Genomic DNA, 40761 nt, shown 5'->3' with positions numbered 1-40761 from the left:
AGAATCTAAGAATCTAAGAATCTAAGAATCTAAGAATCTAAGAATCTAAGAATCTGCCCGATCGCTATCGGGGCTAAAATCAACAATCTAAAATCAACAATTCTAAATGGGCGCCTTTGTAATCAGTAAAAGATTTAATGATGAATATAAATTTGTTTTTACTTCCAGGAAAGGAAAAGTGATTTTTACAAGTTTGAGTTATGAGTTGAAGTTTGAATGTGAGGAAGATATTGAAAAATTTAAATTGAGTATAGATCAGGCAAGTTTCTTAAAATTTAAGGGCTCCGGAGGAAAATACTTTTTTAAATTGATGCTGGGGGAGCTTCATTTTGCAACAAGCCGTAAATACACGACAGAATTGCTTTTGCAGAAAGGAATCAAAGAAATTGTCACTTATGCTTCACGGTCGGAGATTTTGGATTTCTCGTCCAGTGAATCGATTTTTGAAGATGAAGAAGTGGTTGAAGATGAAATGGAATAAAAAAAAGAAAATCCAATACTTGAAATTCCAAATTCCAATAGCTTGTAGTTGGTTGTTTTGTAAAAATAATAAGTTTGAAATTCCAAATTCCGGTAATACAATTTGTATTGTTGGAATTTGGATTTTTTTTATATTGGATTTTTTTTAAATTATATTGGATTTTTTTAAATTTAGAGCAAAAAAAAACCATCTCTAGGATGGTTTTAAAATTTTTAGAACTTAGGTTCTAATTATTTTTTTACTTCTTCTACTTTAGCAGCAGCAGAGTCAACTTTAGCAGCAGCAGAATCAACAGTTGCAGCAGCAGAATCAACTACAGCAGCAGCAGAATCAACAGTAACTGCAGTAGAATCTACAGCTTCAGTAGCTGGAGCATCAGCTTTTTTACAAGATACAACAGTTAAAACAGCAACAACAGCTAAACTTAAAAATACTTTTTTCATCTTACTTTATTATAAAAGGTTAATTATTAATTCGTGGCAAAGATATAAATTTTTTAATATGTAAAATATTTTTTTATTTTTTTTTTAAAATATTTTCATTGCTCACGAATATCTTACTTATCAAACAATATGCCAAAATGCTAAAATTATGTTATATTATTGTATTTTTCGTATAAATTATTTTTTGTTGAATATTCAATAAGAAAATTGGCTTTTTTGATTCTCTTACCAGTGGTTTGTTTTGCTTTTTATTGATTATTGTGCAGGCTTTAAAAGCTTAAATAAGCTCATTTGAGCAACTTTTTTATTATTTACGACTCAAAACCCGTCTTTTGTTATTTCGAGTTGTTAAAAAACGGTTTTCATGATGGTGTTTGTTGCTCCTTTGTTGTCCTGAATAAACGACTTGCAAATTTGAGATTTTTCCTTAAAAAAAATCGGATCTGAAATTAAGCGATCAAGATGTAGTTTAAGCTCCTCTTTGTTGTTAATAACAGTGCAGCCTCCAAGTTCTGCCAGTTGTACGGCTTCGGCAAAATTCGAGTAATTCGGGCCTATTACAATTGGAATTCCAAAAGTAGCAGGTTCTAAGATGTTATGGATGCCCGGATTTCCAAAACCGCCTCCAACATAAGCTATCGTTCCGTAGCTATAGATTTTGGTCAGTAAGCCAACGGTATCAATGATAAAGACATTATAATCAGATAAATCGATTTTTTCTTTTTCGGAAAACAAAATACTTGATTTCGTGATTTGGGATTTCAGACTTGCAATCTGATCTGTTTTTATGTTATGCGGGGCAATAATGAACTTTATATTCTCCGGCGCCTGATTGATGTATTCAGCCAGTAAAACTTCGTCTTTTGGCCACGAACTGCCAATAACAATCGTAGTCTGGTTATTTTTGAAGTTTTCAATAAAATCAAGAGTATTGTCTCTTTCCAAGATGGCATTGACACGGTCGAAACGGGTATCGCCGGAAACAATTACATTGTGAAATCCAATCGCTTCGATTTTTTGTTTTGAACTTTCGTTTTGCACAAAGAAATAAGTGAAGGTCTTCAGTGCTTTTCGGTAAAATCCGCCATACCACTTAAAGAACATCTGGTTATCCCTGAAAATTCCGGAAATCAGATAAGTGGGTGTTTCGTTTTTTTTAAGTTCTTTTAAATAATTAAGCCAAAATTCATATTTAATAAAAAATGCCAGTTCGGGATGTGCTAATTTTAAAAAACGTTTAGCATTGCTTTTGGTGTCTAAAGGCAGGTATAGGGTCACATCTGCTACGGTATTGTTTTTACGTACTTCGTATCCTGAAGGGGAAAAAAAGGTAACAATGATTTTGTGTGAAGGATGTTTTTCTTTTATTTTTTCGATAACCGGCAAACCTTGTTCATACTCTCCAAGTGAGGCGGCATGAAACCAGATGGTTTTGTCTTCAGGTTTTATTTTTTCTTCCAAAATGGTAAAAACATTTTTTCTCCCGTTTATAAAGAGCTTGATTTTCGGACTAAACAGCGCGACAATTTTAAGAAAAAAGGCAGCAAGATAAACGACTAAATTGTATAGAAAAAGCATGTGTGTAATTTTGGTGCTAAAATACGTTTCTTTCGATTATTTTCATTGTTTGAAGGTATTAAATAACTATTTTTGTGCTTCGTTTTGAAGATTGAATTCCGAAAACAAATCTTAAGTTTTAAAATAAAGAAAGATAAATGAAAAAAATTCAAATGGTTGACTTAAAGAGTCAATACGAAAAAATAAAAACAACGGTTGATGCTTCAATTCAGGAAGTTTTAGATACAAATACTTATATAAACGGACCATTGGTTCAGCAGTTTCAAAAAAATCTTGAAAACTATTTAGGAGCGAAACACGTGATCCCTTGTGCCAATGGTACAGATGCTTTGCAGATCGCAATGATGGGCCTTGACTTAAAGCCGGGTGATGAGGTTATTACTGCTGATTTTACCTTTGCAGCTACTGTAGAAGTAATTGCTTTGTTACAATTAACTCCCGTTTTGGTAGACGTTGATGTTACTAATATGAACATTGATATTGAAGCGATAAAAAAAGCAATCACACCAAAAACAAAAGCAATTGTTCCGGTACATTTATTCGGTCGTGCAGCTAATATGGATGCGATTATGGAAATTGCCGCAGCGCATAATTTATATGTAATCGAAGATAATGCACAGGCAATCGGCGCTGATTATATTTCTAAATCAGGAACCAAAAGCAAAGTGGGCGTTATAGGCCATGTGGCTGCAACTTCCTTTTTTCCATCTAAAAACTTGGGCTGTTATGGAGATGGCGGAGCAATTTTCACCAATGATGATAAGCTGGCACACATTATCCGCGGAATCGTAAATCATGGAATGTACGAACGTTACCATCACGATGTGGTGGGGGTAAACTCACGTTTGGATAGTATCCAGGCAGGAGTTTTAAATGCAAAATTACCTTTTCTGGATCAATACAATGAGGCACGCCGTTTGGCAGCAACAAAATATAATGCCGCTTTTGCAGGTCATAAAAATATTATAACACCGGAATTTGATCCAAATGAAAATGATCATGTTTTTCACCAGTATGTTTTAAGAATTGTTGATGCAGATCGTAATGCGCTAATGCAGCATTTGCTGGATAAAGCAATCCCATGTGCGATTTATTATCCAATTCCACTGCATTCACAAAAGGCTTATGCAGATGTTCGTTATAAGGAAGAACAATTTCCTGTAACCAACCAATTGGTAAAAGAAGTAATTGCCTTGCCAATGCATACCGAACTTGACGATGAGCAGATTGAATTTATTACAGGGGCTGTTTTGGAATTTTTGAATAAATAAGATGAGAAGTGTCCGGTTTTTAATTTTGATGGTCCTTGTTCAGTTTTCGGCTTTTGCTCAAAAACCGAATGCTAAAGAAGAAGTCATTGTTGCTCATCAGGTTGAAATTTTGCGTCAGGCAATGATTGATGCTGACGGAGCGAAATTAAAAGCATTAACTTCTGAAAAGCTGAATTACGTTCATTCGAATGGCAATTTTCAAAACCAGACAGAATTTATAGACGGAATAGTAAGCGGGAAATCTAATTTCGTAACTATCGAGTTTCAGAACCAAACCATAACTATTCAGGATAATGTTGCTATAGTAAAACATGTTTTGTCGGCTCACACTAAAGATGACGGAATTGACAGAGATATTAAAATCGGAATAATGCTTGTCTGGCAAAAGCAAAAAAACAACTGGATTCTTATTGCCAGACAGGCATATAAATTAACTACATAAAAAACAACCAAAAAATGAAAGTATTAGTAACAGGAGGATTAGGATTTATTGGTTCACATACCGTAGTCGAATTGCAAAATGAAGGCTTTGAAGTTGTGATAATTGATGACCTTTCTAATGCTACAGAAGATGTTTTAAAAGGAATTGAAAGAATTACCGGAAAACTCCCGTTGTTTGAAAAAATAGATTTACGGGAAAAAACAGCAGTTCAGGATTTCTTTAAAAAACATGATGATGTTACCGGAGTTATTCATTTTGCGGCTTCGAAAGCAGTGGGTGAAAGTGTTGAAAATCCCTTACTGTATTACGAAAACAACATTGGCACTTTAGTATATTTATTACAGCAATTGCAGGAAAAGCCAGAGGCCAGTTTTATTTTCAGTTCGTCTTGTACGGTGTATGGTCAGGCTGAAAAAATGCCAATTACGGAAGATGCGCCGATTCAGGCTGCAATGTCCCCTTACGGAAATACCAAGCAGATTGGGGAAGAAATTATTACCGATACTGCGAAAGTTACTAATATAAGCGCTATTTTATTGCGTTATTTTAATCCGGTTGGTGCGCATTCAAGTACGGAAATTGGAGAGTTACCATTAGGAGTTCCTCAAAACCTGGTTCCTTTTATTACACAAACCGGAATGGGATTGCGTAAGGAATTGTCGGTTTTCGGAAATGACTATCCAACTCCGGACGGAACTGCAGTTCGTGATTACATTCACGTTGTAGACTTAGCAAAAGCGCACGTTATTGCGTTGCAGCGTCTGTTGAATAAAAAGAATCTGGCTAAAGTCGAGACTTTTAATTTAGGAACCGGAAAAGGAAGTTCTGTTCTGGAAGTAATCAACAGTTTTGAAAAAGTGAGTAACACCAAATTACCTTATAAAATTATGCCGCGCCGGGAAGGTGATATCACAGAGGCTTACGCTAATACAGATAAAGCAAATAATGTTCTGGGCTGGAAGGCACAATTAACATTAGACGAAGCAATGGCAAGCGCCTGGAAATGGGAACAAAAAGTACGATCGTAGAGATTCACAGCAGTGCATCTTTACTGCAAACAAAAAATCCCGAATTATAGTAGTATAGTTTGGGATTTTTTATTTTAAAAAAAGGCATTTAATTATTATGAAAAAAAGTTTAGATTATAAATTAATTTTTGCCTTAACAGCCGTTGGCATTGTTTGGGGCACTACCTTTTTAGGAATTAGGGTTGCGGTAGAAACAATTCCGCCATGGTTTGTAACTTCTATACGTCAGGGATTGGCAGGATTGATCGTAATGATCATTTTATTGTTTAAAAAAGAACTGAAATGGATTGGCTGGAAAAATTTAAAACACCAGCTTGTTCCGTCGGTATTAATGATTGTTATTGCCAACGGGTTTACCACAATTGCGGAGCAGAGTTTACCAAGTGGATTAGCATCTGTTATAAGTGCCATGTCACCCATACTTATATTTATAGGAAGTATTTTTTTCGGATTGCAAAAAGCAAGTTCGAAGGGGTTTGCAGGTGTAGTTGTCGGATTTTCGGGTGTTGTTTTTATATTCAAAGACGGACTTCATTCCTTTTTAGATGCCGATTATAAAATTGGTGTGATATTTATGATGCTGGCTATTTTGGCCTGGGCAGCCGGAACGATTTATACAAAAACGCATGCTTATAAATCGAATAATATTGCGCTCAATTTGTTTTATCAATTTACAATGGCATCCTGCATTCAGCTTGTTTTGGCTTTTATTTTTTCACCAAATCCGGATGTAAGCTCATGGAGTTCAAGAAGTATTTTTGCTTCCTTGTATTTATCTGTTTTCGGATCAGTAATTGCGTTTTTCTGTTATAATTATGCTTTAAAACATGTTACGGCAGTACAGGTTTCTATTCTGTCGTATGTCAATACGATTATTGCTGTTTTTTTAGGGTGGCTGCTTTTAAAGGAGAAAATTACAGTCGATTTTATCATCGCGACGGTACTTATTATTTTAGGCGTTTTCATTATTAATTATAAAAAGAAAGAGAAGAATATTTCCTAGACATTTTATCCCTTTAAAATCCCAATAATCAATGATCATTGGGATTTTTTTGATTTAACGAAATTATCGTAAATTCGTGATCTAAAGATTTGGATTATGAACGAGAAGAATGAAAAGCAGAAAAATAATAAGGTAGAAGAACCTGCAGTAGAATACGAAGTTCAGAAACCAAAATTTAAGGGTATTGACCCTGATACTTTTGATTTTGATGCCGAATTTGCAAAAGGTTTAACACCTGAGCAGGCAAAAGAAGAATCAATTAGAAGGATAAGAGAGTGGTGGGGGAAATAGAAGTTGTTTTTACATCAGGCGTTATTCTATATCTTGATGATTTAATTATTACGCTATATAAAAAAGAATATTTTGGTTTTATTGAATCTGCAGAAGAATATGTCTCTAATATTTACGATGCTGTTCCGGAAAGAATTAAAAAAGCTCCTCACAAGAAAACCCCTGAAACACTACGATATTTAGGTTCAAATTATATTTTTTATAAATCCAGTTCCAAAACAACCTGGTACATATTCTTCGAAAAAAGAGATAAAAATTACCTGATTACCGGAATTACAAATAATTATTGCAAAGAAGCTAAAGAACTATAAAACAAAACCTCATAAATCAAATTTATGAGGTTTTGTTTTGTGTATAGCTTTTCAGTGAAAACTAAAAACTGCGACTGAATACTAGAAATTAAGCGTTCGCAGTAACAGCTTCCTTGTCAATTTTGTTAATCAGACCTGCTAAAACTTTTCCTGGTCCGACTTCAGTAAACAAAGTGGCGCCGTCAGCAATCATTTGTTGTACAGATTGTGTCCATTTTACCGGAGCTGTCAATTGTGTAATTAAGTTCTTTTTGATTTCGTTTGCATCAGAGACAGCGTTTGCCGTTACATTCTGATACACTGGACAAATTGGAGCAGAGAATGTAGTTGCTTCAATGGCTGCAGCCAGTTCTTCTCTTGCAGGTTCCATCATTGGAGAGTGAAAAGCTCCTCCGACAGGTAAAATCAAAGCTCGTTTTGCTCCGGCAGCTTTCATGGCTTCGCAGGCTTTTTCAACAGCACCGGTTTCTCCTGAAATGACCAATTGGCCAGGACAGTTGTAATTGGCCGCAACCACAACCCCGTCAATAGAAGCACAAACTTCTTCCACAACATTGTCCGCTAAACCTAAAACCGCAGCCATGGTAGATGGAGTAATTTCACAGGCTTTCTGCATCGCTAAAGCACGTTGGGAAACTAATTTAAGGCCGTCTTCAAAAGACAAGGTTCCGTTGGCAACCAATGCTGAAAATTCTCCTAAAGAATGTCCTGCAACCATTTCCGGTTTAAAATCTTCGCCTAAAGTTTTGGCTAAAATAACCGAATGTAAAAAAACTGCCGGCTGTGTAACTTTTGTTTCTTTTAGTTCTTCGGCAGTGCCTTCAAACATAATATCTGTAATTCTAAAACCTAAAATTTCATTGGCTTTTTCGAATAGTTCTTTGGCTAAAGCCGATGTTTCATATAAGTCTTTGCCCATTCCTGTAAACTGTGCACCCTGACCCGGAAATACGTATGCTTTCATTTCTCTAATTTAAAGTTGAATTTTTCTGAATTGAAATTAGTTTCAATTGAAAGGCAAAAATAGTATTTTTTTAGCTCGTATAATCCTTAAACATGTAAATCCATAATAATCTTGAAAATCGGAGATTGAAAAATGACAAACAGATAATTACAGCAGCAATAATCGGGATAATTCTCAAATCGAATGTTTTTTCGAAAAAGAACTGTGCCACGCAATAAGTAGCAATCCCCTGTGCAACTGTTAATCCGTAGTTTACATACATGGCACCAAAAAAATAACCCGGTTCTTTTTGGAACTTATAATTACAATGACTGCAGTATTCATTCATTTTTGGAAAGCCGATATTCAGGAATATATTTTTGTCTTTAAAAACTTTTCCCTTGTGACAATTCGGACATTCATTTTTCAAAATATGGACTAGTGTAGTTGACATGTCTTTGTTCTTTTTTATTTATACAAAGGTATTTCAGAATCTATTAAAAGTCTTTTTTATATCTTCGCTGATTATAGCACAATAAAGACATTTGTTATGAAAAAATATCCAATTTACAGCGTCCGGAATTTTAGTTGTAACGATATTCATCGTGATTTTTATGTGAATACTTTTAAGGAACATCTAAAAAAACACAGCTTTATCGAAGAGCCGCATCGGCACGATTCCTATTTAATGGTTTTTTTTACAAATGGTTCGGGAATTCACGAAATTGATTTTGATCGTTTTGAAATAAAAAAAGGAAGCTTATTCGTTTTGCAGCCCGGGCAAATGCATCATTGGAATTTGTCTGATAATATTGAAGGTTTTGTAATTATCTTTTCACAGGAACTTTATAATCTCTATTTCGGGCAGAAAAAAATTAATGATTATAACTTTTATAATTCTATTTTGAATAGACCTGAAGTGGTTTTTGAAACAGATGAATTCTCTAAAATTTTGCCATACTTTGATTTACTGACTCAGGAAAACAGTCAGGAGAATAAATATCAGTTAGATACAATGTTGAATTTGTTAGACTGCATTCACATTGAAATTGCACGAAAATACAATGAGACCTATTCTCATCAGACACATTCCTATAATATTAAGATCAGCGCATTTGAAATCCTTTTAGAACAACATTTTAAAACTCAGAAACTGCCCTCTTTTTATGCAGAGCAATTGCATATTACCTTAAAGCATCTGAGCAGAATTTGTAATGAAATTTTACAAAAAACAGCCACAGAAGTTATTATGGATCGTGTAATCCTCGAAATAAAACGAATGCTGACCGATAAGCAGTTAGCTGTAAATGAAATCGCGTACAAAGTGGGTTACGAAGATTATTCTTATTTCTCCAGAGTCTTCAAAAAACAGACAGGAATGTCGCCAACGGAGTTTAGAAATATAAAATAAAAACCTTCGACTCCGCTCAGGGTGACACCAAAAACTGCGACTGCGACTGAAAACCCAAAATTTGTCAGGCTAAGCGGAGTCGCAGCCCTTTGGTAGAAGGGATTGGTTTTCTCTGTAAATGTTTCGATAAAAATATCAATTCGTGCTAATTCGTGCAATTCGTGGCAAACGCAAAAAAATAAAAGCCTTCGACTTCGTTCAGGGTGACACCAAAAACTGCGACTGCGACTGAAAACCCAAAATTTGTCAGGCTAAGCGGAGTCGAAGCCCTTTTTGTTAGAAGGGATTGGTTTTCTTCGTAAATTTTCGATAAAAATATCAATTCGTGCTAATTCGTGCAATTCGTGGCAAACCCAAAAAAAATAAAAGCCTTCGACTCCGCTCAGGGTGACACCAAAAACTGCGACTGCGACTGAAAACCCAAAATTTGTCAGGCTGAGCGGAGTCGAAGCCCTTTGTTAGAAGGGATTGATTTTCTTCGTAAATTTTCGATAAAAATATCAATTCGTGCTAATTCGTGCAATTCGTGGCAAACTAAAAAACAAAAGCCTTCGACTTCGCTCAGGGTGACAATCGTATTGATTAGAAATAATCCGTATGTCAGGCTGAGCGGAGTCGAAGCCCTTTTTTAAACAAAAGCCTGCACTTTCTAAAAAGTACAGGCTTTTAACCAACCAAATTAAAACCTAATATTCTGATTATGCTTGTTTAGCAAATTGCAATTCAATGTTCAGTTTTACTTCTTCTCCAACCAAAACACCACCGGTTTCAAGAGCAGAGTTCCAGTTTAATCCCCAGTCTTTACGGTTGATTTTTCCTTCAATGCTTAAACCAACTTTTGTATTTCCCCATGGATCAGTCATGATTCCGCTGAAGTCTACCGGAAATGTCACAGATTTAGAAACACCTTTTATAGTTAAGTCTCCGGTGATTTCATAATCTCCCGCATCAATTTTTTTGAAGGAAGTAGATTTGAAAGTTAATTTAGGGTTGTTCTCAGCGTCAAAAAAATCAGCGCTTCTTAAATGCCCGTCTCTGTCTGCATTTGCAGTGTCGATAGAAGCGATATCGCCTGAAAATTCGATTGCAGCATTTTCGAAGTCATTATCTTCTGTAGTAATTGTTGCATCGTAAGTTCCAAATTTTCCTGAAACATTTGTAAACATCATGTGTTTAACTTTAAAACCAATTTCTGAATGTGTTGGGTCAATTGCCCATTTTGTAGTTGCCATAATTTTATTTTTTAAATAATAATAATTTCATTTTGATAGGACAAAGTTACGCTGGTAGTAATCGAAAGGCACTTAACCTAGATTAAGAAATGCAAATAGAATCTTTACGCTTTATTTCTTCAGGATTGAGAATAGCCTTTGTTTCCCGCAGATTTTGCAGATGGAGCAGATCTATTTTATAGTGTAATTATAATAATCTTCACATATCAGATTTTTTTTTAAAAGTGTATCTGAACTCAGGCAATGAATAAAAATCTGCTCCATCTGCAAAATCTGCGAGAGACCTTTTTCATTCTGTCTCTTTTTAAATGTAATGACCTTTTTCAAAGTCTCAGGGTAATTTCGTGAAAGCTGTAAAAAAGAGAAACGATAACAATCTGACAAGCAGATGTATTATCGTTTCCTGAAAAAAAGTATGTGTTGTTTATGAATTAATAGTTCATCGGAATATCCATCAATAAAAATTCCGCATCCGTGTTTGCCTGTATGTTTAAAAGGTCTGTTCCTGAAATTCCAACTGCATCACGAGTGTTTAATTCCTGACCGTTGATGGTTACGTTTCCTTTTAGAACAAAAGCGTAAACGCCGTTTCCTTCTTTTTTAATTTTGTATTCAGCTGCTACTCCGGAGTCAAAATTCCCCATATTGAACCAGGCATCCTGATGAATCCAAACTCCTTCGTCGTCTGCATTTGGAGATAAAATCTGAGAAAGTTTATTATGTCTGTCAGCAACATTCAGCGTGATTTGCTGGTAACGCGGCGCTACATTTCTTTTGTTTGGAAACAGCCAGATTTGCAATAATTTAGTCTGTTGGTCTGCATTTGGATTGAACTCACTATGCTGAACTCCGGTTCCGGCACTCATTACCTGAATATCACCATTTTTGATGATCTCAGTATTTCCCATGCTGTCTTTGTGTGCTAAATCGCCCTCCAACGGAATCGTAATAATTTCCATATTATCATGAGGATGCGTTCCAAAACCCATTCCTCCGGCAATGGTATCATCGTTCAAAACGCGAAGTGCCCCAAACTGAATTCTGTCCGGATTGTACCAGCTTGCAAAACTAAAACTGTGATAAGCGTTAAGCCATCCGTGATTTGCATTTCCTCTGGTTTCCGCTTTATGTACTACTATATTTTCCATGATCTGTGTGTTTTGTTATTTTATGGTACAAATTTACGACCAACATCGAAGAAAAGCACTTAATGTAGATTAAGAAAAGATTCTGAGGTTTTAAGGGGCTAAGATTTTAAGGTTTTTTTTGAAGCACAAATTTTGGTTTTCAAAAGACGTCTGGTCCCGCTATCCGTTTCAATCTTTTGCGCCTCCCGATAGCTATCGGGACGGCGCAAAAGGATTTCCACTTCTATCGGGGCTAAATTATAAGTTTTATTTTTTATAAGAAGGTGCAAAGGTGCAAAGATGCAAAGGTTTAAAGTTGCAGAGGTGCAAAGGTTTTGCCATTTAGTTTGTCATCTCGACGAAGATTGGTGATTGTTGGATCCGAAATTCCGGCTTGATGTCTCCTTCGTCGAGATGACAAGATTGTGCTGAATCATTATTTGAAAGTAAAAAACCTGAATTATTTAATCCTAATCAATTTCCCTTTTCCGGCTATTTCATCAAGATAATTTGCAGCCGGACTTTTCTTATCATGTATATAAAACAGAATAGTATCTTTTTTGATCTGATCTTTTGAAATGCTTATAATTAAATCAGTATTTATGAAATTGTCTAATAGTATTTTGTTGCCATACGAAATTTTTCCTTTTGGCAAATATTTGTTGTCAAACACAAAAACACTATCCTTAAAAGTAATTTTATCTTTTTGGATGTACAAATTGTTTTCTTCTATTAAATAACTATAGCGTCCGGTAAGTTTGTCTGTTGTCTGGTTTAAGCTGATAAAAAGCAGCGTTATTATTAGAGATAAATATTTCATAATTTTCTAACTGTATTGATTAATAAACTGCTGTACCACGAAATCCGTGTTGTCATGGCGTTTTTTCATTTCCAGGGCAATTGGAGGAGCAGCTCTTTCCAAACAATCTTTCACGGAGCAAGTTTCACACGTAACACCAACAATTCGTTTAATAAGAGGTTTTGCTTCAATGAATTTAAATTTCTTTTTCATTGTTGGGGTAATCAGAATTCCAACAGAAATGCTTCTAATATTGTTTTCTACAAAAGGGTCTTTTGTTGCCGAGGAAAAGACTAAATACTCATTTCCACTATGTACATAACTGGAAATCTGAGCATCAAAAAAATGAGGTTTGTTTTGCCTGATGGCTTCGTCTATCGTTTTTACCGAAACCCATCTTCTGCAATAGTGCTCATTGGTTTCATTTGCGTGCGGTTCCTGCTGGTTGGTGATGTGTAATTCTTTTTTGATTTGATATACATCGGAGCCAATTCGGTGAGACATTCTTAAAAAGAATAAGTTTTTCAAATGAAAATCTTTGGGCAATAAATTGGTTAATCTCTGGTAAAAGGATTCCGGGGAAACTTCAAAACTTTCGATCAATGCTACAAATTCTTCCGGATTTGGTTTTTCATTTTGTAAAAAATCATTGATTTTATTTACTACAGACTGTCTGGGTAATAATAAAGCGCCGGCAAAATAGGAGGCATAAAAATTATGTAAAACCTGATCGAAGTTTTCAAATTTAATCCAGCTGAAAGTCAATAAACGGTCTGAAATTTTCAAGTAATTATAAGCGATTTCTTTTGCCAGGATAAAAGCTTTCTGCGGATGGTCGATTTCTGTTGAAAGTAATAATGTTTTGCTTTTCGGGACATAAATAGAACGTAAATCTTCTAAAGCTTCCTGGTCGGTAAAGGCAATTTCTTTGATGGTATAGTCGTATTCTTCTTTTAGAATTGCTTCTAATTCTTCAATAGTGATTTTAGACTCTAAATTAATCTGGAAGGATTTTGAAAAATCGATAACCTGATTTTCCAAATCTTCAAAATAATTGCTGTGCGCTTCCTGATAGGAACGTAATGCGGCTAAAAAGAAGCTTTCGCGACTTAGATTATAATGCTGTGCGATTTCAATGATAGTACTGATAAAAGCATTGACTTTGGCAGGTGCATTGGCAATAATATCAATCAAATCCGCTTCCTGAATGCCAAAAAGTTCTAGTGGAATTTCTTTCAAAATGCCGGACTTCAAAATTTCTCCGATCGGCGCAAGGTTATTATCGAGTTTTAAAGACACCATCTGGTCGTAAGGAACATCCAGATGTTCGCACAAAAGCAAAATTTTATCTGTTTTCGGATATTTTTTTCCCTTTTCAATTTCGTTTAAGTACGATTTTGAAAGATTTGTCAATTTGGCCAGGCCAAAAAGAGAAAGGTTTTTGTGGGTGCGGACTTGCTTCAGTTTTAACCCGAAGATCAGCTTTATATAGTCTTTTTCGATATCCATAATTCAAATATAGCTATTTAAAAAATAATCGCCAAAAAATTATTTTTATAATTTAGCGAACGTTCGCTTGTTTTGTAAAAAACTTTTTTCTAATATTGTGGTGTAGAAATTATTAGATATATAATTCATTTTAAAGTGAATGCCTCTAAAGGCATTAATAGATGAATCAAAAGATATTTAATGAATAGAAAATTAAATTCACAGCTATGAAAAAACAATTAGAGATTACCGGAACGGCAATGGAATTTTTGGCCGGAGAGAACCTTTCTTATCCAGCGATCTGGACAGAAGAAGCAATTGTTTTTATAACCGATTTGCATCGAAAATTCGAATCACAACGAAAATTATTGTTGTTGCAGCGCGATCAAAAACAAGTTTTGTTTGATCAGGGCGTCATGCCTTCTTTTCCTTCAGAAACCAAAAACGTCAGGGAAAGTAATTGGACAGCTGGAGAAATTCCGAAGGACCTGCTTGACAGAAGAGTGGAGATTACAGGACCGGTGGATCGCAAAATGATCATCAATGCATTGAATTCCGGAGCGAAAACGTTCATGGCCGATTTTGAAGACAGTACTTCTCCGACCTGGCAAAATTTGATGGAAGGACAAATGAATTTAATTGATGCCGTAAAAAAGACAATTTCTTATACAGATCCCGCCAAAAATAAAAGTTATCAGTTAAATGAAAGAATCGCGACATTAATCGTTCGCCCAAGAGGATTGCATTTGAATGAAAAACATCTTTTAATGGAAGGAAAAGAAGTTTCGGGTTCATTGGTCGATTTTGGATTGTATGTTTTTCATAACCACAAACAATTATTGGAGAATAACTCCGGGCCGTATTTCTACATTCCGAAACTAGAACATTACCTGGAAGCGCGCTGGTGGAACACGGTAATTGATTTTACCGAAGATTATTTGGAATTAAAAAGAGGCACCATAAAAGTGACGGTTTTAATAGAAACCATAACGGCCAGTTTTCAGTTAGATGAGATTATTTATGAATTGAAAGAGCATATCGTTGGATTGAATTGTGGGCGTTGGGATTATATTTTTTCCTACATCAAAAAATTCCGCAGAAATCCGAAGTTCATCGTGCCGGATCGCGATCAGGTAAATATGACCTCGCCTTTTATGAATGCTTATTCCAATCTGGTGATTCAGAGATGCCATAAACGTGGAATTCATGCGATAGGCGGAATGGCAGCACAAATTCCGATTAAAAATAACGAAGAAGCCAATGCTGTTGCTTTTGCCAAAGTGAAAACCGATAAAGAGCGCGAGGTTCGCAACGGTCACGACGGAACCTGGGTAGCGCATCCGGATTTGGTTGCCATAGCAAAAGAAATTTTTGATAGAGGAATGCCAACCCCAAATCAAATTCATATTAAAAGAGAGCATCGAAAAATTACAGAAGCAGATTTGATTGAACCGCCAATCGGAATCATAACGGAAAACGGCGTTCGTAAAAACATCAATGTTGGTGTTTTATATCTGGCTTCATGGCTGAACGGCCAAGGTGCGGCGGCGTTGCATAATTTGATGGAAGATGCGGCCACTGCCGAAATTTCAAGATCCCAATTGTGGCAATGGCTTCAGAATAAAATGGTGCTGGATAATGACAAACAGCTTAATCTGGCGTATTATCACGAATTGGCTTTGGATGAATTCAATAAAATAAAAACGGAATTAGGCGAAGAGAATTACGAAAAAAGACAATTTCCTCTGGCTGAAAAAGTACTCGAAAGATTAGTGGTAAATCCTGATTTTGTGGATTTTTTGACCATTCCGTGTTACAAATACCTTTAGATAATTAAAAATTTGGAATTAAAAATTAAAATATTTTTTCACGCAGATTTAGCAGATAACGCAGATTTTTAATGTAAAAAACGCCGAGTCTGTTGTTAAATATTACATAATCGCAATTCTGGATAGGATCCGCCTGATCTGCTAAATCTGCGGAAAAAAATCAGTAACACGCAGATTCAGCTGATCGGGCAGATAAAAACAAGAATAAATAAAAATTACAAAAAGAAAACCAGCAGTTATGTGTCAGAATACCAATTTATGTTTTTCTGAGTCTCAGTTCAAAACTGAAAACTGAGACTGCGACTAAAACTGCGATTAAAAACTTTTACTTACTAACCAACTTAACTATATTATTTATGAAAACAACAGAAGACAGAATTCAGGAATTGATTAACGATTGGATTACGAACCCAAGATGGAAAGGTGTTGAGCGGCCTTATACAGCAACAGAAGTGATTACGCTTCAGGGTTCTTATAAAATTGAGCATTCTATTGCCAAAATGGGAGCAGAGAAATTATGGAGAAAGTTAAAAAGTCAGGATTATGTTGCTGGTTTGGGAGCCTTAACCGGAAATCAGGCGATTCAGGAAGTCGATGCCGGTTTAGAAGCAATTTATTTGAGTGGGTGGCAGGTTGCGGCCGATGCAAATCTGGCTGGAGAAATGTATCCGGATCAATCCCTTTATCCGGTAAACAGTGTGCCTATGGTGGTTAAAAAAATTAATAGTGCCTTATTGCGTGCTGATCAGATTCAGGTGGTAAATGAGGTTGAGGATAAAAAAGATTACCTGGTTCCGATAGTGGCTGATGCCGAAGCCGGTTTTGGAGGGAATTTAAATGCTTTCGAATTAATGAAATCAATGATCGAAGCCGGTGCTTCAGGTGTTCACTTTGAAGACCAGTTAAGTTCTGCTAAAAAATGCGGGCATTTAGGCGGGAAGGTTTTGGTGCCGACTCAGGAAGCTATCAATAAACTAATTGCAGCACGTTTGGCCGCAGATGTAATGGGTGTTTCGACTTTAATCGTAGCAAGAACCGATGCGGATGCCGCTAATTTACTGACCAGTGATGCTGATCCGAGAGATGCTAAATTTATAACCGGTGAAAAAACCAATGAAGGTTTCTTTTATGTAAAAAGCGGTATCGATCAGGGAATCGCCAGAGGTTTGAGTTACGCACCTTACGCTGATTTGATCTGGATGGAGACCAGTAATCCTGATTTGGTGTATGCGAAAAAGTTTGCTGATGCCATGAAAAAAGAATTTCCGGATAAAATGCTGGCCTACAATTGTTCTCCTTCTTTTAACTGGGCTGCAAAATTATCAGTGGCTGAAATGGAAACATTCAGGGAAGATCTGGCTGCCATGGGCTATAAATTCCAGTTTATTACTTTGGCTGGTTTCCATGCGTTGAATACCAGCATGTTCGAATTGTCTAAAGCGTATAAAGAGCGCGGTATGGCAGGTTATTCTGAATTGCAGGAAAGAGAATTTGCATTGCAAAAAAATGGATTCCGGGCCGTTAAACACCAGGCTTTTGTGGGAACTTCTTATTTTGATGCCGTTCAGAACACGGTAACCATAGGAAAATCAACCACAACAGCAATGAAACATTCTACAGAGGTGGAGCAATTTTAATTCAATAAAAAACACGGCTGTTTGGCCGTGTTTTTTTTTGCCACAGATTTCACAGATTAAAAGGATTAAAAAAATGTTGCAACGAATTACACGAATTTTCACGAAGCAAAGGAATTAAAAAAAATTTGTGAAAATTCGTGTAATTCGTGGCGAACAAAAAAATCTGTTTAATCCGTGAAATCTGTGGCAAAAAAAATTATTTTTTCAAAAGCCTGGCTTTCATTTTGCTGAAAAATTCAGGTGTAACGCCAATAAATGAAGCGATTTGTTTTTGAGGGACTTTATGAACCAGTGTTCCGTATTTCGCGCAAAATTTCTCAAAGCGTTCTTCGGCAGGCAAGCTTAAATTATCCATTAGTCGCTGTTGATTGGCCACCAGGGAATTTTCGATTAAAATCCTGAAAAAACGTTCTAATTTTGGAATCTCAAGGTACAATTGTTCCTGGTTTTCTTTAGAAAGCGAAACTACTTCTGCATCTTCTAAAACTTCTATAAAAAGCTGTCCCGGTTTTTGCGAAAAAAAACTGTACATATCGCTCATCCACCATCCGGCGCAGGAAAAGGCGAGAACATGTTCGACAATATTATCGTTGATGTTGAAGCTTCTTAAAATTCCGGAATTGACAAAATACGAATGTTTGCAGACCTGGCCGGAACTTAATAAAATAGTTTTAGCTTTATAAAAAGTCGTTTCTGTTTTTGATAAAAACAGGGCTTGTTCTTCAGGTGTCAGTGAAACATGTTTGGCGATGTTTTCAAGAATTAACTCCATTATTTTTGTTTTACCAAAGTGAATGATGTCGCTTTAAAACGATTGTTTTCTACTTTTCCGGTAACTTCAGCTTTGCGGATGGCATTGCAGAAACCGTCTTTTGCATGTGCATCACCATGCTCATCAATAGTAGTTCCGTCAACAAAATAGGCTTTTCCATCAATACGTACGGCTAAATTACAACCGTTGCCTTTCATTCCAAATTGGCATTCGCCACAAGCGGTTTCAACAATTTGAGGTTTTTCAGTTGTTTTTTTATCCTGGGCCTGTGCTGCGATTCCGATAAACAGGAATAACATCAATAGTACTTTTTTCATCTTTAAGAGTTTACAGTTATTAATTTTGAAGTTGTTTTGGCGCGCTCTGTCACTTCTTCAATTGGGGTCGCCAATGAATCATGGCTTAATACAACACCCATTCGGCGATAGGGTCTTGACGTTGGTTTTCCAAAAATCCTGAAATCGGTTTTAGGTAAAGCAGCTACTTTTTCGATTCCGCTAAAAGTAGGATTTGAAGAATCTTCAGAAGCTAAAATTACGGCACTTGCTCCGGCTTTTTCCAGTGTGATTTCGAAAATAGGCAAGCTTAAAATCGCACGTAAATGCAGTTCGAATTCGTTGAAATTCTGAGTGCCGGCTAAAGTTACCATTCCCGTATCGTGCGGGCGGGGCGAAAGTTCAGAGAAATAAACGCCTTCATTGGTAAGGAAAAATTCGACACCAAAAAGGCCTGCGCCTCCAAGTGCTTCGGTAATTTTTTCCGCCATATCCTGTGCTTCGTATAGATCCTTATCCGAAACTTTAGCGGGCTGCCAGCTTTCCTGATAATCACCTCGTTCCTGTCGGTGTCCGATTGGCGCGCAAAAAAGTGTTGGATTGTTATTTTGGGCAATGGTCAAAAGTGTAATCTCCGAATTGAAATCTACAAAAGCTTCAACGATAACTTCAATAACATCACCGCGGGAACCTGCAACGGCATATTGCCAGGCTTTTTCAATATCTTCTTCAGTTTTTATAGTCGATTGTCCTTTTCCGGAAGAAGACATTAAAGGTTTTACCACGCAGGGAATTCCAACTTCCTGAACGGCTTTTTGTAACTCTTCTGCTGAAGTGGCATATTGATATTTAGCTGTTTTTAGGCCCAATTCTTTGGCAGCTAAATCCCGAATGGCTTTGCGATTCATGGTAAAGTTGGCTGCTTTGGCAGAAGGAACTACGGTAATGCCTTGTTTTTCGTAGTCATAAAAACGTTCGGTGCGAATGGCTTCTATTTCAGGAACGATAAAGTCGGGCTGGTGTTTGGCTACGATTCGGTCAAGTGCTTCACCGTCCAGCATATTGATAACTTCAAATCCGTGGGCCACCTGCATTGCGGGAGCATTTTCGTAACTGTCAACAGCGATTATGGTTTGTCCGATTCGTTGTGCGGCAATGACAAATTCCTTGCCTAATTCGCCTGAACCTAGGAGTAGTATTTTCATTTTGTTTGATTTAAAGCTTGAGTGTTTTGGCTTGCTCTTACAATTATTAAACTGCTTATAAAAGTTAAAACCATTAATACAAATGATAAAAATAATATCATCAGTATTGAAAATAAAATTATATAGGGAATTTGTGATTTTAATACAACAGATAATCCATTAACAACTAATCCAATTGTATAAATAGCAAAAAGAGCTGCAATGAGTTTTGAACTTACTCCAAATGAAAATTGAGAGCAAGCTTGAAAATAACCGATTTGGTTTAATGAAGGGCTGATTTTTTGGGCTGATTTCCAAAAAAGAAAAACAATGAATATCGGGAAAATAATACCCCAAAAGAGAGGATTCCAAAAGGTGCCAAAGTCGGAGATTTGAATGCAAAGATCAATAAAAGAGCTTTTTGAAAATATTAATAATGGAAAAATAGCACATACTAAAAGTCCCGCAATAATTGCATGTTTTGTAATGCTGTTTTTTGTTTCCATTTAAAATTAGTTTTGAGAGTAAAGATAAAAAAATGGAATTTATTCTCACGCAGATTTTGGAGATTCGGCAGATTTTAATTTAATTGGAGATTTAATTTTTTAGATAAAGTAACCCTATAGTTTGTCATTTCGACGAAGGAGAAATCTCCACAAGTAAGTCCGTTCTAATAATACAATCTTTGTCGAGTTTCTTGGTGAGATTTCTCCTTCGTCGAAATGACAAGATTGGGGGAAATATAATGACAAAAAAATGGTTCGCAAAGGCTTGTAATAAACCTTTGCGAACCTTGTGTAATCTTTTGCGCTCTTTGCGGTTAAAATCCTAATGAAAATGATCTTCCTCTATTTCGAATTCGGCATCTTTTTCCCAAATTTCCATTTCACAGGGTTTACAGTTGAATTTTAATTTGTATTCAAGCTCGCCTTGTTTTAAAACCAATGGTTCTTTTACTTTGACGCCCATTATATCTTTTTGGTGTATCGGGCATTTTTTTAATTCGTACTTGATACAGTATTTAGTTGTCATTACACGGGATTTTCCCGGATCCCATTGCAATTCGAATGCTTTTTCGATTTCGGTTACACCGTGACGCTCGTAGAATTTACGTGCGGTTTTGTTCGAAACGTTATACATGAAATCAAGTTTGGTTTCAGGATACGGATGGGAGGTTTTTACCAATTGATGTTCTTCGCGTTTGTAATTTGCCAAACGAATTTGGGTCAGTTGATCGTAAACGGTTCTTCGCATTTCGTTGATTTTTGAAATAGGAAGGAACCAGTTTTGAGAAAACATAATAGTAATTTCATCGGCATTATAAGGAGTAAAACCTGTTTTTGCCAATTGCGTTTTGATGTTTTCTTCGATTGATTCGCCGGTTTTAGTCTGTTCTTTTGAATGTTCTAAATTTACGATACTTACATTTCCGTCTTCATCGGTTGCGATTAATTCGAAACCAGTTTCATTTTCTGTAAGTAGTAAAGTAGTGCTCAGTTTACGAACGGCACTGTCTTCTCTCTCCACAATTTTGATGAAAGCGGCATCGTTATTTCGGTAAATAAAAGTTCCGTCTTTTACTTCTTTTAAAACGTTTGGATAAATTTTGCCGTTTTCAGCCTTATTTACGTAGATTCCGTCGGCTTCGTTGTTTTCATTGATGAAACAAAGTCCGTCACCGTTGTTTAATAATTCACCGTTTTCGATTTCGTAAGCGTTTCCTATGGTTCGGATTAGTTTACCAATATATTGTCCTTTTGATTTTGGACTTTCCCAGGAACCAATACTGTGATTTCTATCGTTTACAAAATAGTCGGTGTAACCACGATTAAAAGTTCTGCTTAAAGACGAATCGAAAGTATAGGTGCATTTTCCGGAAGAAGCTTTGGTATATTTATCGCTTCCTGCTCCTTCTAAATAGCTGTCAAGTTTTTGACGTAAAAAGGATACGTTATTTTTAACGTAAACGACATCTTTAAGTCTTCCTTCGATTTTGAAAGAAACAATTCCGGCTTCAATCAAATTCGGAATCTGATCTGAAATGTCTAAATCTTTGATGGAAAGTAAGTGACTGTTTTTGATTAAGGTTTCTCCGTTTCCGTCAATTAGGTTATAAGGCAAACGGCAGTTTTGAGCGCAGGAACCACGATTGGCGCTGCGTTCTCCGTTGGCAACGCTCATATAACAGTTTCCGCTGAAAGAAACGCATAAAGCTCCGGTTACGAAAAATTCCAGTTCAACATCTGCGTGATCGTATATTTCTTTGATTTGATGTAAATTTAATTCACGCGCTAACACCACACGTTTGATTCCGGCGTCTTTTAGGAATTTGATTTTGTCGGCATCACGATTATTGGCCTGTGTACTGGCGTGAAGTACGATAGGAGGCAGTTCCATTTCCATAATCGCCATATCCTGGATGATCAGGGCGTCAACGCCAATATCGTATAATTCATAGATCATTTTACGACACGTTTCGAGTTCGTTGTCGTACAAAATGGTATTCATTACCACAAAAACCTGAGCATTAAAGAGGTGTGCATATTGTACCAAAGCGGCAACATCTTCAATAGAGTTGTTGGCGTTTGATCGCGCTCCAAATTGAGGAGCACCAATATATACAGCATCTGCGCCGCTATTTATAGCTGCCATTCCTCCAATTAAATCTTTAGCAGGAGCTAATATTTCTATCTTCTTCTTCATTTCTAAAACTTTAGGCTTTTGTGGTATTCACGGAAAAAAGTTTGCAAAGTTCCTATAAATAATTCGAGTTTGCTAATGCTGAAGTGACTTTTTTTGAAATAGTTAACTAATATGATATTTAAGAGTGATAATTTTAGTCGCAGTTTTCCGTGTTCAGTCTCAGTTTTCAGTCTCTGAACACTGAGATTACAAACTATGACTGAACACTGTGACTGAATACTGAGACTGAAAACTATTCACTACGCAGAGACTGCAAATTTCTTTTTACGTAATTCGAAGTTTTAGTCTAGGGGGAAGGTATATCCTAAAGCAAATACCCCGGATGATTGTTTGGCGGCAGGGTGAAAGTATCCTGAAATGGCAATTTCAAAATTATTTCTTCGGCCAATGGCTAATCCAATACTAAAAGGAATATGTAATAAGATATCGCTTTTATTAAAATTAACCGCAGGCGTAATGGTTTCGAATTTACCTATTGACGTACCGATACCTCCTTCAATAAAAGGTGCTACCCACGGAATTGGAGCACACAGACGAATTTTTCCTCCAAGTAAAAAGGCATTAGTGGTTACTTTGTATTGCGGTTGATTTTGTAAATTCTGATTTTTATCAACGGATGTAAACAGGGCTCCTGCGTAAGGGCGTATGCTAAGCCATGATTTTACTCCAATGATATATTCTCCCTGAAAATACAGGCCGCCTCCTATAACATCTATTTCATCCTGATTACCGTAATCTTCAAGGTAATACGAACTGCTTGATCCAAAACCTATTGAAGCTTTTATGGCATTACCCGTTGCCTGTGCTTTGGCCTGGTTTGAAGATAGAATAATAAGAAGCATGCAAATAAAAATACTACGTAAAGTTAATGTCATAAAATTTAGTTTTTTGTTTAGAAATTGGCCGCGACGAAAGTAAGATTTATTTTTTAGTTTCAACCAAAAACAAAAAAACTACCCAGTTTAATAACCGGATAGTTTCCTTCTCAAAAAAAAGTGCCATTTATTATGACAATCTCTTCGCTTTAATTTTTGTCAAAGTATTTTCAATGCTGTTCAATTGTTTTGAAACAATAGCAATTTGACTGGCTTCAAGTTCGTTTTTCTCCAAAGCTGCTTTATATTTTTCGATAGCGGCTTCTTCACCGGTTACACAAGCATTGATGATCGCTTCTGTATCACCACTTGTGAAGGATGATTTAATATCAATCCAGGCGCGGTGTATGGCTCCTAACGGACCTCCGCCTGCTGTATCGGTTGATTTTCCTAATTTATTGATTTGATCCTGTAATTCTACAATAAACAAGGCTCGTTCGCGGGCGTAGTCTAAGAAATCGGTTTTGATTGCCGGGCTGTCTACATGCTCTGCAGCATTTGTATATCCTAGTTTTCCATCTTCAAGAATTGAAATTAATCCTTCTAATGTATGAACTGCTTCTTTTGTGGTTTCATCTGTATGTATCATAACTTTTAATTTTTTAATTAATGTATAATACAAAGTTGGGACTTTACCAGATGATATGTCTTACAGAATTTTACCCGTTGTTTATAATATTGTAGAATGGGAATTTTGAAAGTGAGCATTTTTGAAATAAAATCTCATCTGTTAACTGATTTTGGGTTAGGGCCTTTTATGTAGGGAAACGAAATAAAATATATAGCGGATAGCCTGGCCGAAGGCAGCCCCATAAAAAAAGCCTTAGAAAAATCCTAAGGCTTTTGATATGTAAAGAGAAGCTTGAATTACGCCAAAGCTTCTTTGATTCTTTTTAATGCTTCTTTTAAGATATCGTCGCTGGTAGCGTAAGAGAAACGAATACAATCCGGATTTCCGAAAGCGTCTCCTGTTACTGTTGCTACGTTGGCTTCTGCCAGAAGATACATCGAAACGTCGTTTGCATTTTTAATTTCAGTACCTCTCAGCGTTTTTCCGAAGAAAGAAGAAACGTCAGGGAAAACATAAAAAGCGCCTTCCGGAACGTTGATTTTTATACCAGGAATTTCTTTTAAAAGTCCAACTACTAAATCTCTACGCGTGTGGAAAGCCTGAACCATATGGTTTAATACGCTTGGATCAGCATCTACAGCCGTAATGGTAGCGCGTTGTGCCACAGAGTTTGCGCCAGAGGTTACTTGTCCCTGAATTTTGGTACACGCTTTTGCGATAAATTCCGGAGCTCCGATGTAACCAATTCTGTATCCTGTCATGGCGAATGCTTTTGCAACTCCGTTTACAGTGATGGTTCTTTCTAACATTCCCGGGATTGAACCGATGCTGCAGAAAGTTCCTGAGAAATTAATGTGCTCATAGATTTCGTCAGCCACTACGTATATGTCTGGGTGTTTTTCTAAAACTTTTGCCAGCGCTGTTAATTCTTCTCTGCTGTAAACAGATCCGGATGGGTTACAAGGCGAACTGAACCACATCATTTTTGTTTTTGGTGTGATGGCAGCTTCCAGTTGTTCCGGAGTAATTTTGAAATCAGTATCTACAGATGTTGGAACTTCAACAGGAACTCCACCGGAAAGTTTTACAATTTCGAAGTAAGAAACCCAGTAAGGTGCCGGTAAAATAACTTCGTCACCATCATTCAGCATTACCTGTGCAATGTTGTATAAAGATTGTTTTGCTCCTGTAGAAACTACGATTTGGCTTGGTTTGTATTCTAAATTATTATCTCTTTTGAATTTTCTGCAAATGGCTTCTCTTAATTCTAAATAACCTTCTACCGGTGAATAGGTGCTGTAATTTTCATCTACTGCTTTTTTTACAGCTTCCTTAATAAAATCAGGAGTATTAAAATCTGGTTCGCCTAAACTTAAACTGATGATGTCTTTTCCCTGTGCTTTTAATTCGCGTGCTAAAGCAGCCATTGCTAAGGTTTGCGAAGTCGCTAAGTTGTTGATTCTGTCCGAAAGAATATGATTCATTATAAAATTTTTGAATGTCCTTAATTTTCTGCGCTAACTAAGGAAGGTTAATTATTAATAGATTTTTTTTAGTTTATACGGATAATTCGGGTTTCATTCCAAGGTCTTTCAAATGCTTGTAATGGGCAAGAACAGCGCCTCTCATGGTTTTGAATTCATAATAAGGTAAGTTGCATTCTTTGGCAGTTTCCTTTACGATTTCAGCAATTTTACTGTAGTGGATATGACTGATATGTGGAAAAATATGGTGTTCGATCTGATGATTTAAACCTCCGGTAAACCAATTGACAATTCTGTTTTTGGGAGCAAAATTGGCAGTGGTATACAATTGGTGAATGGCCCAGGTGTTTTCCATTTCCCCTTCTTCATTCGGAATCGGATTTGAGGTTTCTTCCACTACGTGTGCCAGCTGAAATACAATACTTAAAATTAATCCCGCCGTATAATGCATAACGAAAAATCCAATAACCACTTTCCACCATGTTACGCCTAAAATCATCGGCAAAGCCATCCAGATTAAAACGTATATTATTTTAGTGATTACCAAAACGGTCCATAATTTAGCAGGGCTTTGAGGTGTTCCGTAAGATAATTTTCTTTTCAGATAATTTTTCATTTGCTTGAAATCGGTTGTTAAGGCCCAATTAAAAGTCAGTAATCCGTATAAGAAAAAAGAATAATAGTGTTGAAATTTATGAAAACGATGCCATTCCGCATTTTGTGTAAAACGAATAATTCTTCCGGCATCAAGATCTTCATCATGACCGTGAATATTAGTATAAGTATGGTGAAGCACATTGTGTTGTACCTGCCAGTTGTGTACGTTTCCGGCTAAAATATAAATGCTTCCTCCCATGATTTTATTAATCCAGGATTTAGATGAGTACGATCCGTGATTTCCGTCGTGCATCACGTTCATTCCAATTCCGGCCATTCCAACTCCCATCAGAATGTTTAATAACAATTGTGCCCAAAAAGGCATGTCAAGTGTTAAGATCAAAAAGTAAGGTGTCAGAAAAATCGCAAAAAGAATAATGGCTTTTAAATGCAGCTTCCAGTTTCCGGTTTTCTGAATGTTATTCTCCTTGAAGTAATTGTTTACTCGTGAGTTAAGGGTTCTGAAGAACTTCAGATTGTCTTGCTTAGCAAATGTTGGCGCAGTGTTATTCATAAGTAATTTAAATAGTTTTCAAAGGTAATTATTATAAATTTTCAATTTGCAAAATTGAGTTAAATATTTCAATCGTAAAGTATTACTTTTGTTAAAAAAATAGAGCAATGGATGAGATTCTGAAATATTTTCCCGATTTGACTGACATTCAAATCGAACAATTTCAAAAACTAGACTTTTTATACCACGACTGGAATGAAAAAATCAATGTTATTTCACGTAAAGACATTGATGCCTTATATACAAAACATATCCTGCATTCGCTTGGAATTGCAAAAATCATGAAATTTGAACCCGGAGCAACGGTGCTGGATGTGGGAACCGGTGGAGGATTTCCCGGTATTCCGCTGGCGATTCTTTTTCCGGAAACCCGTTTTTATCTGATTGATGTAATTGCAAAAAAAATAAAAGTAGTTCAGGGAGTTGTTGATGCCTTAGAATTGAAAAATGTAAAGGCTGAACAAAAGCGTGCAGAACTGGTAAAAGGTGATTTTGATTTTATTGTAAGTCGCGCCGTAACCAATATGCCCGATTTTGTTTCGTGGATAAAAGACAAAATCAAAAAACAACACAAACACACTTTGAAAAACGGAATTTTATATCTTAAAGGCGGTGATTTAACAGAAGAACTGAAAGATTTCCCCAAAGCAACTTTGTATGATTTGGCTACTATTTTTGAAGACGAATTTTTCGAAACCAAAAAAGTGGTGCATTTGCCTTTGAAGTTTACGGTTTAATTATGGGCCGATAAAATCTTAAGATTTACTAAATTAAAAAGCCGAATTTGAAAATCAAATTCGGCTTTTATTATTATCTTTTGAAATTAAACGATATTAAACCTAAGGATACATCCAGTCTGTTTTTTAGATTGAAATTATCTTAATTTGCTTTCAGTTCTTTAAATTGTTCCGTGTACACATCTTTTACTTCCACTTCGGTATTGTCTTTTAACCTTCGTATTTTATATGATATTGGAGCTGATGATGAAACTAGATCTGAGGGGGTAGGGGCTTGTAAAAACTTTACAAAGCTACTATAATCGGTTACCTTGCCGCCTAAATCAATAGGGCCTCCCACAATCATGACTTTTATTTTATTTTGTGCAAATAATTTTTTAAACTCTTCAGAGTAGTTTACATCCAGACCAATATCTACAACTTTTAAGGCCACCCCGACAGATGCTTTTACCATTGTGTTAGTATAAGACTCATTTTTAGTGGTTTCAATTAGTATATATGCAACACGACCATAATCTACGTTGCTTACATAGACGGGTTCATATGTTCCAAAATTGTTGGCACTAATATCTCCATCAATCCAATCGGTATAATATTTTGGATCGATAGTCATACTATACAAACGCTGCCTGACTTTTACCATCACATAAGATTTGGTATCGGCTGAGCCGCTATTTTGACTATAGCCAAAATTAGCTTTAACTAAACCGCCTAAAACATTTACATTTAAATGCGCATCAAGTGCTTTTTTAAAACTGTCTTCAGTTGTAATTTCATCACTTTGATACTCGTAGTATGTCGGGATAGCATTATAATCAATAAGATTTTTATTTTTGTTGACTAAAATATTTGTTGCATTTGTTATCTGGCTGTAGGCAGGCAAAATATTTGCGCTAACGGATAACTCACCTCTTAAAGACATAGATAAAGTGACAGGCTTAAATGCGTTTTTTAGCACAAGAGGATCATAAGTTGCATTTATAAAACTTGATCCGCGTAGAATACTGCCAGGATAGATAACGTCTAAATTTGCTTCGTTTATAATAGAAAGAGGAGATAAGGTTATTTGTTTTTCTACAGTAGTAAGATATACATACTCGTTGTTTCCTGTAGTTGGGTTTAATTCTTGTAATCCTGTTTTTTTTGAGCTGATAATATTGTCTGGTTTAGTTGCAAAAGTTACAGGTTGTAAAGAGTTTAAATTGCTTCCTGTGCTGTTTTTAGTATCATCATTGCTGCAGGAAATAAGTAAACCTGAGCCAATCAGTAATGCTAAAGTTATTGTGCTTTTCATTTGCTTTTTCATAGTTTGGTTTTTTAAGTTATTATTTTTGAATAAGGTTTAAATTATGATAAGTGATTATGTTATCAGGTTCATGATTTCTTTTTTGGATTATTTTAAGTTCAGATAATATCCAGTTCGGTACAACCTGAGGGCTTTTTTGCGTATCTACTTTGCCACTAAATGTCATTGCCTTATTGATAGAAATACTTCCATTGTATTTATTTCCGTTATATAATGCTATATATGTATTTTCTTTGGAGTCGCTGTCGGTGAGATATGTATCATTTGTCTGGTCGCCATCGTCTATAGTAAATTCGTAATAACGGCTGTGCTTCGAATTTGAAAACAGGGTAGAGTTATCTGTTTGTTCATTCCATGTATAGACTTCAATTTTTACAGCAGAAAACAGTATTTCCTGACTAAATCCTGCAACATACTTGTTTGCTGACATTTTACGTAATTCGTATTGTTGTGTGAAATTCCCTGGCTTTAAAATGGAAACAAAAAAGGAGGAATTTGGCCTTTTGATGATTATACTATCCTTAGTTTTCTTAATAAGAATACTGTCTTTTGCAGAAGAACCGTCACCAGAAGCAGCTACTTTTATTTCTTCCTGAAAATTATAGTCCTGTTTATTGCGTTGATGTTTTGTTGCGTCTGTTGTAATTGGTTTAAGGACATATTGTACATCGGGACTAGTGTCAAAATCTTTGATTTTGACATCAAATTTCAGGATTTCCCCGGTTTGGATATTATTCCAGTCAACCCTTTCAGTATTTTTAGATAAAGTAAAATCAGCTTTATGATTTTGAATTTGTGATTTTGAAGAACTTTCATCAGTACTACAAGAAGATAGTAGTATTATAGAAATAAAAAATAAGTATTTTTTCATTTTATTTGATTTTTCTTACGAAGAAATATCTTTTAATTGTATTTGATAGACCCAAAAAGACATTAAAATATTAAGATAAGACAAAAGCTAAAATTTGATTTATTAAAGGTAATTCGGCATGATTTTTTAAAAAGCAAATAACCCGGAAAGCCTATTAATTCTTTCCGGGTTATTTTTTCCAATGTTAGTATTTCTCTGCTTAGAAAAAGAGTTTGTCTCTTAGAAGCTTTGTCCTTAAATTTTATTACGACATTTTCAAGTTCATTATTTCCATTTAAAAGTCTAAAAATTAATCAGGATTAGAAGTTTAAAAATCACCTGATTATGACAATTTGTTTAATCTGTTTTATATGATTTAATTTTCATCTAAAGAATATTCCGCATTGGATTTTCAATGTAGAGTTTACCCATTTACAAATTTTTTCTTGTTGTTGCAAAATGAATTTGTTTCGTAATCAATATGTAAAATAAAATCATTTAATGCCAATTTGGCTGCTTCATTAGAATATGTAAAGCCGGATTGGAAGAAAAATTCACGGCAAACGACAGGCTCAGCAGACGAGTCGTAAACGGCATCTTCAGAAAATTCAATTTGCACATTTTGATTCGGAAATTGATTGTCAAGTTTAGAAAGTATGTTTTCCAGCCATTTGTCAAATTTCTTTTTCTTCGGTGTTATGTGTCGCACTAAGAGTACTAAGCCAACCAATTCGCTCTGAAGCATACAGGACCCTTTTTTGTATAACACATCAATCATTCTGACATTCATAAGCGCAACCCATATTGGACCATTTATAAAACCGGAAATAGGAATGTCCAGTTCGGGATCAAAAATTAAAGACTTGCTGTTTTTGGGATCTTCAATAGAATACCATAATGTTTCAATACGCTGGTGTATGTCATCTGACATGGTTGTATATTCTTTAAAACGCCAGTAGATCCATTCCAGTAACGAAGCAGTGAGACCTATTGCAGCTTTATGGCCAATCTTATTTAGTGTATAGTCAAGTCCGTCATTTCCTTCTGACGGATCCAGTAATCGGGACATGATTTTTTCATTCCACTTGTAGTCAATCCTGTGATTTACGCACTTTGATTTTTGAATTACTTTCGGTACTTTTTTTAAATTTCTCATAGTCATACTCATTTTATTAAAATTAATTTCGATTTATAAACATTGTATAAAGTATCTACAATTGTTTAGTTTAGAATTAAGAGCAAAATTATCTTTAGTAATCTTTTGAATATGTCCGTAAAAGTTTTTAAAATAATAAAATAAGGTTTTTTTTCAATTATAAGTGACTAATAATTATTAAAATAAGAAAAAGATTACATTAATATTTAGAATTCACACAAAAGTAATTTAAATAAAAAACCCGTAAGCCAATTTCAGCTTACGGGTTTTTAGTTATTTTATTTTAGCTATTATCCTAAAAACGGATATCTGTAATCTTCCGGAGTTACAAAAGTTTCTTTTATAGTTCTTGGAGAAGCCCAACGCAATAAGTTCAGGGCAGAACCTGCTTTGTCGTTAGTTCCTGAAGCTCTTGCTCCACCAAAAGGCTGCATTCCTACCACAGCTCCTGTTGGCTTATCATTGATGTAGAAGTTACCGGCAGCATTTTGTAATTTCGTAGTTGCTACTTCAATAGCATAACGATCCTGACTAAACACGGCTCCTGTCAGGGCATATTCAGAAGTAGTATCAACCAGTTCTAAAGTTTCTTCCCATTTAGCATCTTCGTACACATAAATAGTAATTACCGGTCCGAATAATTCGGTTTCCATGGTAGTATATTTAGGATTTGTAGTTACAATAACGGTTGGCTCAATAAAGTAACCTACAGATTTATCGTAATTTCCTCCAACAATAATTTCAGCATCAGCATCTTTCTTAGCCTGATCGATATAACTGGCCAATTTATCAAAAGAACCTTCGTGAATTACTGCGGTAATAAAGTTTCCGAAATCCTCAGGAGAACCCATTTTAAAAGATTTTACATCGGCAATTAGTTGCTCCTTAACAGCTGGCCATAAACTTTGCGGAATATAAGCTCTTGAAGCTGCAGAACATTTTTGGCCCTGATATTCAAATGCACCACGGGTAATTCCTGTAGCCAGTTGTTTAACGTTAGCGCTTGGGTGTGCAATGATGAAATCTTTACCACCAGTTTCCCCAACAATTCTCGGGTATGTTTTGTAGTGGTGAATGTTTGCACCAATTTTAGACCAGATATCTTTAAATACATGAGTAGACCCCGTAAAGTGAATTCCTGCAAAATCACGACTTGCCAGAACAGTGTCAGTAATCATTAAAGCATCACCAAAAACAACGTTGATAACGCCATCAGGAACACCGGCTTCTTTAAAAACTTCGATAATAATTTTTGTAGAAAACACCTGACTGTCACTTGGTTTCCAGATTACCACGTTACCCATCATAGCAGCACTGGCAGGAAGATTTGCAGCAATTGCCGTAAAGTTAAAAGGAGTAATAGCGTAAACAAAACCTTCAAGAGGTCTGTATTCTAAACGATTCCAAACAGAAGAATCTGATTTTGGCTGATCGTTGTAAATTTGTGTCATGAATTCTACGTTGTAACGTAAAAAGTCGATCAATTCGCAAGAGGCATCAATTTCTGCCTGATGAATATTTTTAGACTGACCGATCATAGTTGCTGCATTAATGCGCGCTCTGTAAGGACCTGCAATAAGTTCTGCTGCTTTTAAGAAAATAGCCGCACGTTGTTCCCATGCCATGTCTGCCCAGGCTTTTTTAGATTCAAGGGCATTAGCAATAGCTTTTTCAATATGTTGTTTTTCAGCTAGATGATACGTTCCTACGATATGTTTGTGATCGTGGGGCGCTGATATTGTTTTAGTATTTCCAGTTTTGATTTCTTCACTTCCAATATATAAAGGAACATCAATTTTAGCGTTCCACATTGTAGTGTAAGCGGCCTGAACAGCTGCTTTTTCTGGTGAATTGGGTGCGTATCCTTTTACTGGCTCGTTTACCGCTTTTGGTACATGAAAGAATCCTTTTAGCATGTTATTTAAATTATATAATTAGACAATTTAACGGTTAGAAGATTTGATTTGTTACGAATAATCTAACGCTGCACAAAAGTACAAAGGATAAATTAATAATTTGATAGTTTTGTGAATAAGATAACTATACGGAATATAGTTTTTAACGTAGGCTTAATTTAACGCAAACGGAGCACACATTCTGAAGGTAGGAACAATCACTTTGAATGTTTTTGTAGAGGTGAAATTAATCATATTAAAATAACCTTTCATAGCCCCATAAGGAGATGATAATAAACAACCGGAACTGTACGTATGGTTTTCTCCTGGTTTTAAAACAGGCTTTTTACCAATAACACCTTCTCCGTCAACCACTTCAATGTCATTTAGGGAATCAAAAATTTCCCAGTGGCGGGACGTCAGCTGAACAGAATCTTTACTGTGATTTTCGATTGTGATGACGTAACTAAAGGCAAAGTGAATCTTGTAGTTTTTGAAGTAAGTACCTTCAAAACTAGTTAAAACAGATATTTTTATGCCTCGTGTTATCTGAGAAACCATACTAACGTAGTATATATGTGTGTGTTATAGTTGCAAACTTACGAAAAAAAATCCTTTGACCGAAATCCTTTAACAATGTTTTTAATTGGTGATATTGACAGAGTTAGCATTTCCTTTTCCGATAACTCTTTCATAACGATCAGAACTTTGTTTGTAATAAACCAATATGATGTATTCATTTTCGGTTTGGTAGAAGTTTCCGTCAATTGCATTTTCGTAATCAATAACTCCTTTTTTATCCGCAATGCGATATTCAAAATTGGTAAAACCCTGTTTGATCATAACGGCTTTTTCATACACCCCTTTGTCGGCATTGTAGTCCATTTTGTATTCGGGGGTTAAATTGTAATTGTTGAACATTCCTGTGATGTAAATGTCTTTGTCTAATCGGAAAGCCGGTGCAGAAAGCGTAAAATAAACCCAGGCATAATCAGCTTCGATCTGGTTATTGGATGCGTTTATGTTTTTTACCACAAAGTTTCCGTTTACATCCTGATTCAAAGTATAGATCTGACTGGCCCTTGCCTGATTGGTGTACAAATAAGAATTGTAAATGTCACTGTTAGAACCCACCTTGCCCACATTATTGCTTGCAGAACGAATGTCTTTATTCTCAAAATAAAGGAACTCATTTCCAGCCCAAAATTGTGTTTCTTTATCATACTTGTAAACCAATTGATTGCCAATTGTGTACTGTGGTACAATGTTTTTAATGCTTGTGTTAAAATCACCATTTTGCAGCAAAAGCACTTTTACATTTTGTAAAGGTGTCTGAAAAACAATGTCATTGGAGAGTATCGAAAAATCAAGATTCTGCTTATAATCGATATTGCTGAGGTTTCTTGTTCTTTTTACCTGCACAGCTACAGTGGAATGCTCTTCGTATAAAATAAATTTTCTCGAAAAAACAACTTCTCTGTCCTCATTAAGAATCTTAAGCATATAATTTCCTGAAATTCTCAATTGACTGGTAAACTGGTTGGGGAAAGGAAGCCGGTAATGCGAATAAATCTGAAGCGTATTGAAGGAATTGGAATAGTCTGTAATTCTTTGATTATCAAATCCACGGATATAATCCGTTTTCGGAATATCGGTTGGTTTCCAATTGTAATCGCAATGCGTGATATCAAAATAATAATTGGCTTCACTGCCAAATAAGTCATCAAATTGTAATTCAAAAGTAGCCCCTAATTCAAATATAGGAATAACATTTGCACCATTCTGCACAAAGGAAACCGTTTTGATATTATAGGGAGGCGGAACCTCGTTTTGTACTTCCTGCGCACTCACCGAAGTAAAAATGAAAAACAAAAGCAGGTTCTGAAACAAAAATTTTGACATCTTATTTAGGTTGTAAGATTGTAAATATAACAATTTATCTAACGAAAAATAGGACATTTTATTGGTTTTAAGAAGCAATTTGTTAAGAACTTAAAATGTATTCCAGATTAACTTCGATTTCGTCATTGATATAACTTTCTTCCAAAAGTGAATCTGATAACAGTTTTTTGTTTTCCTGCAGCTTGATTATTTTTTCTTCTACCGTATTTTTCGAAATAAAACGGACCACATTTACTTTGTTTAATTGTCCAATTCGATGTGCCCTTCCAACCCCTTGTTTTTCAGCAAAAGGATTCCACCACGGATCTAAGAACAAAACATAAGAAGCTTTGGTAATATTCAGTCCGACACCACCTGCTTTAAGGGATATAAAAAACAGCAAAGGATCTTCCTTCTCCTTAAACAGATTTACCTGGCGTTCTCTTTCACTGGCAGGAGTTGCGCCTGTAATTTCGCAAAATGCTATCTTATTCTCTTTACACCAATTCGTGTAAAAACTCAAATTGGTAACAAAAGAACTGAAAATGATCGTTTTTTGCCTCTCTTGTACCAAAGTTTCCAGGTAATTGGTCACCGCAAGATATTTTCCGGAATCGATTTCGGAATCCTGATCGATCATTTTTGGATGATTGCTCAGTTGTCTTAATTTCATCAGTGTGTTGATGATGCTGATTTTGTCAGCGCTGGATCCATCTGTTTTCAGTAAAAAATTCCGGGCCTTTGATTTTTCTTTTTCATATAATTTTTCCTGTTCAGGATCCATATCGCAATAATAAATCTGTTCTGACAGTTCGGGCAAGTCTTTTAAAACCTGTTCTTTTGTTCTTCTTAAAATATAAGGCTGAATCAGCGTCTTTAATTCAGACAAACTATTTTCGTCCTGCTTTTTCTCAATCGGGATTTTAAAATTTTCTGCAAAAAAGGTATAGCTGCCCAGAATATCCGGGTTTATAAATTGCATTTGCGACCATAAGTCGTCCAGTGAGTTTTCGATAGGGGTACCGCTGAGTGCCATTTTATGAGCCGTATTTATTTTAGTAATCGCTTTAAAAATTTTAGAATTTTTATTTTTGATGTACTGGCTTTCATCCAGAATTAAATAACGGAAATTATATTTTTCTAAAATTGAAATATCACGATGTACAATATTATAACTGGTGAAAATTAAATCAGATTTCTCTAATCTGCTCACCAATAATTTTCTGTCATTACCCACATATTGCATTTTTGAAAAATGCGGTGTAAATTTCAAAGCTTCGTTATACCAGTTAAAAACCAGTGAAGAAGGTAAGACAATCAGGGCTTTCAAAGGTTCTCTTTCAATGACCGTTTCGTTTTGGAACAAATCAAAATTCGTGGTTTTGGTGGTAAATCCCAACTGTTCCTGTACAGCAACGAGGACTGCTAAAGTTTGTAATGTTTTCCCAAGTCCCATATCGTCAGCCAGACAAGCGCCTAAATTCGAATTAAAATGACTCAGGAGCCATTTTACTCCTTCAATCTGGTAAGGTCGTAAAGTTGCTTTTAGCAAATCAGAAGAGGTGTATTCTGCTTTCTGAATTACATCGTTTTTGATTTCCGGAATCATATCCAAAGCAGTAAAATTACTTTTGCGTAAAAGAAGATTTCCGTCCTCTGTTTTAGCCAGTTTTGCGAGGGAGCTATATTTGCTGAGCCATTCGGAAGGAATCAGAAAATAGCTTCCGTCAGGCAGTAAAAAGAGCCTTTCCCTGCTTTTTATATTGGGAATGATTTCACTGAAGCTGATCGTAAAAGTCCCAATGGTAATGATTATTTTAATGTCAAACCAGTCTTCTTTTGTCTCCTCTTTTGAAGCTGAAATAGTGTGGTTTTGTGTACTGATTTCCCTGCTTTCCAGTTTTAAATTCCGGATAGTAAAGCCTAAATTTTCCAGTTCTTCTTTGTGGTTAATAATGAATTGGATATTAAGGTACGGATCCGGATTTTCCACATCCAGATTCAATCCGAATAACTCATTTTTGATTTTTACTAAACCAATTTCAAGTAATTTGTCTGTATATAAAACTTCATCATGACTGCGTTTGAACTGAATTATTTTCGGTTCATTGGCAATACTGAAGTCAACAAACGAATGTGTTTTCTTTGTTTTGCCGGCATCAAACAAATAGCCGTTATAATCAAAATAAAGGTTGAGGTAATAACAGTTTTTGAAAAAATCATAAACAGGCTGAATCGAGCAGGAAATGATTTGATCACGATGCTCGATTTCGAAACCATTGGCTTCGATGTCTATTTTTTTGGCGATTTGGGGGATGAAGTTCTTAAAATAATCATCCACTAATTTTGAAGGTATCTCGATGGATTCCTTCTTTAGAAAAGGGGAAAGCTTTTTAGCATTAAGTTCTTTTAACTGTCCTAATTTTTTATCGATGATTAACCAGCCCGGCTCATCCAGCAGTATATCGACACTGCTGTTTAGAGGCGAAAAAGTGGTTTCGTTTTCTTTTAAAGATAACGTATATGTAATTCCTTCAGCGTGTTTGTCAAACTGAATCCTTGGTTCAAAACAAATCGGATTTACAGCAACTCTGGAGCGGTAAAAATCCTTTTCGGCTCCCATGTTAAGAGATAGCGGAAATTGCTCCTGTACAATTAAGGTATAAAATGAATCTAAATTTATTTTTAAATGCTGTCGAATGGCAAAATCAATTTTGGAATCTTTTTGCAGGTCAGCAATTGTTTTTGCCGATTTGATTTTTACACTGAATTTTTTGAAAATAAATTCAGGCTTTAAAGCTTCACAAACCGTTAGTATTTTTTTTGTATTGGAATCTAAATTTTCAAAAACGATTCCAAAACTTTCCAGCACATTCGTGCTTGCTTTTTTGTTTAAATACTTAATTTCACTGGTATTTTCAACAATGTAAGCTGTTGGAATATGAGTATTCAGATTTTTGTCAAAACTGATGTCAAAACAAAACTGAAATGATTTTGTAAGATCCAGGGTCACGGTTTAATTCTGTTGGAATTTGGGAAAATATTTTTTTACCATATAAGTGATGTAAGGAATTATAAATTTTTGCTTCAGGCTTAAATAAACTTACATGACTTATATGGTTTTAAAAAAAGTCAGATAGTTTAGTTCTCCGGTTTAAAGCAAAGCGGAATAATTTCCCCTTTTGCCAGACAATATTTTTCTACCAGTTCGGGTGCAATTTTATTGGTATAATCTTCTTCGATTACGATAAACCCAATAGTTCTTAATTTGTCAAAATAATCGCGGCCGTACACGCGAACGTGATCGTATTGCCCGAAAATGGCAGCACGTTCTTTTTGATCTGTAATAGAATCATCAGCAAAAGTAGTTGCTCTTGATAAATCCTGAGGAATCTGAAGGATGGCCATTCCCCCCGGTTTTAGCACACGATACAGTTCCTGCATGGCTTTGGTATCATCGGGAATGTGTTCCAATACGTGATTGCATAAAATCACATCGTATTCGTTATCCTTAAAAGGTAAATTGCAAATATCTGCTTTTACATCTGCAAGAGGCGAAAGTAAATCAGTCGTTGTGTAGTCAAGATTTTTCTGCTTGCGGAATCTTTTATAAAAAGCCTGTTCCGGAGCAAAATGGAGCACTTTCTTAGGGGCCGTAAAAAAATCAGTCTGGTCGTTTAAGTACAGCCAGAGCAAACGGTGTCTTTCTAACGAAAGTGTGCTCGGCGAAAGTACATTCGGACGCTGTTTGCCATATCCGTAAGGCAAAAACATCCTGAAACTTTTTCCGTCAATCGGATCAGTGTATTTATTTCCTTTTAACGATAGCGCCAAAATCGGACGCGCCACGTAACTCAAACGAATTAATAATGGGCGTGGTATTGTGTTAAGTACTAGTTTGAAAAGTTTCTTCATGGGACGTTTCACAGAGTTTCACAAAGTTAGCACAGAGCTTCACAAAGTGTTTATAAATCTTTTTATATTGTTTTTTAAAATTTTTGAGTCAAAATTAATAAGCAGGCCTAACGGATAATTACCAAGCTTTAAATAGGTTAAAATTTGGGCAAAATGTACATCTGTAAATGCTTCTACTGTTTTTAATTCAATAACTATCTTGTCTTCGATCAGTAAATCAATCCTGTATCCATGATCGAGTTTTATATCTTTATAAATTATAGGTAATGCTTTTTGTTTTTCAACAAGCAAACCGGAATTTACAATTTCATAATACAGGCATTCCTGGTAAGCGGATTCTAATAAACCGGGACCTAGCTGTTTATGTACTTCAATTGCTAAACCAATAATTTTATAGCTAATTGCATCTATTTCTTCACGGGATTCGGTGTTCTCTTCATACATTTTAAAAGCTTATAAATAAATAATTTTGCGAATCTTGGCGTATATCTTTGTGAATCTCTGCGGAATAACTATAGTACTAAAGGCACTTTTCTAAATTCATCTTCTTCAGTACTTTCGATCCCTAAAGCTTTATAGATGTAATAGAAAGTCGATAAAATTTCCGGTTTTCCGTCAATCAGGGCAACGTCGTGTTCGAAATGGGCGCTTGGTTTTCCGTCGGCAGTCAGGATTGTCCAGCCGTCTTTTAGTTGTTTGATGTTTCTGGTTCCCATGTTGATCATCGGTTCGATAGCAACAACCATTCCTTCCACGAAAAGTTTTCCGCGTCCACGTTTTCCGTAGTTTGGCATTTCCGGCTCTTCGTGCATTTTCTGCCCTAAACCATGACCTACCAATTCACGTACAACTCCGTAACCATGGGATTCCGTATATTTTTGAATCGCATTTCCAACATCTTCTACGCGATTTCCGGCTTTAAATTCCCTGATACCAACGTATAGTGATTCTTTGGTAATTTGTAAAAGCTTTTTAGTTTCCGGAGCAACCTCTCCAATTTCAAAACTATAGGCGTGATCTCCGTGATAGCCATTTTTATAAGCACCGCAATCTACAGAGATAACATCACCGCTTTTTAAAGGTGTGTTGTTAGGGATTCCGTGTACAACCTGTGCATTCGGACTCATACAAAGTGAATTCGGGAAATCATATAAACCTAAAAAACTAGGTGTTGCACCGTGATCACGAATGAATTCTTCGGCTAATTTGTCAAGATATAATGTGGTAACGCCTTCTTTGATTTCAGAGGCAATCATTCCTAATGTTTTAGATACGATTAAGGCACTTTCGCGCATTAATTCAATTTCTTCACGTGATTTTACAATAATCATAATTTCGGATTTTCAGTTCGCAAAAGTACAATTTTAATATAAATTTTTCGTCACGAATTTCACGAATTAGTGCGAATTGAATATTAATAGAAAAATTGAATTTCAGGAATTGCATTGCATTCAAAATTTACACCTAAGATAATTAGTAAAATTCTTGGCAAACCTTTGTAATTCTCATTGAATTGATGAAAACTCAAAGCCTTTTCGGCTTTCTATTTGACAGAAAAAACGTAAATTAGTAGTAAAAACGTTTATAATCATGAAAACTACTACAGATCAGGATATATCAAAAGTCAGAGCTTTAAGGAAAATGAAGCAAAATGCTTTGGCACTTTTAGGTGTTGCAGTTCTTTTGTTTGTCGTCGCAATTTATTTTAAAATTCCAATCTTACAGGCTTTTAGTGAAGCGGCAATGGTAGGCGGAATTGCAGATTGGTTTGCTGTCGTGGCCTTATTTCGCCATCCGCTGGGGATTCCCATTTGGCATACGGCTATCATTCCAACCAAAAAGAATGAGATTGGGGAGAATCTGGGCAATTTTGTTTCGGAAGAATTCCTGAACCGTGAAAAATTAGAAATTAAACTCGAAGAATTCAACTTTGCCACCAAAGCTTCCGATTGGCTTTCGCAGGAAGAACATGCCGGTAAAATTGCCGATTTGGTTGTCATAAACATCATCCCCGGTGTTCTGAAAACGATCAAAGATGAAGACGTCAAAAGATTTATCCAGGTACAATTTGCTGCAAAACTACAATCTATAAATTTTGGAAACTGGGTTGCACTGGCTTTAGAGCCTTTACAGAAAGGAAATGTAAAAGACCAGCTGCTGACCAATCTGCTGGAAGTAATGAGCGGAGAATTGAGTAATAATAAAGATCTTATTCGAAAAAAAGTAAAAGAATCAACGCCTTTTTTGAGTTTCGGTTTAGCGGATAAAAGTATTTCAGAAGGTATTTTTAACGGATTGCAGGAGTTTCTGGATGAAGCTAAAAATCCTGAAAGTGACATTAGGATTAAAATAGATGAATACGTTTATAATTTTCTGGATAAAGTCAAAAATTCGGAAGAGATGAGAGTGAAAATCAATAATATGATTCTTGATTTTGCAGGAAAAAAAGAAGTTCAGGATTATATTAACGGAATTTGGGATGAGATTAAGTTGTCCATCACAAATGATTTGGAGAAAGGGGATGAGTCTTCCATTAAAAATAATATTTCCGGTTTGATTCAGAGTTTTGGAAACGGACTGAGAGAAGATGCCGTGATGATTGACAAGATCAATAATTTCATCAAAAACGATTTGTTGTCGGTTCTTTTGAATAACAAAAAAGTAATCGGCGA

39 protein-coding genes (1 of these 39 cut by a window edge) are annotated in these 40761 nt (G+C 35.7%); 12 read left to right on the top strand and 27 right to left on the bottom strand.

The annotated features are described in order from the left end of the window. Nucleotides 1-106 precede the first annotated feature (106 nt). The gene (locus LPB89_RS21175) at nt 107-481 is read left to right on the top strand and encodes a DUF1508 domain-containing protein (protein WP_230703609.1); all 375 of its coding nucleotides are present in this window, start codon (nt 107-109) and stop codon (nt 479-481) included. 230 nt (nt 482-711) lie between these two features. Here the strand turns inward: LPB89_RS21175 and LPB89_RS21170 are convergent, their stop codons facing one another. After that, nucleotides 712-924, bottom strand: a complete 213-nt coding sequence (locus LPB89_RS21170; RefSeq protein ID WP_127339320.1) for a hypothetical protein — start codon at nt 922-924, stop codon at nt 712-714. A 348-nt stretch (nt 925-1272) separates the two neighbouring features. Then, the gene (locus LPB89_RS21165) at nt 1273-2502 is read right to left on the bottom strand and encodes a 3-deoxy-D-manno-octulosonic acid transferase (RefSeq protein WP_230703608.1); all 1230 of its coding nucleotides are present in this window, start codon (nt 2500-2502) and stop codon (nt 1273-1275) included. A 137-nt stretch (nt 2503-2639) separates the two neighbouring features. Here LPB89_RS21165 and LPB89_RS21160 point away from each other — a divergent pair, with 137 nt between their 5' ends. From LPB89_RS21160 to LPB89_RS21135, 6 genes are all read left to right on the top strand, one after another. After that, the gene (locus LPB89_RS21160; RefSeq protein WP_230703607.1) at nt 2640-3773 is read left to right on the top strand and encodes a DegT/DnrJ/EryC1/StrS aminotransferase family protein; all 1134 of its coding nucleotides are present in this window, start codon (nt 2640-2642) and stop codon (nt 3771-3773) included. A gap of 1 nt (nt 3774) precedes the next feature. Next, on the top strand, nt 3775-4215 hold the full coding sequence (locus LPB89_RS21155) for a nuclear transport factor 2 family protein (protein WP_230703606.1): 441 nt from the start codon (nt 3775-3777) through the stop codon (nt 4213-4215). A 14-nt stretch (nt 4216-4229) separates the two neighbouring features. Beyond that, the gene (gene galE, locus LPB89_RS21150; RefSeq protein ID WP_230703605.1) at nt 4230-5243 is read left to right on the top strand and encodes a UDP-glucose 4-epimerase GalE; all 1014 of its coding nucleotides are present in this window, start codon (nt 4230-4232) and stop codon (nt 5241-5243) included. A gap of 97 nt (nt 5244-5340) precedes the next feature. Further along, nucleotides 5341-6246: a DMT family transporter gene (locus LPB89_RS21145; RefSeq protein ID WP_230703604.1), complete on the top strand. Its 906-nt coding sequence runs from the start codon at nt 5341-5343 to the stop codon at nt 6244-6246. Nucleotides 6247-6342: 96 nt separating this feature from the next. Then, nucleotides 6343-6537, top strand: a complete 195-nt coding sequence (locus LPB89_RS21140; protein WP_230703603.1) for a hypothetical protein — start codon at nt 6343-6345, stop codon at nt 6535-6537. Continuing rightward, nucleotides 6522-6848: a hypothetical protein gene (locus LPB89_RS21135; RefSeq protein ID WP_230703602.1), complete on the top strand. Its 327-nt coding sequence runs from the start codon at nt 6522-6524 to the stop codon at nt 6846-6848. The genes LPB89_RS21140 and LPB89_RS21135 overlap by 16 nt, the downstream gene beginning before the upstream one ends. Nucleotides 6849-6936: 88 nt before the next feature. On the opposite strand, the gene fabD is transcribed toward LPB89_RS21135, so the two are convergent. Both fabD and LPB89_RS21125 read right to left on the bottom strand, forming a co-directional pair. Beyond that, nucleotides 6937-7812 (bottom strand): ACP S-malonyltransferase, encoded by an 876-nt coding sequence (gene fabD / locus LPB89_RS21130; RefSeq protein WP_230703601.1) that lies wholly within the window; start codon nt 7810-7812, stop codon nt 6937-6939. A 70-nt stretch (nt 7813-7882) separates the two neighbouring features. Continuing rightward, nucleotides 7883-8245, bottom strand: coding sequence for a DUF983 domain-containing protein (locus tag LPB89_RS21125; protein ID WP_230703600.1), 363 nt, complete (start codon nt 8243-8245; stop codon nt 7883-7885). Between the two features lie 96 nt (nt 8246-8341). Between LPB89_RS21125 and LPB89_RS21120 the strand changes: the two genes are divergently transcribed. Then, nucleotides 8342-9202: a helix-turn-helix transcriptional regulator gene (locus LPB89_RS21120; RefSeq protein WP_230703599.1), complete on the top strand. Its 861-nt coding sequence runs from the start codon at nt 8342-8344 to the stop codon at nt 9200-9202. A 698-nt stretch (nt 9203-9900) separates the two neighbouring features. Here LPB89_RS21120 and LPB89_RS21115 read toward each other — a convergent pair. From LPB89_RS21115 to LPB89_RS21100, 4 genes are all read right to left on the bottom strand, one after another. Next, complete coding sequence (locus LPB89_RS21115; protein WP_127339330.1) at nt 9901-10434, bottom strand: YceI family protein; 534 nt, start codon at nt 10432-10434, stop codon at nt 9901-9903. Nucleotides 10435-10865: 431 nt separating this feature from the next. Beyond that, nucleotides 10866-11582, bottom strand: coding sequence for a pirin family protein (locus tag LPB89_RS21110; protein ID WP_230703598.1), 717 nt, complete (start codon nt 11580-11582; stop codon nt 10866-10868). Nucleotides 11583-12021: 439 nt separating this feature from the next. Then, nucleotides 12022-12381 carry a hypothetical protein gene (locus LPB89_RS21105; protein WP_230703597.1) on the bottom strand — a complete coding sequence of 120 codons (360 nt, stop codon included), beginning with the start codon at nt 12379-12381 and terminating at the stop codon, nt 12022-12024. Between the two features lie 6 nt (nt 12382-12387). Further along, complete coding sequence (locus LPB89_RS21100; protein ID WP_230703596.1) at nt 12388-13869, bottom strand: helix-turn-helix domain-containing protein; 1482 nt, start codon at nt 13867-13869, stop codon at nt 12388-12390. A 206-nt stretch (nt 13870-14075) separates the two neighbouring features. Here LPB89_RS21100 and aceB point away from each other — a divergent pair, with 206 nt between their 5' ends. Together aceB and aceA are read left to right on the top strand one after the other, a co-directional pair. Beyond that, a complete protein-coding gene (gene aceB, locus LPB89_RS21095) occupies nt 14076-15677 on the top strand; it encodes a malate synthase A (RefSeq protein WP_230703595.1) in 1602 nt (533 codons plus the stop codon). A gap of 356 nt (nt 15678-16033) precedes the next feature. Further along, complete coding sequence (aceA, locus tag LPB89_RS21090; protein ID WP_127339335.1) at nt 16034-17314, top strand: isocitrate lyase; 1281 nt, start codon at nt 16034-16036, stop codon at nt 17312-17314. A 196-nt stretch (nt 17315-17510) separates the two neighbouring features. Here the strand turns inward: aceA and LPB89_RS21085 are convergent, their stop codons facing one another. The 9 genes from LPB89_RS21085 to LPB89_RS21045 all read right to left on the bottom strand — a co-directional run bounded on the left by LPB89_RS21085 (nt 17511) and on the right by LPB89_RS21045 (nt 26349). After that, entirely contained in the window at nt 17511-18086 is a 576-nt protein-coding gene (locus LPB89_RS21085; RefSeq protein WP_230703594.1) for a Crp/Fnr family transcriptional regulator, read from the bottom strand. Beyond that, nucleotides 18086-18403: a DUF6370 family protein gene (locus LPB89_RS21080; RefSeq protein ID WP_230703593.1), complete on the bottom strand. Its 318-nt coding sequence runs from the start codon at nt 18401-18403 to the stop codon at nt 18086-18088. The genes LPB89_RS21085 and LPB89_RS21080 overlap by 1 nt, the downstream gene beginning before the upstream one ends. A gap of 2 nt (nt 18404-18405) precedes the next feature. Further along, nucleotides 18406-19566, bottom strand: a complete 1161-nt coding sequence (gene purT, locus LPB89_RS21075) for a formate-dependent phosphoribosylglycinamide formyltransferase (protein WP_230703592.1) — start codon at nt 19564-19566, stop codon at nt 18406-18408. Beyond that, nucleotides 19563-20051 carry a hypothetical protein gene (locus tag LPB89_RS21070; protein WP_230703591.1) on the bottom strand — a complete coding sequence of 163 codons (489 nt, stop codon included), beginning with the start codon at nt 20049-20051 and terminating at the stop codon, nt 19563-19565. Before LPB89_RS21070 ends, purT begins: the two co-directional genes overlap by 4 nt. 322 nt (nt 20052-20373) lie before the next feature. Further along, nucleotides 20374-22248 (bottom strand): U32 family peptidase, encoded by a 1875-nt coding sequence (locus LPB89_RS21065; RefSeq protein WP_230703590.1) that lies wholly within the window; start codon nt 22246-22248, stop codon nt 20374-20376. A gap of 281 nt (nt 22249-22529) precedes the next feature. Next, a complete protein-coding gene (locus LPB89_RS21060; protein ID WP_230703589.1) occupies nt 22530-23123 on the bottom strand; it encodes a hypothetical protein in 594 nt (197 codons plus the stop codon). Nucleotides 23124-23253: 130 nt separating this feature from the next. Next, nucleotides 23254-23712 (bottom strand): PA2169 family four-helix-bundle protein, encoded by a 459-nt coding sequence (locus tag LPB89_RS21055; RefSeq protein ID WP_230703588.1) that lies wholly within the window; start codon nt 23710-23712, stop codon nt 23254-23256. Between the two features lie 278 nt (nt 23713-23990). Further along, a complete protein-coding gene (locus LPB89_RS21050) occupies nt 23991-25178 on the bottom strand; it encodes a pyridoxal phosphate-dependent aminotransferase (protein WP_230703587.1) in 1188 nt (395 codons plus the stop codon). A gap of 73 nt (nt 25179-25251) precedes the next feature. Next, a complete protein-coding gene (locus LPB89_RS21045; protein WP_230703586.1) occupies nt 25252-26349 on the bottom strand; it encodes an acyl-CoA desaturase in 1098 nt (365 codons plus the stop codon). Between the two features lie 107 nt (nt 26350-26456). Here LPB89_RS21045 and rsmG point away from each other — a divergent pair, with 107 nt between their 5' ends. After that, nucleotides 26457-27086: a 16S rRNA (guanine(527)-N(7))-methyltransferase RsmG gene (gene rsmG, locus LPB89_RS21040; RefSeq protein WP_230703585.1), complete on the top strand. Its 630-nt coding sequence runs from the start codon at nt 26457-26459 to the stop codon at nt 27084-27086. A gap of 142 nt (nt 27087-27228) precedes the next feature. On the opposite strand, the gene LPB89_RS21035 is transcribed toward rsmG, so the two are convergent. The 10 genes from LPB89_RS21035 to map form a co-directional block, all read right to left on the bottom strand. Next, on the bottom strand, nt 27229-28392 hold the full coding sequence (locus tag LPB89_RS21035; RefSeq protein WP_230703584.1) for a thiol-activated cytolysin family protein: 1164 nt from the start codon (nt 28390-28392) through the stop codon (nt 27229-27231). 19 nt (nt 28393-28411) lie between these two features. Then, entirely contained in the window at nt 28412-29263 is an 852-nt protein-coding gene (locus LPB89_RS21030; protein ID WP_230703583.1) for a hypothetical protein, read from the bottom strand. Nucleotides 29264-29666: 403 nt separating this feature from the next. Then, nucleotides 29667-30398: a hypothetical protein gene (locus LPB89_RS21025; RefSeq protein WP_230703582.1), complete on the bottom strand. Its 732-nt coding sequence runs from the start codon at nt 30396-30398 to the stop codon at nt 29667-29669. Between the two features lie 290 nt (nt 30399-30688). Further along, nucleotides 30689-32314, bottom strand: coding sequence for an L-glutamate gamma-semialdehyde dehydrogenase (gene pruA / locus LPB89_RS21020; protein ID WP_230703581.1), 1626 nt, complete (start codon nt 32312-32314; stop codon nt 30689-30691). 153 nt (nt 32315-32467) lie between these two features. Then, complete coding sequence (gene apaG, locus LPB89_RS21015) at nt 32468-32854, bottom strand: Co2+/Mg2+ efflux protein ApaG (protein ID WP_230703580.1); 387 nt, start codon at nt 32852-32854, stop codon at nt 32468-32470. Nucleotides 32855-32935: 81 nt separating this feature from the next. Further along, nucleotides 32936-34195, bottom strand: coding sequence for a DUF5103 domain-containing protein (locus tag LPB89_RS21010; RefSeq protein ID WP_230703579.1), 1260 nt, complete (start codon nt 34193-34195; stop codon nt 32936-32938). An 82-nt stretch (nt 34196-34277) separates the two neighbouring features. Further along, nucleotides 34278-37187 carry a DEAD/DEAH box helicase gene (locus LPB89_RS21005; protein ID WP_230703578.1) on the bottom strand — a complete coding sequence of 970 codons (2910 nt, stop codon included), beginning with the start codon at nt 37185-37187 and terminating at the stop codon, nt 34278-34280. Nucleotides 37188-37315: 128 nt separating this feature from the next. Beyond that, nucleotides 37316-38089 carry a class I SAM-dependent methyltransferase gene (locus tag LPB89_RS21000; RefSeq protein WP_230703577.1) on the bottom strand — a complete coding sequence of 258 codons (774 nt, stop codon included), beginning with the start codon at nt 38087-38089 and terminating at the stop codon, nt 37316-37318. Between the two features lie 39 nt (nt 38090-38128). Beyond that, nucleotides 38129-38533: a GxxExxY protein gene (locus LPB89_RS20995; RefSeq protein ID WP_230703576.1), complete on the bottom strand. Its 405-nt coding sequence runs from the start codon at nt 38531-38533 to the stop codon at nt 38129-38131. Nucleotides 38534-38601: 68 nt separating this feature from the next. Next, nucleotides 38602-39420: a type I methionyl aminopeptidase gene (gene map, locus LPB89_RS20990; RefSeq protein WP_230703575.1), complete on the bottom strand. Its 819-nt coding sequence runs from the start codon at nt 39418-39420 to the stop codon at nt 38602-38604. A gap of 259 nt (nt 39421-39679) precedes the next feature. On the opposite strand from map, the gene LPB89_RS20985 reads away from it, so the two are divergent. After that, nucleotides 39680-40761, top strand: partial view of a DUF445 domain-containing protein gene (locus tag LPB89_RS20985; protein ID WP_230703574.1) — the 5' portion only. The gene runs 172 nt beyond the window's last position; the window shows 1082 of its 1254 coding nt (coding positions 1-1082); the start codon lies at nt 39680-39682; its stop codon lies beyond the right edge, outside the window.

Origin of the sequence: Flavobacterium sp. ENC, from assembly GCF_020991415.1 — a bacterium.
GTDB lineage: Bacteria > Bacteroidota > Bacteroidia > Flavobacteriales > Flavobacteriaceae > Flavobacterium.
This window is presented reverse-complemented; position numbering and strand designations above follow the sequence as displayed.

Bases quoted from the DNA above. Each gene is read 5' to 3' on its own strand.
- LPB89_RS21175 (WP_230703609.1), top strand. From the start codon at position 107: ATGGGCGCCTTTGTAATCAGTAAAAGATTTAATGATGAATATAAATTT.
- LPB89_RS21170 (WP_127339320.1), bottom strand. From the start codon at position 924: ATGAAAAAAGTATTTTTAAGTTTAGCTGTTGTTGCTGTTTTAACTGTT.
- LPB89_RS21165 (WP_230703608.1), bottom strand. From the start codon at position 2,502: ATGCTTTTTCTATACAATTTAGTCGTTTATCTTGCTGCCTTTTTTCTT.
- LPB89_RS21160 (WP_230703607.1), top strand. From the start codon at position 2,640: ATGAAAAAAATTCAAATGGTTGACTTAAAGAGTCAATACGAAAAAATA.
- LPB89_RS21155 (WP_230703606.1), top strand. From the start codon at position 3,775: ATGAGAAGTGTCCGGTTTTTAATTTTGATGGTCCTTGTTCAGTTTTCG.
- galE (WP_230703605.1), top strand. From the start codon at position 4,230: ATGAAAGTATTAGTAACAGGAGGATTAGGATTTATTGGTTCACATACC.
- LPB89_RS21145 (WP_230703604.1), top strand. From the start codon at position 5,341: ATGAAAAAAAGTTTAGATTATAAATTAATTTTTGCCTTAACAGCCGTT.
- LPB89_RS21140 (WP_230703603.1), top strand. From the start codon at position 6,343: ATGAACGAGAAGAATGAAAAGCAGAAAAATAATAAGGTAGAAGAACCT.
- fabD (WP_230703601.1), bottom strand. From the start codon at position 7,812: ATGAAAGCATACGTATTTCCGGGTCAGGGTGCACAGTTTACAGGAATG.
- LPB89_RS21125 (WP_230703600.1), bottom strand. From the start codon at position 8,245: ATGTCAACTACACTAGTCCATATTTTGAAAAATGAATGTCCGAATTGT.
- LPB89_RS21120 (WP_230703599.1), top strand. From the start codon at position 8,342: ATGAAAAAATATCCAATTTACAGCGTCCGGAATTTTAGTTGTAACGAT.
- LPB89_RS21115 (WP_127339330.1), bottom strand. From the start codon at position 10,434: ATGGCAACTACAAAATGGGCAATTGACCCAACACATTCAGAAATTGGT.
- LPB89_RS21110 (WP_230703598.1), bottom strand. From the start codon at position 11,582: ATGGAAAATATAGTAGTACATAAAGCGGAAACCAGAGGAAATGCAAAT.
- LPB89_RS21105 (WP_230703597.1), bottom strand. From the start codon at position 12,381: ATGAAATATTTATCTCTAATAATAACGCTGCTTTTTATCAGCTTAAAC.
- LPB89_RS21100 (WP_230703596.1), bottom strand. From the start codon at position 13,869: ATGGATATCGAAAAAGACTATATAAAGCTGATCTTCGGGTTAAAACTG.
- aceB (WP_230703595.1), top strand. From the start codon at position 14,076: ATGAAAAAACAATTAGAGATTACCGGAACGGCAATGGAATTTTTGGCC.
- aceA (WP_127339335.1), top strand. From the start codon at position 16,034: ATGAAAACAACAGAAGACAGAATTCAGGAATTGATTAACGATTGGATT.
- LPB89_RS21085 (WP_230703594.1), bottom strand. From the start codon at position 18,086: ATGGAGTTAATTCTTGAAAACATCGCCAAACATGTTTCACTGACACCT.
- LPB89_RS21080 (WP_230703593.1), bottom strand. From the start codon at position 18,403: ATGAAAAAAGTACTATTGATGTTATTCCTGTTTATCGGAATCGCAGCA.
- purT (WP_230703592.1), bottom strand. From the start codon at position 19,566: ATGAAAATACTACTCCTAGGTTCAGGCGAATTAGGCAAGGAATTTGTC.
- LPB89_RS21070 (WP_230703591.1), bottom strand. From the start codon at position 20,051: ATGGAAACAAAAAACAGCATTACAAAACATGCAATTATTGCGGGACTT.
- LPB89_RS21065 (WP_230703590.1), bottom strand. From the start codon at position 22,248: ATGAAGAAGAAGATAGAAATATTAGCTCCTGCTAAAGATTTAATTGGA.
- LPB89_RS21060 (WP_230703589.1), bottom strand. From the start codon at position 23,123: ATGACATTAACTTTACGTAGTATTTTTATTTGCATGCTTCTTATTATT.
- LPB89_RS21055 (WP_230703588.1), bottom strand. From the start codon at position 23,712: ATGATACATACAGATGAAACCACAAAAGAAGCAGTTCATACATTAGAA.
- LPB89_RS21050 (WP_230703587.1), bottom strand. From the start codon at position 25,178: ATGAATCATATTCTTTCGGACAGAATCAACAACTTAGCGACTTCGCAA.
- LPB89_RS21045 (WP_230703586.1), bottom strand. From the start codon at position 26,349: ATGAATAACACTGCGCCAACATTTGCTAAGCAAGACAATCTGAAGTTC.
- rsmG (WP_230703585.1), top strand. From the start codon at position 26,457: ATGGATGAGATTCTGAAATATTTTCCCGATTTGACTGACATTCAAATC.
- LPB89_RS21035 (WP_230703584.1), bottom strand. From the start codon at position 28,392: ATGAAAAAGCAAATGAAAAGCACAATAACTTTAGCATTACTGATTGGC.
- LPB89_RS21030 (WP_230703583.1), bottom strand. From the start codon at position 29,263: ATGAAAAAATACTTATTTTTTATTTCTATAATACTACTATCTTCTTGT.
- LPB89_RS21025 (WP_230703582.1), bottom strand. From the start codon at position 30,398: ATGAGAAATTTAAAAAAAGTACCGAAAGTAATTCAAAAATCAAAGTGC.
- pruA (WP_230703581.1), bottom strand. From the start codon at position 32,314: ATGCTAAAAGGATTCTTTCATGTACCAAAAGCGGTAAACGAGCCAGTA.
- apaG (WP_230703580.1), bottom strand. From the start codon at position 32,854: ATGGTTTCTCAGATAACACGAGGCATAAAAATATCTGTTTTAACTAGT.
- LPB89_RS21010 (WP_230703579.1), bottom strand. From the start codon at position 34,195: ATGTCAAAATTTTTGTTTCAGAACCTGCTTTTGTTTTTCATTTTTACT.
- LPB89_RS21000 (WP_230703577.1), bottom strand. From the start codon at position 38,089: ATGAAGAAACTTTTCAAACTAGTACTTAACACAATACCACGCCCATTA.
- LPB89_RS20995 (WP_230703576.1), bottom strand. From the start codon at position 38,533: ATGTATGAAGAGAACACCGAATCCCGTGAAGAAATAGATGCAATTAGC.
- map (WP_230703575.1), bottom strand. From the start codon at position 39,420: ATGATTATTGTAAAATCACGTGAAGAAATTGAATTAATGCGCGAAAGT.